48 protein-coding genes and 1 pseudogene (1 of these 49 cut by a window edge) are annotated in these 53,457 nt (G+C 62.5%); 27 read left to right on the top strand and 22 right to left on the bottom strand.

All coding sequences use genetic code 11. The features are described from left to right. From FJ978_RS16290 to FJ978_RS16280, 3 genes are all read left to right on the top strand, one after another. Positions 1-2,266, top strand: a 2,266-nt coding sequence (locus tag FJ978_RS16290; RefSeq protein WP_210241443.1) for a VCBS domain-containing protein, incomplete at its 5' end; no start/stop codon positions are given. Positions 2,267-2,330: 64 nt separating this feature from the next. Beyond that, the gene (locus FJ978_RS16285; RefSeq protein WP_140572923.1) at positions 2,331-4,025 is read left to right on the top strand and encodes a type I secretion system permease/ATPase; all 1,695 of its coding nucleotides are present in this window, start codon (positions 2,331-2,333) and stop codon (positions 4,023-4,025) included. A 19-nt stretch (positions 4,026-4,044) separates the two neighbouring features. Beyond that, positions 4,045-5,379 (top strand): HlyD family type I secretion periplasmic adaptor subunit, encoded by a 1,335-nt coding sequence (locus tag FJ978_RS16280; protein WP_140572922.1) that lies wholly within the window; start codon positions 4,045-4,047, stop codon positions 5,377-5,379. A gap of 70 nt (positions 5,380-5,449) precedes the next feature. Here the strand turns inward: FJ978_RS16280 and pqqE are convergent, their stop codons facing one another. Next, complete coding sequence (gene pqqE / locus FJ978_RS16275) at positions 5,450-6,361, bottom strand: pyrroloquinoline quinone biosynthesis protein PqqE (RefSeq protein WP_246678150.1); 912 nt, start codon at positions 6,359-6,361, stop codon at positions 5,450-5,452. On the opposite strand from pqqE, the pseudogene FJ978_RS33225 reads away from it, so the two are divergent. Together FJ978_RS33225 and FJ978_RS16270 are read left to right on the top strand one after the other, a co-directional pair. After that, a pseudogene (locus FJ978_RS33225) lies at positions 6,359-6,461 on the top strand (IS5/IS1182 family transposase); the annotation flags it as partial. The gene pqqE and the pseudogene FJ978_RS33225 overlap by 3 nt on opposite strands. A 78-nt stretch (positions 6,462-6,539) precedes the next feature. Further along, entirely contained in the window at positions 6,540-8,036 is a 1,497-nt protein-coding gene (locus FJ978_RS16270) for an aldehyde dehydrogenase family protein (RefSeq protein ID WP_140572921.1), read from the top strand. 300 nt (positions 8,037-8,336) lie between these two features. Here the strand turns inward: FJ978_RS16270 and FJ978_RS16265 are convergent, their stop codons facing one another. The 4 genes from FJ978_RS16265 to FJ978_RS16250 all read right to left on the bottom strand — a co-directional run bounded on the left by FJ978_RS16265 (position 8,337) and on the right by FJ978_RS16250 (position 11,236). Further along, the gene (locus FJ978_RS16265; protein WP_140572920.1) at positions 8,337-9,149 is read right to left on the bottom strand and encodes an SDR family oxidoreductase; all 813 of its coding nucleotides are present in this window, start codon (positions 9,147-9,149) and stop codon (positions 8,337-8,339) included. 162 nt (positions 9,150-9,311) lie between these two features. Continuing rightward, complete coding sequence (locus FJ978_RS16260; protein ID WP_140572919.1) at positions 9,312-9,815, bottom strand: SRPBCC domain-containing protein; 504 nt, start codon at positions 9,813-9,815, stop codon at positions 9,312-9,314. A gap of 3 nt (positions 9,816-9,818) precedes the next feature. Next, on the bottom strand, positions 9,819-10,418 hold the full coding sequence (locus FJ978_RS16255) for an NADPH-dependent F420 reductase (RefSeq protein ID WP_140572918.1): 600 nt from the start codon (positions 10,416-10,418) through the stop codon (positions 9,819-9,821). Positions 10,419-10,501: 83 nt separating this feature from the next. Continuing rightward, positions 10,502-11,236, bottom strand: coding sequence for an SDR family oxidoreductase (locus FJ978_RS16250; protein WP_140572917.1), 735 nt, complete (start codon positions 11,234-11,236; stop codon positions 10,502-10,504). A 276-nt stretch (positions 11,237-11,512) separates the two neighbouring features. Here FJ978_RS16250 and FJ978_RS16245 point away from each other — a divergent pair, with 276 nt between their 5' ends. Beyond that, entirely contained in the window at positions 11,513-12,421 is a 909-nt protein-coding gene (locus FJ978_RS16245; RefSeq protein WP_140572916.1) for a LysR family transcriptional regulator, read from the top strand. 113 nt (positions 12,422-12,534) lie between these two features. On the opposite strand, the gene FJ978_RS16240 is transcribed toward FJ978_RS16245, so the two are convergent. From FJ978_RS16240 to FJ978_RS16210, 7 genes are all read right to left on the bottom strand, one after another. Continuing rightward, complete coding sequence (locus tag FJ978_RS16240) at positions 12,535-13,347, bottom strand: SDR family oxidoreductase (RefSeq protein WP_140572915.1); 813 nt, start codon at positions 13,345-13,347, stop codon at positions 12,535-12,537. Between the two features lie 19 nt (positions 13,348-13,366). Then, positions 13,367-14,344 (bottom strand): sugar phosphate isomerase/epimerase, encoded by a 978-nt coding sequence (locus FJ978_RS16235; protein ID WP_140572914.1) that lies wholly within the window; start codon positions 14,342-14,344, stop codon positions 13,367-13,369. Positions 14,345-14,373: 29 nt separating this feature from the next. After that, the gene (locus tag FJ978_RS16230; RefSeq protein WP_140572913.1) at positions 14,374-15,153 is read right to left on the bottom strand and encodes an SDR family oxidoreductase; all 780 of its coding nucleotides are present in this window, start codon (positions 15,151-15,153) and stop codon (positions 14,374-14,376) included. Between the two features lie 35 nt (positions 15,154-15,188). Next, a complete protein-coding gene (ugpC, locus tag FJ978_RS16225) occupies positions 15,189-16,295 on the bottom strand; it encodes a sn-glycerol-3-phosphate ABC transporter ATP-binding protein UgpC (RefSeq protein ID WP_140572912.1) in 1,107 nt (368 codons plus the stop codon). Between the two features lie 66 nt (positions 16,296-16,361). After that, positions 16,362-17,267 (bottom strand): carbohydrate ABC transporter permease, encoded by a 906-nt coding sequence (locus FJ978_RS16220; protein WP_013897045.1) that lies wholly within the window; start codon positions 17,265-17,267, stop codon positions 16,362-16,364. Then, positions 17,260-18,195, bottom strand: a complete 936-nt coding sequence (locus FJ978_RS16215) for a sugar ABC transporter permease (protein ID WP_013897044.1) — start codon at positions 18,193-18,195, stop codon at positions 17,260-17,262. Before FJ978_RS16215 ends, FJ978_RS16220 begins: the two co-directional genes overlap by 8 nt. A gap of 59 nt (positions 18,196-18,254) precedes the next feature. Further along, positions 18,255-19,508 carry an ABC transporter substrate-binding protein gene (locus FJ978_RS16210; RefSeq protein ID WP_246678149.1) on the bottom strand — a complete coding sequence of 418 codons (1,254 nt, stop codon included), beginning with the start codon at positions 19,506-19,508 and terminating at the stop codon, positions 18,255-18,257. Between the two features lie 217 nt (positions 19,509-19,725). Between FJ978_RS16210 and FJ978_RS16205 the strand changes: the two genes are divergently transcribed. After that, complete coding sequence (locus tag FJ978_RS16205; protein WP_181180414.1) at positions 19,726-20,871, top strand: ROK family transcriptional regulator; 1,146 nt, start codon at positions 19,726-19,728, stop codon at positions 20,869-20,871. A gap of 105 nt (positions 20,872-20,976) precedes the next feature. On the opposite strand, the gene FJ978_RS16200 is transcribed toward FJ978_RS16205, so the two are convergent. From FJ978_RS16200 to FJ978_RS16190, 3 genes are all read right to left on the bottom strand, one after another. Beyond that, entirely contained in the window at positions 20,977-21,663 is a 687-nt protein-coding gene (locus FJ978_RS16200; RefSeq protein WP_140572909.1) for an ABC transporter permease subunit, read from the bottom strand. Position 21,664: 1 nt separating this feature from the next. Beyond that, positions 21,665-22,387, bottom strand: coding sequence for an ABC transporter permease subunit (locus tag FJ978_RS16195; RefSeq protein ID WP_140572908.1), 723 nt, complete (start codon positions 22,385-22,387; stop codon positions 21,665-21,667). Between the two features lie 74 nt (positions 22,388-22,461). Further along, entirely contained in the window at positions 22,462-23,247 is a 786-nt protein-coding gene (locus FJ978_RS16190; RefSeq protein WP_140572907.1) for a transporter substrate-binding domain-containing protein, read from the bottom strand. 473 nt (positions 23,248-23,720) lie between these two features. Here FJ978_RS16190 and FJ978_RS16185 point away from each other — a divergent pair, with 473 nt between their 5' ends. Beyond that, complete coding sequence (locus tag FJ978_RS16185) at positions 23,721-25,022, top strand: amidase (protein ID WP_181180413.1); 1,302 nt, start codon at positions 23,721-23,723, stop codon at positions 25,020-25,022. A gap of 153 nt (positions 25,023-25,175) precedes the next feature. Beyond that, positions 25,176-26,180 carry a LysR substrate-binding domain-containing protein gene (locus FJ978_RS16180; protein WP_140572905.1) on the top strand — a complete coding sequence of 335 codons (1,005 nt, stop codon included), beginning with the start codon at positions 25,176-25,178 and terminating at the stop codon, positions 26,178-26,180. Between the two features lie 6 nt (positions 26,181-26,186). On the opposite strand, the gene FJ978_RS16175 is transcribed toward FJ978_RS16180, so the two are convergent. Beyond that, positions 26,187-27,329 carry an aminotransferase class V-fold PLP-dependent enzyme gene (locus FJ978_RS16175; RefSeq protein WP_140572904.1) on the bottom strand — a complete coding sequence of 381 codons (1,143 nt, stop codon included), beginning with the start codon at positions 27,327-27,329 and terminating at the stop codon, positions 26,187-26,189. A gap of 3 nt (positions 27,330-27,332) precedes the next feature. Next, the gene (locus FJ978_RS16170) at positions 27,333-28,334 is read right to left on the bottom strand and encodes an ornithine cyclodeaminase family protein (protein WP_181180412.1); all 1,002 of its coding nucleotides are present in this window, start codon (positions 28,332-28,334) and stop codon (positions 27,333-27,335) included. Between the two features lie 431 nt (positions 28,335-28,765). Here FJ978_RS16170 and FJ978_RS16165 point away from each other — a divergent pair, with 431 nt between their 5' ends. Together FJ978_RS16165 and FJ978_RS16160 are read left to right on the top strand one after the other, a co-directional pair. Beyond that, positions 28,766-29,902, top strand: a complete 1,137-nt coding sequence (locus FJ978_RS16165) for an FAD-dependent oxidoreductase (protein ID WP_140572902.1) — start codon at positions 28,766-28,768, stop codon at positions 29,900-29,902. Between the two features lie 18 nt (positions 29,903-29,920). Further along, the gene (locus FJ978_RS16160) at positions 29,921-30,271 is read left to right on the top strand and encodes a RidA family protein (protein ID WP_140572901.1); all 351 of its coding nucleotides are present in this window, start codon (positions 29,921-29,923) and stop codon (positions 30,269-30,271) included. 116 nt (positions 30,272-30,387) lie between these two features. Here FJ978_RS16160 and FJ978_RS16155 read toward each other — a convergent pair whose 3' ends face one another. Next, the gene (locus FJ978_RS16155) at positions 30,388-31,401 is read right to left on the bottom strand and encodes a LacI family DNA-binding transcriptional regulator (protein ID WP_140572900.1); all 1,014 of its coding nucleotides are present in this window, start codon (positions 31,399-31,401) and stop codon (positions 30,388-30,390) included. A gap of 95 nt (positions 31,402-31,496) precedes the next feature. Between FJ978_RS16155 and FJ978_RS16150 the strand changes: the two genes are divergently transcribed. From FJ978_RS16150 to FJ978_RS16135, 4 genes are all read left to right on the top strand, one after another. Continuing rightward, positions 31,497-32,522, top strand: a complete 1,026-nt coding sequence (locus FJ978_RS16150) for a sugar ABC transporter substrate-binding protein (protein ID WP_246678148.1) — start codon at positions 31,497-31,499, stop codon at positions 32,520-32,522. Between the two features lie 61 nt (positions 32,523-32,583). After that, positions 32,584-34,095, top strand: coding sequence for a sugar ABC transporter ATP-binding protein (locus FJ978_RS16145; RefSeq protein ID WP_246678147.1), 1,512 nt, complete (start codon positions 32,584-32,586; stop codon positions 34,093-34,095). A 15-nt stretch (positions 34,096-34,110) separates the two neighbouring features. After that, the gene (locus tag FJ978_RS16140) at positions 34,111-35,106 is read left to right on the top strand and encodes an ABC transporter permease (RefSeq protein ID WP_140572898.1); all 996 of its coding nucleotides are present in this window, start codon (positions 34,111-34,113) and stop codon (positions 35,104-35,106) included. Positions 35,107-35,116: 10 nt separating this feature from the next. Further along, complete coding sequence (locus tag FJ978_RS16135) at positions 35,117-35,953, top strand: N-acyl homoserine lactonase family protein (protein WP_140572897.1); 837 nt, start codon at positions 35,117-35,119, stop codon at positions 35,951-35,953. Between the two features lie 79 nt (positions 35,954-36,032). Here FJ978_RS16135 and FJ978_RS16130 read toward each other — a convergent pair whose 3' ends face one another. Next, complete coding sequence (locus tag FJ978_RS16130; RefSeq protein ID WP_140572896.1) at positions 36,033-36,683, bottom strand: MarR family winged helix-turn-helix transcriptional regulator; 651 nt, start codon at positions 36,681-36,683, stop codon at positions 36,033-36,035. Positions 36,684-36,816: 133 nt separating this feature from the next. On the opposite strand from FJ978_RS16130, the gene FJ978_RS16125 reads away from it, so the two are divergent. The 11 genes from FJ978_RS16125 to FJ978_RS16080 all read left to right on the top strand — a co-directional run bounded on the left by FJ978_RS16125 (position 36,817) and on the right by FJ978_RS16080 (position 48,301). After that, positions 36,817-38,346 (top strand): MDR family MFS transporter, encoded by a 1,530-nt coding sequence (locus FJ978_RS16125; RefSeq protein WP_140572895.1) that lies wholly within the window; start codon positions 36,817-36,819, stop codon positions 38,344-38,346. A gap of 370 nt (positions 38,347-38,716) precedes the next feature. Continuing rightward, the gene (locus FJ978_RS16120) at positions 38,717-39,706 is read left to right on the top strand and encodes an ABC transporter substrate-binding protein (RefSeq protein WP_140572894.1); all 990 of its coding nucleotides are present in this window, start codon (positions 38,717-38,719) and stop codon (positions 39,704-39,706) included. A gap of 186 nt (positions 39,707-39,892) precedes the next feature. Beyond that, complete coding sequence (locus FJ978_RS16115) at positions 39,893-40,705, top strand: ABC transporter permease (RefSeq protein ID WP_246678146.1); 813 nt, start codon at positions 39,893-39,895, stop codon at positions 40,703-40,705. A gap of 9 nt (positions 40,706-40,714) precedes the next feature. Further along, entirely contained in the window at positions 40,715-41,518 is an 804-nt protein-coding gene (locus FJ978_RS16110) for an ABC transporter ATP-binding protein (protein WP_140572892.1), read from the top strand. A gap of 96 nt (positions 41,519-41,614) precedes the next feature. After that, complete coding sequence (locus FJ978_RS33405; RefSeq protein WP_281406137.1) at positions 41,615-41,788, top strand: lycopene cyclase family protein; 174 nt, start codon at positions 41,615-41,617, stop codon at positions 41,786-41,788. A gap of 32 nt (positions 41,789-41,820) precedes the next feature. After that, on the top strand, positions 41,821-43,218 hold the full coding sequence (locus FJ978_RS33400; RefSeq protein ID WP_281406136.1) for a GMC family oxidoreductase N-terminal domain-containing protein: 1,398 nt from the start codon (positions 41,821-41,823) through the stop codon (positions 43,216-43,218). 141 nt (positions 43,219-43,359) lie between these two features. Further along, positions 43,360-44,634, top strand: a complete 1,275-nt coding sequence (locus FJ978_RS16100) for an NAD(P)/FAD-dependent oxidoreductase (RefSeq protein ID WP_140572891.1) — start codon at positions 43,360-43,362, stop codon at positions 44,632-44,634. Between the two features lie 44 nt (positions 44,635-44,678). Then, positions 44,679-45,119: a RidA family protein gene (locus tag FJ978_RS16095; RefSeq protein ID WP_140572890.1), complete on the top strand. Its 441-nt coding sequence runs from the start codon at positions 44,679-44,681 to the stop codon at positions 45,117-45,119. A gap of 5 nt (positions 45,120-45,124) precedes the next feature. Continuing rightward, positions 45,125-45,799 carry a DUF1028 domain-containing protein gene (locus tag FJ978_RS16090; RefSeq protein WP_140572889.1) on the top strand — a complete coding sequence of 225 codons (675 nt, stop codon included), beginning with the start codon at positions 45,125-45,127 and terminating at the stop codon, positions 45,797-45,799. A gap of 26 nt (positions 45,800-45,825) precedes the next feature. Next, positions 45,826-47,316, top strand: coding sequence for an aldehyde dehydrogenase (locus tag FJ978_RS16085; RefSeq protein ID WP_140572888.1), 1,491 nt, complete (start codon positions 45,826-45,828; stop codon positions 47,314-47,316). Positions 47,317-47,365: 49 nt separating this feature from the next. Then, positions 47,366-48,301 (top strand): LysR family transcriptional regulator, encoded by a 936-nt coding sequence (locus FJ978_RS16080; protein ID WP_140572887.1) that lies wholly within the window; start codon positions 47,366-47,368, stop codon positions 48,299-48,301. Positions 48,302-48,311: 10 nt separating this feature from the next. On the opposite strand, the gene argE is transcribed toward FJ978_RS16080, so the two are convergent. After that, a complete protein-coding gene (argE, locus tag FJ978_RS16075; RefSeq protein ID WP_140572886.1) occupies positions 48,312-49,475 on the bottom strand; it encodes an acetylornithine deacetylase in 1,164 nt (387 codons plus the stop codon). 281 nt (positions 49,476-49,756) lie between these two features. Between argE and FJ978_RS16070 the strand changes: the two genes are divergently transcribed. Then, positions 49,757-51,826 carry an FAD-dependent oxidoreductase gene (locus tag FJ978_RS16070; protein WP_140572885.1) on the top strand — a complete coding sequence of 690 codons (2,070 nt, stop codon included), beginning with the start codon at positions 49,757-49,759 and terminating at the stop codon, positions 51,824-51,826. 185 nt (positions 51,827-52,011) lie between these two features. On the opposite strand, the gene FJ978_RS16065 is transcribed toward FJ978_RS16070, so the two are convergent. Beyond that, positions 52,012-53,088, bottom strand: a complete 1,077-nt coding sequence (locus FJ978_RS16065) for an ABC transporter ATP-binding protein (RefSeq protein ID WP_140572884.1) — start codon at positions 53,086-53,088, stop codon at positions 52,012-52,014. After that, positions 53,085-53,457: the end of an ABC transporter permease gene (locus tag FJ978_RS16060; protein WP_140572883.1), read on the bottom strand. 428 nt of this gene lie beyond the right edge of the window; 373 of the gene's 801 nt are visible here — the last part of the coding sequence; the start codon falls outside the window, past its right edge — the gene reads right to left on this strand; its stop codon occupies positions 53,085-53,087. The genes FJ978_RS16065 and FJ978_RS16060 overlap by 4 nt, the downstream gene beginning before the upstream one ends.

Here is a 53,457-nt window from a genome sequence, read left to right as displayed (position 1 = left end):
GCAGGCGTTGGCCCAGGGCGCCAGCGTCACCGACGTCTTCACCTACACCAATTCCGACAACCATAGCGGCTCCTCGAGCTCCAGCCTGACCGTCACCATCAACGGCACCAACGACGGCCCGGTCGCGGTTGCCGACATCAATTCGGTGAAAGAGGACACCGCGCCCAATCCGGTCAGCGGCAATGTGCTGACCAACGATACCGATGTCGATAGCACCGATACCCACAGCGTCACCGCCGTCAATGGCGTGACCGGCAATGTCGGCACCGATGTCACGGGCACCTACGGCACGCTGCACCTCAACAGCAACGGCACCTATACTTACACGCTCAACAACGGCCTAGCCTCAGTGCAGGCGTTGGCCCAGGGCGCCAGCGTCACCGACGTCTTCACCTACACCAATTCCGACAACCATAGCGGCTCCTCGACCGCCAACCTCACCGTCACGGTGAACGGCACAGACGACGCCAGTGCAACGTTGATTTCCTCAGTCGTGGACGGCAAACAGGGAAACAACGCCACGCCAAGCACCGTGACGATAACGTTCACCTCTGCGGTCACCGCGAATTTTGTGAATCTCTCGGACGTGATGCACGTCTCCGGCTTGGCGAATGTCAGCGTCATCGCGGGGTCGGGAAGCTTCGATGCAGCCCACACTCATTACACGTTCCAAGTTGACAAAGGCGCGGGGAGCAACAACGGATCCAAGTATGACTTGGTCATAGATTCCGGAGCATTCTCGGATACAGCTGGGCATACCAATGCAGCGAAGACAACCCTCAACCTCCAGCCAGCAGGCACCTCCGGCGAGCCCATCAACCTCGCCCTGACCGATCCATCGCATGAAGGTGCGCTCATCACCGTCACGGTGAAGGACGTGCCTTCGGGCTGGACCATCGACGGCGCGACGCATAATGCCGATGGAAGCTGGACGACACAGACCAACGACCTGCACGGGCTGACCGTCACCACACCGGCCAGTTTTACCGGCGCCGCCGTGCTCGACGTCCAGATGACCTGGACCAATGCCGACGGCACCTTGGGCAGTGCGTCGATCGCCGACAATGTCGAGGCCTACGCTCCGGGTTCGCCGATCTTTGCCTGGTCGGGCGACGACGTGCTGACCGGCTCCAGCGGCAACGATCTCTTCGTCTTCTCGCAACCGATCGGCGTCGACATGGTGCACAGTTTCGATGTGGCCGCCGACCAGATCGATCTCATCGGCTACAACGGATTGGCAGACTTTGCCGACCTCCAGACCCATATCGCCGACGATGCCCATGGCAATGCGGTGATAACGCTCGGCGACGGACAGTCGATCACGCTGGACGGCGTGCACTCGAACGCGCTGACGGCAGGCAATTTCGTGTTCGACCAGACACCGGTGGTCAACAACTCCGGCACTATGACGATTGGCGACGGCGCGTTGCTGCCGCTGAGCGGCATTATCGACAACAGCGGTCTCATCTCGCTCGACTCGGCCGGCGGCGATACGCTGCTGCAGGTCATCCAGCATGGCGTGACCCTGCAGGGTGGCGGGCAGATCCTGATGTCCGACAGCGCCGCCAACATCATCTCCGGGACCGGGCCGGACGTCAGCCTGGTCAATGTCGACAACACGATCTCCGGCGCCGGCCAGCTGGGCGGTGGGATGCTCGGCCTCGACAACAGGGGGACCATCATCGCCTCCGGCTCGAACGCGCTGGTCGTCGATACCGGTGGCAGCGTCGTCATCAACTCCGGAACGCTGGAAGCAACGGGTTCGGGCGGCTTGACGGTCGCCGGCGGCGTGGCGAATTCAGGCATGCTCTGGGCCAATGGCGGCGACGTCGTAATCCATGGCCAGGTTACCGGCGACGGCGATGCCACGATCGGCAATCTGTCGAAAATCGAGTTCGGCGCCGCTTCGTCGACGGACGTCACCTTCGGGCACGACGCTGCCGGCACGCTGCAACTCGACGATTCCTTCGATTACAGCGGACGGATCGGCGGCATCACCAATGATGACAAGCTGGATCTTGGGGACATCTTGTTCGGTGCGGGAACGACGGCTGTTTACCAGGCAAACCAGGATGGCAGCGGTGGAACGCTGACCGTTTCGGATGGCACCCACGGCGCCGCGCTGCATCTGGTCGGCAGCTATGATGCGAATGCCTTCAAGCTTGCCGATGATGGCCAGGGCCATACCGTCGTTTCGTACAATCCGGCGGAATTCACACTGACCGGCATCGGCGATGGAGCGATTTCAAGCGACTTCGTGGTGTGAACCAGAAGGGCCGCCCTCAGCGGCGGCCTACCTGGCCTGACAAGTATCGAGTGGGGTTCTGGACGTGGACAACAAGTCTCGAATTGTGAAGGATGCGCTTCGGGCATGCCGTCGCTATTTCCTGGTCGCTGCGGCATTCAGCCTGGCGATCAATCTGCTCTATCTCGCTTCCCCCCTCTACATGCTGCAGATCTACGACCGGGTCGTCACCAGCGGCAGCGAAACCACGCTGGTGATGCTGACCCTGGTGTTGCTGGCGGCTTTTCTTTCGCTGGCCGGCCTCGATCTGGTACGCGCCTGGATCCTGACGCGTGCCAGCGCGCGGCTCGACCGGCTGCTCTCGGCAAGGATCCTTGCCGCGTCGGTCGAAACTCCATCGCCTGGCTCCTCGCCGAGCCAGCCTATCCGCGATTTCGACACGTTCAGGCAGGTCATCACCGGCAGCGGCATCCATGCCCTGTTCGACCTGCCATGGTCACCCATCTACATCGGCATCATTTTCCTGCTGCATCCGTGGCTCGGCTTCTTCGCACTCGGCTGCTCGCTGCTTCTGATCGGAATGGCCGTGCTCAACGAGTATCTCGTGCGTTCGCCGCTGAAGCAGGCCAACGATCTGGCGACGACCAACTATAACTTCACCGAGATGAGCCTCAGGAACGCCGAAGTCGTTCGCGCCATGGGGATGATCGACGGTCTCATCCGCCGGTGGGGGCGCGACCGCAACCTGGCGCTGCGGCGCCAGGCGGAGGCAAGCGACCGTGCCGCCCTGATGTCGGGCCTGATCCGTTTCCTGCGGCTCACCATGCAGTCGCTGATCCTCGGCCTCGGCGCCTATCTGGTCATCGAACGGCAGATTACCGGCGGCACCATGTTCGCGGCAAGTCTCCTGCTCGGCAGGGGGCTACAGCCAGTCGAGCAGATCGTCGGCCTTTGGCGCAGCCTGATCCTGGCGCGGGCGGCACTGGCAAGGGTCGAGAAGCTGGTCGACGGGGGCGCGCGGAACGAAAGATCGTTCAACCTGCCAAAGCCCAGCGGCAAGATTTCGGTCGAGCAGGTCAGCTTTGCAATTGCCAGCCAGCAGAAGGTGCTGCTTCGGGACGTATCGTTCCGGCTGGAAGCAGGCGAGACGCTGGGGATCGTCGGCCCTTCCGGCGCCGGCAAGTCGACCTTGGCACGTCACCTTGCCGGCGTCATGCAACCCAGCCGCGGCACCATCAGGCTGGACGGCGCCGACCTGTCGCAATGGGGGCACGACGCGCTAGGCGACCACATCGGCTACCTGCCGCAGGATATCGAGCTCTTCTCAGATACGGTTGCCGCCAACATCGGCCGCTTCAAGACCAACGTCGACCAGGAGGTGATCGAGGCCGCGCGGCTCGCCGGCGTGCACGAGATGATCATACGCCTTCCGCAGGGCTACGAGACCCAGATCGGCGAAGGCGGCGCCGTGCTTTCGGGAGGATACCGGCAACGGATCGCTCTTGCCCGGGCGGTGTTCGGAACGCCGAACTTGATCATTCTCGACGAGCCGAGCTCCAATCTCGACGCCGATGGCGACCGTGCCCTGAGCGACTGCGCGATTGAGCTGAAGCGCCGCGGCAGCACGGTGATCATCGTCTCGCACCGGCCCTCCACCTTGGCAAATGTCGACAAGATCCTTCTGTTGCGCGATGGCGCCGTCGAGGCTTTCGGCATGAGAAACGAGATCGTGGCGCTGCTCAACCAGCGCGCGGCTCCAATGGCGGTGGCGACGCAATGAGCCGTGTTTGGAGAGAGCGATGAGCGACGCCCTTACCTACCGGAGCCTGCCTGGCGACAGCGGCCTGCCGGCCCCGGATTCGATCCGGGTGCCAGCCTATGTCGGCCTGATGATCATCATTGCCTTCTTCGGCATCTTCGGCGGCTGGGCGGCCTTTGCCCCGCTGAACGGCGCCGTGCTTGCCGATGCCATCGTCAAGGTGGAAGGCAATCGAAAGAGCGTGCAGCACTTCGACGGCGGAACGGTGAAGGAAATCCGCGTCAAGGATGGCGACGTCGTCAGGAAGGGCGACATAATGCTGAAGCTGGACGACACCAGGATCCGGTCCGAATTCAATCTCTATGCCCAGCAATATGCACTGTTGCGCGCTACCGATGCCAGGATTCGGGCCGAACTGGACGGCAGCGAGGCCGTTGCCTTCCCCAAGGACATTCTCAAAGAGCACGAGGACTACCTCAGGGATGCGATGGCAAACCAGATCGCCGACCTGGAAAGCCAGCGGGCCTCGATGGCCGGCGCCAAACAGATCCTCGAGCGGCGGATTGCCGAGCTCGAGGAGCAGATCCAGGGCAAGCAGTCTCGGGTCGAATCCTACCAGGCCCAGCTGCAATCGACGATCGACGAGAAGGCCAGCCTGTCAAAGCTGCTCAAGGCCGGATTGACGACCCGCCCGCGCATCCTGGAACTGGAAAGGTCCGCCTCGGATCTGCAGGGCCTGATCGACGAGAACCTCGGCGCAATCGGCGGCAGCCAGCAGAGCAAAGCCGAACTCGAGAGCCAAATCGCGCAATTGACCAATGAGCGCCGGGCCAAGCTGTCGGCCATGCTGATCGATACGCAATCGAACCTTGCCGACCTCGTGCCCAAGATGTTTGCTGCCCAGGCCGCCATGGATCGGGCCGAAGTGCGTGCGCCCTATGATGGCCAGGTGATGGATCTCAGCGTCTTCTCGATCGGCGCCATCGTTGCCCCGGGCCAGACCATCCTCGACATCGTGCCGACTGAAAACTCGCTGATCGTCCAGGCGCAGATTCGCGTCGAGGACATATCGAACCTGCGACCCGATATGGCGGCCGAAGTTCGTTTCACATCCTACAAGCAGCGCTCGATACCCATAATTCATGGCCGGGTCACCCGCATTTCGGCGGATCGCATTACCGACAGCAAGACGGGGTTTCCCTACTATCTGGCTGACGTGGCGGTCGACCCGGGGGAGTTGGCGGCGGCTCCACAGATTGCGCTCTATCCGGGCATGCCGGCAGCGGTCATGATCGTCACCGAGGAACGCACCGCGCTCGACTACGTACTAGGCCCGTTGGTCGTGTCGTTCCACTCCGCCTTTCGCCAGAAATGACGGATTGAGCAAAGGATCGCGGTGAGCAGAAGACTCCGCTGTCGCTCGCCAGGAAGGGTCTGCCAGACAGTCAGGCGGGCTCGGCCACAACGCCTATCCGGCGATAGATGAGGGCTTCGTCCGCCGCAGTATCTGCCGCGGCGGGCCGCGTTTCGTCGATGAGCATAGCCATGCGAGCGTGGATCGGCGACTTGATGCACGCCGGATCCGTAGCCGCGGCGTCACCGGCAATCGCCATCGCTTGACACCTGCAGCCGCCCCAATCGATCTCGCGCCGCTCGCAGCCTCGGCACGGCTCTTGCATCCATTCGGCGCCGCGGAAGGCATTGAATGCCGGTGAATTGGTCCAGATTTCGACAAGTGCGCGCTCTCCGAAGCGCTCGAAGCTAAGCGAAGGAATCGTCTGTGCGGCATGGCAAGGCAGCACGGTGCCGTCCGGCGCCACCATGAAGGCGTCGCGCGCCCAGCCGCCCATGCATGGCTTGGGATAGATAGCGAAATAGTCCGGCGGGACGAAATCGATGTTGATGACGCCGGCAAGCCGCTCCTGCGCCGCCGTGACGATCTCCGCCTGTCGGTCGACCGCGGCACGTTCGGGCATCAGCACATTGCGATTGGCCAGCGCCCAGCCGGCATACTGCGCGTTGGCGATCTCGAGCGGCTCCGCGTCCAATGAAAGGGCCATATCGATGAATTCCGGCACTTCCTCGATGTTGTGACGATGGATCGGCGCGTTGATTGTGAGCGGCAGGCCGGCCGCGCTGGCGCGGCGTGCCGTCTCCAGCTTCTTTTCATGGCTGCCCCGGTGGTTGCCGATAAGGTCGGTGGTCGCCGGCCGGGCACCCTGAAAGCTCAGCTGCACGTGGTCGAGCCCGGCTTCGGCAAAGGCCTCGATGCGACCTTCGGCAATGCCGATGCCGGCGGTGATGAGATTGGTATAGACACCGCGCGCCGACAGCCCGGCGATCAGTTGCTCGTCCACCAGCAGGGTGCGACGGCAAAAAGGGGATCGAGATCGTTGTCTCAGTCGCTCCCGAGGCGGACTGACAACTAAGATCCACGCTATTGTGAACGCCAAGGGCAAGCGATCTTTTAGCTTTCCTTGTTTGAGCTCGGCCACGCCGGGAGTAATAGTCGCGTCGGAATTGCGAGGAGGAAAGATGACGCTGAACTTCGACCCGAGGGCGAAGGCCGCGACGCTCTACCATGGCGAATTCCGGCCGATGTTCATTGGCGGCAAGTGGGTGGCGGCGCAGTCCGGTCAGGAGATGCAGGCGCTGAATCCGGCGACCGGCGCGGTGCTGGCGACGGTGCCGCGCGGCTCGGCCGCCGATGTCGACGCGGCTGTGGCCGCCGCGCGCATGGCGTTCGAAGGGCCGTGGTCGACATTCTCGCCCTATGAACGGCAGTGCGTGCTTTTGCGCATCGCCGATCTCTTCGAGACGCATTGGGAAGAGCTCAGTGTTTCCGACACGCTCGACATGGGACTGCCGATCACGCGCACGCTCGCCAACCGGCGCCGCGTCATCGGCATGCTGCGCTTCTATGCCGGCATGGCTACCGCGCTGCATGGCGAGGCGATCGACAATTCCATTCCCGGCGAGGTCGTCACTTTCACCCGGCGAGAACCGGTGGGCGTCGTCGGCGCGATCATTCCCTGGAACGCTCCGACCGCCGCGTCGATCTGGAAGATCGCACCAGCGCTCGCCACCGGCTGCACCATCGTGCTGAAACCGTCGGAGGATGCGTCGCTGACGCCGCTGCTGATCGCGCGGCTGATGCAGGAAGCCGGCGTGCCCGACGGCGTCGTCAACATCGTCACCGGCACGGGAGCCGAGGCCGGCGCGCGGCTCGCCGAACATCCCGATGTCAACAAGATCGTCTTCACCGGCTCGACGCTGACCGGCCAGGCGATCGCCCGCGCCGGTGTCGCCAACCTCAAGCGCGTTTCGCTCGAGCTCGGCGGCAAGTCACCGATCATCGTCTGCCGCGACGCCGATATCGACAAGGCTGTCCCGGTCGCGGCGATGGCGGTGTTCGTTCATTCGGGTCAGATCTGCATTGCCGGCTCGCGGCTATTCGTGGCGCGCGAGATCCACGACGAGTTCGTGCGCCGGGTCGCCGAATTTGCCGGCAGGCTGCGCGTCGGCCACGGCATTGAGGCGGAGACGGAGATCGGGCCGCTGATCAACGCAAGGCAGGCCGGCAAGGTCGAGGGCTACATCAAGGCCGGCAGCGACGAGGGCGCCGAACTGGTCGCCGGCGGCTCGCGGCTGACGGGCGCGCTCTTCGATGGCGGCAACTTCATCGCGCCAACCGTCTTCGGTTCGGTATCGGACAACATGACCATCGCGCGGGAAGAGATTTTCGGTCCGGTCATCTCGGCGATGCCTTTCGACACGCTGGATGAGGCCGTCACGCGCGCCAACGCAACGCCTTACGGTCTGGCGGCCGGCATCTTCACCACCCATCTCGGCACCGCGCACAAGCTCGCGCGCCGCGTCAAGGCCGGCTCGGTCTGGGTCAACATGTACCATGCCATCGACCCGGCGGTGCCGTTCGGCGGCATGAAGATGTCGGGCTATGGCCGCGAGGGCGGCGTCGAGCATCTGCATGATTATCTGGAGACAAAGGCGATCTGGATCCAGACGGATTAGAGCAATCCCAGGAAAAGTATGAGCGGTTTTCCGTACGAGCAAATTCACCGTTTCACGGAAACGGCGAACCGCTCTATCCCTTTGTTTTTACGCAATTCCGGACGGAAAACCGTATCACACTTTTCCTGGAATTGCTCTATTGCAGGGTATGTCGAGAAACAGGTGAAGATCACGGCCAGTATTCGGCCTGAAGACACCGGGTCGGCCTGAAGACACCGGGCAGGAAAACTCAACGGAGGCTCACCCAATGGCGTCGACCGTCCGCTGGTCGGCGCCATTGACCCATAATCTTCTCGGCAGCTACGCGACGAAACGGACCACGCCGCCATCCACCCGTAAAGCCGCGCCGGTTGTCGCCGAAGCCTGCTCCGAGCATGCATAGATGATCATGTTGGCCACCTCATCGGTGGTCGCGAAGCGTTGGATGAGGGTGGTTGGGCGCATCGCCTTCAGGAAGCCCTGCTCGGCTTCCTGCTGCGTGATCCCGTTTGCGTCAGCCTGCTTCGCCATGAAGTCGCCCAGGATCTCGGAGCGGGTAGGACCCGGCAAGACGGCGTTGACAGTGACGCCCGTGCCCGCGACCGCCTCGGCAAGCCCGCGCGAGATCGCGAGTTGAGCTGTCTTGGTCATGCCGTAGTCAAGCATTTCCTTGGGGATGTTGACCGCGGACTCGCTACTTACAAACACGACACGGCCCCAGCCTTTCGCCACCATCCGCGGCAGGTAATGACGGGTCACGCGCACGCCACTCATCACGTTCAACTGGAAGAGGCCGAGCCAGTCCTCGTCGGGGATCTTCGCGATGTCCTCGACGCCACTGTAGCCCCGGATATGAGCCGTACCAACGTTGTTCACAAGGATATCGGCGTCCGGCGCCTGCGCGATCAAGGCCTCGGCACCCTCCGCTGTCGCAAGATCGGCGGCGATGCCCGAGATGTCGCTTCCGGGAAAGGCCTGCCGCATCTGCCGCACCGCCTCGTCGACCCGGGTATTCCCACGGCCGTTGACGACGACCGATGCGCCGGCACGGGCCAGCCCCTCCGCCGTCGCGCGGCCGATACCTGCGGTCGATCCGGTGACAATCGCCTTGCGGCCCTTGAGTTCAATATTCATATCATTCATCTCCAATGGTAGGTGGTGATCATCCGCCGATCCAGGCTAGAATTGCCCGTCGCCAGTTGAGTGCCGACAATATTTGGACGAAGGCGGGCCGAGCGCTGTTCGGTCGAAAGCATCGCGGCCCAGGCGACGCGGCGAGGCCTCAGGACAAGCACGTCAATCCGCCTTGTTCGCGACTTCCGCCTCCGCAGCGCGGGCGAGGCTTTCAACCCATTCCTGGTGATATCGGTAGAGTGCACCGGGGTGCTTGCGCCCGAGTTCCTCAAGGAACCAAGGACCCTGCTGCGTTTCTTCGGTCAGCACATGGCAGCCATCGGCTGTAGGAGTGATGACCCAGCCGTGGTACGCGCTCGATCCGGTAGCGTCGCCATCGACTGTTGTCGACCATGCCAGCCTGCGGAAGGGTTCGCACTCCGTCACGACCAGACTCATCGGAAAGCCAACCGTCACCCGGGTGTATCTGGTTTCAAGCGCCAGTTCCGGCTTGCCGCCCAGGATCTTGACCTGATCCTCGGCGGGAAAGTAGCTCGACCAATTCTCGGCATCGACCAGCAGCTTCCAGACCACTTCAGGCGGCGCCTTCACGTCAATGTCGTTGAGCGCGTAGATAGCCGACGTTTTCGGGTCATATCGCTCGGGCCAAATCACGTGGTCATACATCAATCACTGTTCCTTCTTGAACAGGTCCTGGAAGATGAGCTGGCCCCAAGTGCGGCCGCGTGCGTGCACCAGCGCGCCACCCTCGTTGAGCTTTCCCAGCTTGACGGGTGCGAACCCGAGTTGTTTGGCCAAGGCCGCCACGGGAGCGATCGCGTCCTCATCGTCACCAGACAGAAAGACGACCCGGTGCCCGCCCTCGACGATCGGATCGGCAGCCAGGGTGGCCGCAATCAGGTGATTGAACCCTTTGACGAGCTTGGCGCCGGTGAACGCCTTCGCGACGAAGGCGGAGGACGGGAGGCCGTCCAGCTCTTCAGGGACAGGGAACGCGTTCATCGCGTCGATGATTGTCTTGCCTTCCCAGCTCGGCAGGGCCTTCGCGACCTCGCGATGCTCTCCGAACGGGACCGCCAGGATGATCGTGTCGGCCTCGAGTGCATCCCGCAGCGACTTGGCGACGACCGTGGGTCCGATCGCCCGGGCCTGTGCCGCCAACGCCTCGGGCGGACGGCGGCTCGCGACGGCCACCTCGATGTTTTTACGGGCGAAGGCGTGGGCGAGGGCCTGGCCTATCTTCCCAAATCCTACAATCGCATAGCTCATAATACTTCTCCGTTCCGTGTTGATATCGATCCCAGGCCCTCAACGGCGCTGGTTAGTTGAATGGAGTGACCGGCCGTGGCGCGTCAGAGTTGCGCAAGGCCGCCGTCGACGGCGACCTCGCTGGCGGTCATGAAGCTGCTGTCCGACGACGCGAGAAAGGCGGCGACAGCCCCGATTTCCGCTGGATCGGCCATGCGCTGGAGCGGAGTCATCGAGGCGAAGACCTTCTGGCCCTCCTCGCCGAGCGCTTCCTTCGCGAGCTCGGTCGCTGTCGCGCCGGGGGACAGCACGTTGACCCGTATGCCGGTGCCCTTCAGATCCTCCGCCCAGGTCCGGGCGAGGTTGCGCACCGCCGCCTTGCTCGCGCTGTAGACGCTCATTGCCGGGGCGCCCGTGGTGCCGGCGCTCGATCCAGTCAGGATTATCGAACCGCCCTGGCCCATCAGCGGCAGCGCCTTCTGGACAGTGAAAATCGTACCCTTCACATTGGTGTCGAAGGTTTCGTCGATGTGCTCGGCGGTGATCTTGCCGAGCGCAAGCTGGCTTCCCGCCCCGGCATTGGCGAAGATGATGTCGAGGGTTCCGCGCTCGGCCTTCACCGTCGCGTAGAGTCGGTCGAGGTCGGCCTCATCCGAGACCGAGCCCGTCACCGCGCGGGCATTGGGCCCGAGCTCGGCCAGAGCCGCGTCGAGCGTTTCCTGCCGGCGGCCGAAGATGAAGACGAAGGCGCCCTCTTCGATGAAGCGCTTTGCCGCGGCGCGGCCGATGCCGGTAGCGCCACCCGTGATGACTGCAACCTTACCGTTTAGCTTTCCCATGACTTTTCCTTCCAGGCTCTGCCTTTGATCGTTCGGGAAGAACCCCGAGAGCCTGGAAATAGGCCTGCAGGGGTCAGGCTTTGAGTGCGGAAGTGCGCACATCGGTGGTGCAAAATCGATCCGGTCGGACGACCGCCGCCAGTCGCGACGACCGGTGTCCGCCGTTCGGAATTGCGCCGCGCTCGTCGACACAAGCTATGATGACCGCCCACACTGCTGTACGACTGCGTTGGATACGGGCTTTGGAAGGCGCACCGCGCGGTGCGGGATCGCACCATGATCGACTGGGATGACGTTCGCTATTTTCTGGCCGTGGCGCGCGGAGGCTCGGTGCGGGCTGCCGGCGAGCGCCTCGGTGTGAACCACTCGACTGTGCTGCGGCGCGTTGCACAGCTCGAGGAACGCCTCGGGGCGCGGATGTTCGAAAAGCTGCCTTCGGGCTACCGCCTGACGGCTGCGGGCGAGGAGGTGCTCGAGCTCGCGAACCAGATGGAAGCGTCGTCGCACCAGTTGGAGACACGCGTCTTCGGGCGCGATCAGAGCGTGCGCGGGCTGCTGCGGGTGACATTGGCTCCGACCCTCGCGACACACCTGCTCATGCCGGATTTCGCCGAGTTCGCGCGTCTGCATCCGGACATCGAGATGGACGTCTTGTCGTCCGGCGAGCTGGCAAATCTGACCAACCGAGAGGCCGACGTGGCGATCCGCGTCGTCTACGACCGAAAAACCCTGCCGCTCAACCTTCACGGCCTGAAGGGCCCGGAGCTGTTCGGGGCCGTCTACATGTCTCGCGATCGACTAGCCGCATGGCGTGCGGGCGCCTCTGATCCCATCCGGTGGATCGTCATAAGCATTCATGGAATTCCGGATTGGGCCAGCGAGGGTGAGCTTCGCACGACGGGGGTTCCATTCAGGACCACGGACGCCGCAGCGCAGATCGTTGCTGTACGGCAAGGACTCGGGATCACGACACTGCCGTGCTTCGTCGGAGATGCCGACCCCCTCCTGGTGAGGGTGCCGGGCACCGAGCTGCACCTGTACGGAACGCTCTGGCTTCTCACGCAGGGTGAGACACGCAAGACGAAGCGCGTGCGGATCTTCACGGAGTTCGTATCCGGCAGGCTCGCCGCGTACGCTCCGCTTCTCGCGGGGCTGTCCATACCTGAAGCAGACTCTCGCAGGTGACGTTGAGCACCACCATTTGGTGAGCGCGCTCGACGGGGTTCCAGGTCAGTCGACAGCCGATTCAACCTGGAAAGCCATTCAGCCTGGAAGCCCATTCAGCCTGGAAAGCCAACTCAACCTGGAAAGATAGTGAAACCACCATCGACGCGGATGACCTGGCCGTTGATGAAGCGCGCGCGCGGACCGGCAAGAAAAGCCACCGCCTCGGCGATCTCTTCCGGCTCCGCATACCGGTTCAGCGATTTCCTGCTCGAATCCATGCGCTCCGGATCGACCACACGGGTCGCCTGGAACCGTGCCGTCTTGGTGGCGCCGGGACTGACCGCATTGATGCGCACGCCATCGTCGATCAGTTCCTTGGCGAGGCAGCGCGTGTAATGCACGACCGCCGCCTTCAACGTCGAGTAGACGACCTCGGGCGAGCAGCCGAGATGTGCCGCCGCCGACGCGATGTTGACGACGGAGCCGCCGCCGCGCTGCTTCATGGGGGGCACGAAGGCCTGGCAGACCAGCATCGTGCCGATCAGGTTGTTCTCGGTGAGCACACGGATGTCGTCCAGTTCGATGTCGAGGGCGTTGTTCGGGTTCGGCTTGCCGCCTTTGGCGCCGATGTCGCCGCCGGCGCAATTGACCAGCACATGCACGTCGCCGAGATCAGCCTCGATCTTGCGCTTCATCTCGGCCACCGCCTTCTGGTCGCCAATGTTGCCGGTCACCGACGTGACCTTCGTCCCATGCCGCTTCAGGCGCTCGACCACCTCGCCGAGATTGGCGAACTCGCCGTATTTGGCCGGTGCCGTTTCGTCCATGTCATGGATCGCGACATTGGCGCCCAATTCCGCCAGACGTTCGGCCATCACGCGACCGAGGCCACGGCCGGAGCCGGTTACGAAGGCGGTCAATCCATCGAGTTCACGTGCCGTCATCAGATATTCTCCACTTTCATCAAACCAGGTTGCGCATGTTGGCGGCGCTGCGCCGGATCATGTCGAGCTCATAGGAAACCAGGGAACCGTCGTCTTCGCGTTCCCAAGGGGTACGGTAGTCGGCATCGTCGGGTAGCCGATTGCGCTGCGCTGCCCGCAGGCAAGCGGCAAATTCCCGTGCCGTCTTCGGCGGATAGCCGTGCCACCAGTCGTCACTTAGAAAGCGGACATGCCGCGCCTCCAATGCCCCCGGTTCGAGAACGGCGGTCATGCGATCGTGGTGTTGGCCGAGAATTGCGAACATCTCGGCAAACGGCACCGCGCCATCGCCGATGGCGCAACGGATCAGCCGGTAGCCTTCGGTCGTGAACTGCACGCGGTAGTCCTTGAGGTGGACATGGCGGACATAAGGTGCGATCCGCCGCGCAAAATCGAGCGGCGCTTCGCCGACCGGGAATGTGTTGCCTGTGTCGAAGGTGACACCGACGCCTTCGCCGCCGAGCGCGCAGAAATCGACGATTTCCCCGCTGGTGAAGTCCTGGTGGTTTTCGATCGCAAGGGCATGGCCTTCGGCAATCGCGCGGGGACCCCATTCCTTCAATCTGTCTCGAATGATGCCAGCGAACTCGCTCCATTTCTCGCCAGCGGCGTTGCGGTCGCCGCAGAGAACCGGCGTCAGCGCCGTTCGGATGATCTTGGCCCTCAGCAGGCGTGCGGCCCGAAATGCCGCGTCGAGCGGTTCGCCCACCAGCAGGCCGCCGCTAACGATCGGTGTGATCCCAAGGCCGGCGAGCCTTTCGCGCAGCGCGATCACCGCGTCATCGGAAAGCTCCGCCAGCCATGGCACCCAGATCTCCAGCACCCGCGCGCCGAGTTCGGTCGCGAGCGCGATGAAACCTTCCAGCCCCGCCGGCTCGGGATTGGCGCGTGAGGTGCCGCGGGCCTGAAGTCCGAGATGATAGGTCAGGCCATAGGGGTTTAGGCCGACCTCGAGCATGGAGCGATCCTTTGATTCGGGTTTTGCGGTCATCGCAGGCCGGCATCCACGGTAATCGACTGCTTGGTGATCATGCGGCTGTCGTCGGCGGCAAGGAACAGCACCGCGCGCGCGACCTCTGCGCCGAGCAGAACGCGGCGGATCATCTGCCGCTGCACGACCTGGTCGACCGATGCCTGCGTCTTGAACCAAAGCTGCCGTTGCCGGTCGGTGATGACGGCACCCGGCTCGATGGCGTTGACGCGGATGTTGTCGGGGCCAAATGCCCGCGCCAGCGCGAACGTCAACCCGACCACCGCAGCCTTGGCCGTCGCATAGGGCGCCATCTCCGCCGCGCCGAAACGCCAGGCGATCGAGGAAAAATTGACGATCGAACCAAAGCCCAACTCCTTCATGTGCGGATGCACGGCTTGGGCGGCAAAGAAGTGGTGCCTGAGGTTCACGTCCTGGGCGTGGTCCCAGTACTCCTGCGTTACATCGGCGACTGGGTGGCGATTGTCGTCGGCGGCGTTGTTGACCAGCACCGCGACAGATCCGAGGCGGTCGCGCACCGTGTCGATCGCAGCCTGGAGGGCGGGAATATCGGTCACGTCGCAGCGCAAGAATAGTGGCGCGTGCGGTGCCGTGGCGGCGAGTTCCCGCGCGAGCTCCTCGCCGGCCTCCTGCTGCAGATCGAGAAACGCGACGCGTGCGCCATTGGCGGCGAAGGCGCGGACCGTGTCGGCGCCGATGCCCGACGCGCCGCCAGTGATCAGCACGACGCGGTCGGCCAGGCTCGGATAGATGGCAAAGGACAATGCGGAGCTCATTTCAGATCAGGCGTTGGTCAGATCAGGCGTTGGGGTCAGATCAGGCGTTGGGTCGTCGGGTCGAACAAGCAGGCCCGCGCCATGTCGATGCCGAGCGTCACAGTCTCACCCATCCGTGGCGTGCTGTCGGGGTCGAAACGACCGGTGATCTCCTTGCCGCCCAGGCGCAGAACGGCCATGGTCTCCGCACCTGTCGGCTCGACCAGTTCGACCACGGCATCGATTGGCGCGATGCCTGGCTTGCGACGCTGAAGATCGGGATCGAACCGGTAGATGTGCTCCGGGCGGATGCCGAGCACCAGTTGTCGCGGCGTACCGGCGGCAAGCGTCTGGATGATCGACAGGCTGGCCGGCTTGCCTTCGGCGGTCTGCAAGGCAACGGTGGGGCGACCGCCTTCCTGGCTCAGTTCGACCGGCAGGAAGTTCATCGCCGGCGAACCCATGAAGCCCGCGACGAACATGTTGGCCGGTCGGTTGTAGATCGTGGCCGGCTCATCGAATTGCTGGACCTCGCCCTGATGCATCACGGCGATGCGCGAGGCGAGCGTCATCGCCTCGACCTGATCGTGGGTGACATAGACCGTGGTCTTGCCGACGCGGTGATGCAGCTTCTTGATTTCGGTACGCATGTCGACGCGCAGCTTGGCGTCGAGATTGGAGAGCGGCTCGTCGAACAGGAACAGTTTCGGATCACGCACCAGCGCCCGGCCCATCGCGACGCGCTGGCGCTGGCCGCCCGAAAGCTGTCCGGGCTTGCGCCCAAGCAGCGGTTCGATCTGCAGGAAAGCTGCAACCCGCTTGACGGCCTCGTCCTGCTGCGGCTTCGGCACGCGGCGGCTTTCCATGCCGAAGGTGATGTTCTCGCGCACCGTCATCGTCGGGTAAAGCGCGTAGGACTGGAACACCATGGCGATGTCGCGGTCCTTCGGCGCAACCGAATTGACCAGCCGGCCGTCGATGCGGATCTCGCCGGAGGTTACGGTTTCCAGCCCGGCGATCATCGCGAGCAGGGTGGACTTGCCGCATCCGGATGGTCCGACCAGCGCGATGAACTCGCCGTTCTGCGCCTCGAGATCGATGCCCTTCAGCACCTCGACCGCGCCGAAGTTCTTGCGCAGGGATCGGATGGTCAATGTCGACATGCGATGCCCTTCTTGCCGGTCGGAGCGATCGGCGACATGAGACAGGCTCCGCTCATTGATCGCGCCTCATTTGATCGCACCCTGGGTCAGGCCGCGGACGAAATACTTGCCGCCGAAGAGATAGATCAGCAGCGGCGGCAGCGCGCCGATCAGCACGGCGGCGCTCATGACATCGTAGGCGCGCACATTCGTGCCGCTTGCCGTCAGCGCGACGAGCGCGGCCGTGATCGGCTGTTGCTGCCCGGAGGTGAAGACGACACCGAACAGATATTCGTTCCAGATGCCGGTGAACTGCCAGATCACCGTGACGATCAGGATCGGTGAGGAGAGCGGGAGAATGATCTTGCGGAAGATGCGCCAGAAGCCTGCGCCATCGATGCGCGCCGCCTTGATGAGATCGTCGGGGATGCTGACGTAGTAGTTGCGGCAGAACAGGGTGGTGAACGAAATGCCCTGGATGACGTGGATGACGATGAGCCCGTAGGTCGAATTGCTGAGGCCCAGATTGCCGAGGATGAACGCCCAGGGCATCAACGAAATCTGGCCCGGTATGAAGACGCCGAGCAACATGCAGGTGAACAGTGCTTCCGAACCCTTGAAGCGCCATTTCGACAAAATGTAACCGTTCATCGCGCCGACCGCCGTCGAGATGATCGTCGCCGGGATCGTCATTTTCAGGGAGTTGTAGAAGTTGCGCTGCATGCCTTCGCAGGTGCCGCCGATGCAATAGGTGCTCCAGGCCTCGCCCCAGGCTTCGAGGCGGAAGCTGCGTGGCAGCGAGATCAGCCCGTTGCGCGCGATCTCTTGCTGATCGCGGAATGAATTCAGCACCACGACCAGCAACGGGACCAGGTAGATCGCCGCGAAGACAACCAGCAGCCCGTAGATGACGAAGCGGGTGAGGAAATGCCTGCGCGTCGCGACTGCGGCAGCGCGATGATCATGCGACTGGTCCAGCGCTGCGTCAGCCATGGCCGGCTTCCTTGCGCCGGCGCCAGACCACCCAGAAAGAATAGGGCACCAGCACGACGGCAAGAGCGGCAAGCATCATGATGGCCGCCGCCGCACCTTCGCCGATCTGGCCCCGTTGGAACATCAGGTCATAGACGTAGATGGCGGGGAAGGTGGTCGATATTCCCGGACCGCCTTTCGTCAGCGCAGCCACGAGGTCGAAGGTCTTGATGGCGAACTGGATCTGGATGACGGCGACCGCCAGGAAGATCGGCGCAATCGTTGGCAGAAGCACTTTGCGATAGATGCGGAAGGTCGATGCGCCGTCGATCTGCGCGGCCTTGACGAGGTCCGAATCCACCGAGCGCAGACCAGCCAGGAAAAGCGCCATGGCAAAGCCCGAGGACTGCCAGACACCGGTGATGATCACCGCGTAGATCGCGTAGTGCCGGTCGCTGGCGAGTGCGAAACTGAAATTCGTCCAGCCCAATCCGCGCACCATCGCCTGGATACCGTCGGTCGGGTTGTAGAGCCAACTCCAGACCGTGCCGGTGACGATGAAGGAGACGGCCAGCGGATAGAGGAAGATCGTCCGCCAGACCGCTTCGCCTCGCACCCGCTGGTCGATCAGGATCGCCAGCAGCAGTCCCACGGCCATCGAGCCGACGATGTAGAAACCGCTGAAGAAAAACAGGTTGTTGTAGGCGATGTTCCAGCGCCGGTTCGCCCAGAGTGACGCGTAGTTGTCCAGGCCGACGAAGCCATAGGTCGGAAGCAGCGAGGAGTTCGAGAGCGAGATGTAGAGCGTCCAGCCGGTGAACACGAAGACGTAGACGAAGCTCGCCACAAGGGAGGGGCCGAGCACCAGCAAGGGCATCGCCGAGCCCAGCCGCTGCCGCCAGGGGCGGGCGGGCGCCGGGACCGATAGGATCAGGTCGTGATTTGACATCTGGAGCGCGGGACTAGGATGGCCGGGTGCTGATAGAAATTGCGCCCGGCCGTCCCCTTCTACTTCTGTGCTTCTGCCGCGTCGGCCATCGCATTGGCGCCGTCCTCGGCTGACATGTCGGGCGTCGCTACGAACTCGGTGATGGAATCCATGATCGCGCCGCGCATCTTCTGCGGGATGGTCATGTTGTGCGCCATCGAGCGGACCAGCGTGCCGTCCTTGATCGAAGCCTGCAAATCCTTCTGCGAGAGCTGCTGGCACGGATTGAAGCCCTTCGACAGATCGATATCCAGGCGTGCGGGGATCGAGCCTTTTGCCTGGTTGAAAACCGTCTGGAAGTCGGGCGACAGGATCAGGCTGGCAAGCAGCTTCTGGCCGTCGATGTAGTCCTGGTCCTTCTGCTTGAAGAACACGACTGAGTCGGAGTTGAGGATGAAACCGGGTTTGCCCCAATCGGTCGGTGCCTGGGCGCAGACATAATCGGTGCCTTCCTTGAAGCCGGCGGCGGTCAGCAGGCCGATCGTCCAGTCGCCCATGATGTGGAACGCCGCGTCGCCCTTGCCGACGAGCGCCGACATCGAATCCCAGTCGCGGCCAACCATGCCCGGATCCATGTATTTGGTCGTCATCAGGCGCATCTGCTCGAAGGCCTTGACCATCCCCGGGCTGCGCATGGATTCGACATCGCCTTCGACGAAGGCCTTGCGATAGAGATCGATATCCTGGCCATAGAGCACGACCTCGAACACCGTCGAATCCGTCCAGTCGGCGGTCGAATGCGAGATGCAGATCTTGCCTGAGGCGACGATCTTGTCACAGGCCGCGTTGAACTCGGCCCAGGTCTTGGGCATTTCCGCCACGCCAGCGGCCTGCATGACCTTCGGCGAGGCCCAGAGCCAGTTGATGCGGTGGATGTTCATGGGAGCCGCGACCCATTTGCCGGTCGGCTTCATCACCGGAAGCAATTCCGGCGCCACCACTTTCTCCCATCCTTCCGAGGCCGCCAACTCGTCGAGATCGGCGGTCATGCCGGTCTTGTTCCACTCGGCGATTTCCGGGCCTTTGAGCTGCACGGCAGGCGGCGCATTGCCGGCGATCACGTCGGCACGTAGCTTGGCCAGCGTATTGGCCGTGTGACCGGCGATCGACGTCTGTTCCCATTTGCCGCCCTTGGCGGTGAACATCTCGCCGAGCTTGGCGATCGCCTGGGCGTCCGATCCGGTCGCCCATTGGTGTAGCAGGTTCGTCTTGGGCTCCGCTAACGCTGCCCCCGTGAAAAAGGTGCACACAGTGGCGGCCGCGAGGGCGGTCATGACGGATTTCATCGTTTCACTCCCATATGGTGTTGCACGGTTCGTATCGACCGCTTATGGCCGCGGTTTGAAGCCGCGGTCGGCGAGACGCGTTAATCTCGAGTTCTTTCCAAGATGACATATTGGCGCTATCAGTCAACGATGTTTATGTTGATCCATGACAAAACCTTCGCTTAGGACCTGGCTGATCGGCAGGCCGTCCGCGTCGCCGGAGAGCATGATCGTGCGGTGCTTGAGTGAGCGCGGCGTACTCTCCGCGTCGCAGATCACACACGTCACCGGTCTGGCGCGCTCTACTGTCTCAACCGCGCTCAATGGCTTGAGAAAGTCGGGAATGGTGATCGAGGCTCCGACCAGCCGCGATGGGATCAGAGGTATCGGCAGGCCAGCTGCGGCCCTGACGCTCAATCCGACAGCGGGCACCTGCGTCGGAATTCACTTGGGTCTTCAAGAGATGCGGCTCATCGTTGCCGATGTCTCGCATTCCGTCATTGCCGAACAAACTATCCCCATGGCTCTGGACTACCAGCCGCAACAGGCGGCCCAGATGGCCAAATCGGCAATTGCCCAATCTTACGAGGAAAACGGTCTGGCGGCGGCGGGGCTCCTGGGAGTTGGGGTTTCCGTGTCCGGCCCTGTCAGCCGCGATGGAGTGGTGCTGCGCGCGAGCATCGTTCCAACATGGGCCGGCGTCAACATACGAGATGTGTTCGGGCCGGTCCTGGAGCGGCCGATCTTCGCCGACAATGAAAGCAACTGCTCGGCCATTGCGGAGCTGATGTGGGGTGCGGCCATCGGCCAAGATGATTTCGTGCTGTTCAAAATCGACCTGGGCGTCGGCGGGGCCATTGTCCAGCATGGCCGGCTGGTGACGGGCATCGCCGGTGGCGCCGGCGAATTCGGGCACATCAGCATCGATCCCGGCGGCGATCTTTGCCGATGCGGCAATCGCGGATGCCTGGAACTCTATGCGAGTTTTGCCCGGCCACTCGAACAGATTTCGCGTATCGTGCGGCGGCAGGTCACCATGGACGATGTCATCACGATGGCCGAGCAGGGCGACATCAGGGCCTTGCGGATGATCGAGGATACCGCCGAGATCGCCGGCCGGGGGCTCGGCTTGATCGGATCGGTGCTCAATCCGCCGCTCATAATCATCGGCGGCCACATGGCTTTGGCGGGTGACATTCTGCTGACGCCGCTGATCGCGTCCTATGAACGCCACACGCTCATCAAGTCCCGCGATATCGCTCCGGCCCTGCGTACGCGGATCACTGTTGGCAAGCACACCCAGAACGATGCATTGCTGGGCGCGGTTGGCCTTGTGCTGAGACATCAGACGAAGGAGCTGTCGCTCGGCTGATCGTCGGGATCAGTCACTTGTGCCAGGTCCCGTTTTACTACGGACAGTGGGCCGCGCTATCCTGAAGGCGGCCGCTATCGCAGGCGTCTCTCGATCGAGGGCCGGTCAATATCGCCGAGCAAGCTTTCTCTCGAAAAAGCCGAATCCAAGCGTGATGGATGCCGCTAGCAGAATATATCCCAACGCTGCGGCGAACAGAGGCTCGTATACCCGAAAGGTCTGCGCGCGAACGAGGTTGGCTGCACCCATGAGCTCGAAGACGGTGATGGTCGAGGCAAGCGCCGTTCCCTTCAAAAGCAGGATATTCTGACCGCAGATCGCCGGCAGTGCCAACCGGAAAGCTTGCGGGAGAAGGACGGAGATCATGATCCGCGTCTTCGACAGGCCAAGCGATTGCCCGGCCTCAAATTGTCCTTCCGGAATGGCCTGTATCGCCCCTCTCCATATCTCGCCGCAATAGGCCGAGGTGTTCAAGGAAAGGGTAAAAAACGCGTAGAAGTCGGCGCCCCGCAAAATGGGCCAGAACGGGCTGTAGCGGATCGACGGGATACCGGAGAGAATCTGGCCGATGCCAAAGTAGCAGAGGTATAGCTGAACCAGGAGCGGAGTCCCTCGGAATGCAAGGACAAACGCAACCGCTGGATATCGCAGCCATCTCCTGTTGGACAGCCGGGCCAGGGCAACCGGGATGGCAAGCAAATTGCCAGCCAGGGCACAGCCGAGGAACAAGACTATGGTGACCTGGACGCCGGCCAGAAGCTGATTGGCAAGATACGCTCCAAACTCAGTCACGCTAGCCTCGCCTCCCGCCACGGACGGTGGCTGTTTCGAGGGCATGAAAGAGCATCGCCGACATGCCCGACATTGCGAGAAATACGAAGGCGATCGCGCAATAGAACATGAAGTAGTCGCGCGTAGCACCCGCAGCCATCTTGCCGGCGAGAACGAGTTCGGTAAAACCGATCAGGCTGACCAGAGAGCTTTCCTTCAAGACGACCAGCCACAAATTGCCAAGCCCCGGTAAGGCCAGGGGAACCATTTGCGGCACGGTCACCAGGAAGAACGTCTGGCGCCGCGTCAAACCGAGTGCGTAAGCCGCCTCGATCTGACCTCGCGGAATGGCGGTGATCGCACCACGCAGGACTTCCGTGCTGTATCCGCCTTGGACGATCCCAAGCGACAGCGTCGCCGCGACAAATCCATTGAGCTGGAATTCGGACGCCGATCCCGCCAGGCTGACAGCCCAGCGCAATGCGTCAGTCGCGGTGTAGTAGACGAGGAATATGATGAGAATGTCCGGGACGGACCGGATGATTGTCGTGTACGCAACGGCTGCGGAGACAGCCGCGCGGTTCTTTGAAATCTTGGCCACCGCACCCATGAGGCCAAGGATCAAGCCCACGAGATAGGCGCTGATCGAAATTCCGAGGCTCAGGCAAGCGCCGCGAAGCAATTCGTCGCCCCAGCCCTGGTCTCCGAAGCTGAGCAGGGTGGCCCAGGACATGATCGGGTTCATACAGCGCTTTCCAGTTCAATGAAGATGGTGACGGCCACGCTATGGGCGGCCGGCACCAGGCCTGAACCAGACGATCAATCGCCGTAGATGTTGAAGTCGAAATAGCGCTTGGTGATCGTGTCGTATTCGCCGCTGGCGCGCACCGCCTTGAGTGCTGCATTGAGGCGGTCTCTCAGAGCGGTGTCTTCCTTGCGCAGGCCACCGCCGTCACCGTATCCAAACATCTTCTCATGCGGCAACGTCACCTTGATTTCATAAGCCTGGCCTTCTGGCTTCTTCAAGAAATCCTGGATCTGGATACCTGCCGCCGCCATCAGATCCACGCGTCCGGCCTGGATGTCGGCGATTTCGTCATCGAGTGTCGGATAGATCTTCACTTCGGCAATGCCGTTGAACTTGTCCTGCATGTAGGTCGCCTGCAGGCTGGCACTTTGTGCCGCAACCGCAATGCCCTTGAATGTCTCAGGCTTGGTTACGTCGAATTGCCGCGTATCCGCCTTGGCGCCGACAAGCACGTTGGGCGAATAATAGTACTTGTCGGTGAAGTCGATCACCTCCTTGCGCTTGTCCGTGATCGACATCGAACTCCAGATGACGTCGAACTTCTTGGCCAACAGCGCGGGAATGATGCCGTCCCAGGCGATATCGACGATCTCGCACTTCGCCTTCATTTCCTTGCAAACGGCATTCATCAGGTCGATTTCCCAGCCTTGCCAATTGCCGCTGGCATCCTTGACCGAGAAAGGTGCATATGGCTCGGCGGCGACACCGAAACGGATGACATCTTCGGCCGCTGACGATGAGTTGGTGGCACCAAAGACCGCCATGATCAATGACAAGGCAACTGCAAGCTTTTTCATGATTGTTCCCCTTTTTTGTTTCTGTGGATTCGTATCTTCCGCGATGAAGAGCCTGGTTGCCGAAAATCCGTCGATCCTTCGATGTTGGATCGATCGATGCCGACGGCCGGCCCACAGCATTGAGCATCATGGACCGGTTCAGTTGTCGGCGATGCGAACGTGACCATTCGGCTCAGTCGACCTTCGTTCAGAGCGGTATTTCAAAACGCTAACAGTTCAAAAGGTCTCGATCTAATGCCCCCTGCCACGTGGTTCATCACCAATAGTTATGACAGGGATGGACCGTTGGAATGAGATTATGAGTTTTCAGCGTTAGTCCCGCTTCCACCGGAATAGGCTCCCGACTGTCCACCAAATTTTTGATGTGGCATCGTCGACCGGTTATCGGGCACTACCGAGAACAATGCTGTCGGTCATGCCGTTCGCTCTGAGGTCGTCATATGAATAGCAGCCCTTGCCGATCGATCGAGGAGATGAGCGATAGGATCGCTGCCGGCTTGTCGCCCGTGGAAATCGTGGAGGGTTGCCTTGAGCGCATCCAGGAGCTGAATGAACAAATCGGGGCGATGATCTTCGTAAGCGAAGCTGACGCCCTTGACGCCGCCCTTCAGGCCACACGCGAAATCAGATCCGGTCATAGGCGCGGCCCTCTGCATGGCGTGCCGATCGCGGTCAAAGACGTTCTCGATGTGAAGCATTGGCCGACAACGGCTGGCTCCCGGTTGTTTCAAGACCACGTCGCGCCGGCGACGGCAACCTGCCTTGCCAATCTTCAGGCGGCCGGCGCCATCATCATAGGCAAGACGAACCTGCACGAACTGTGTGTCGGCGGACATGAAAACCCTTGGTACGGCAAGGTTGCCAATCCGCTTGATCCGGACCGTGGGACGGGTGGCACGAGCAGCGGATCGGCCGCAGCGGTCGCAGCCGGCTTTTGCATGGCAGCGGTTGGCACGGACAGCGGCGGTTCAAACCGATCTCCGGCTGCGGCAACCGGGCTGTTCGGTTATAAGCCGACGAATGGTCTGATCGCCACGCAGGGCGTCATGAGCATAGCGCCTTCGCTGGATTGTGTCGGCGTTCTCGCACGCTCGGTGAGGGACGTTCGCCTGATGACCGAGGCGCTCGCCGGAAAACGGCTCATGCCGTCGGAGCGCGCGGGCGAGGACGGCAAAGCGAGAACCAGCATCACCATCGGCATCTGCCCCGAGCTGGTTGGCGTTGCTGTCGACACATCCGTCGATACCGCGTTGGCTGCCATGCTCGATCGTCCCGAAGTGCGCACGATCGAGATCACCTTCGACGACAGGGAGGCGTTCGTCACTGCCGGACTGACAATCCTGCAATGCGAGTTCGCGAGAATCCACCGCGATGCAGTCGAGCAAAATCCGGACATGGTCGGCGACGCGGTTCGCTCATTCCTGCAGGACGGCATTCGCATCAGCGCGGACGCCTATGATGGCGCTATCGAGATCCGCAACGACGTGCGAGGCCGGTTTCTGGAGCAAATCGCGGGCCTGGACGCTCTCGCCATCCCAACGGCGCCTGGATCGGCGCCTCGGCTTTCCGACGAACTGACCGAAGTGAATGGGGAGATGGTGCCATGGGGAATGGCTGGCGGCCGCTTCCGTCGCTGGGCAAATATGCTCGGCGTGCCGGCGTTGGCCATTCCTCTGTTGGTTCCTGACGGGCTTCCGGTATCGGTGCAGCTTGCCGCACTTCCGGGCCAGGATGCCGGTTTGCTCGATCTCGCCGAAATCTTGACAAGCACCTGAGCTCCGTTCCGCTCAAACGTTGAAAGTTCATAACCTCCAGGAATAAACTTCCTTCGCGCGCCTCTTGGAACATTGGCGCCTTCCCATTAATCTTGGCTACCGCAGCGCGCTGTTTCGGCACGGCGATCCAGCTGCCTGGCAAGGTGAGCGGGCATGAACCTCGGCGACAAGGATACCGTCACAAAGGAGGCGGAGTTTACGCCTCGCGAGATCGAGGTCTTCGCTTCGGTCATGCTGCATGGAACAACCACCAAGGCGGCCGATGCACTCGACATCACGCAACCGGCTGTCAGCAAGATGCTCCAGCAACTCAGCGAGAAAGCGGATTTCCAACTCTTCCGGAAAAGCCGGCAGCGACTGATTCCCACGCCTGAAGCGCACATGCTCTATGCCGAGGTAAAACGTGTTTTTGAGTCCGCGCGCGGCATCTCGCGGGCCGCGAGGGAGATCCGGGAGTTGCGCAGTGGCAGGCTGAACATCTGCGCACTGCCGGCATTCGGGTCCACGCTGCTGCCGTCCATTATCACGAGCTTCTCAAAACAGCATCCGTCCGTGTCGATTTCCCTGGATATCCGCAGCTCCGCGACCGTGGTGCAGCGGGCAAGCCGCAATCAGCTCGACATCGGAATAGGCGTCACGGCTTCGGACGAGAACTCTTCGATTGTCAGGCGCGCGCTGACAGCAACCCCGCCCGTTTGTGTCATGCCGTCGGGCCACCGATTGTCCCAGCTCGAAGTCGTCCAGGCGGAAGACCTCGACGGTCTCGACTTCATCTCGATGGGCTCGGCCGATCCGATGCGGCAGCAGCTTGATGCCCTCTGCGAAGAACGCGGGGTGGGACGTCTGCTGAAGGTGGAGGCCAGCCTGTCCAGCGCCTGCATCGCCCTCGTCGCGTCCGGCGCTGGTGTAACGGTCGTCGACCGGCTTTCCGCATGGCTGGCACGCGACCTGCCGATCGAGATCAGGGATTTCCGGCCACACCTCGATCTTAACCTCAGCGTCTACCGGCCGTGGGGTGTCATTGCATCGACAGCGGCGGACGCCTTCACCGAGCATCTCATCCAGACGACGCGAAGCTTTATGAACGGTGTGGAAGCAGGAATCACAGCCTTGGGCCCTCGCCACCAAGCTGACAGGACCGTTTCCATTCACCGCTGAAAGCCTCTAGCGAAGCGGCAGGCTTTCGAAGAGGCGAGCAATATCCGCTTCGTCGTTATAAACATGCGGCGACACCCGCATCTTCGTGCCGCGGAGCGTGACGTGCACATCAGCACGCTTCAGCTCCTGTGCCGCGTTCGGCGCGAGTCGGTCGCCGATGTCGAGGATCGAGATATGAGGCGTTGGATGTCGCGGACGCGCGACCAGCAGCGCTCTGCTTTCCGCCTGCGCCCAGACAAGCTCGTTAAGGTGACGGAGGCGCTCGAACACTTGGCTGACGGTCCATACGCGGATCAGCTTCATTGCCGCAATGGCCATGGGCAGGACCGCGAAGTCGGAGCGTTCCCCCATGTCGAACCGCCGCGCGCCCGGAAGAAACTCGGCCACGGCGACCCTGTAGAAGTCTGACTTGTCCCCGCCCATCCGGTTCCATGAATGATGTTCGAGCGTGCGCCCCGCTTCGTGCCAACGCCGGTCGGCATAGAGGAATGCGAGCCGATATGGGCCGAGCAGGAACTTGTAGGTGGCAAAGACGAGAAAATCCGGCCGGACGCGACGGACATCGAAGGGCACCGCGCCAACCCACTGGGTACCGTCGACGACAAGGCTGGCACCTGCCGCCCGTGCCGCGACCGCTACGGTCTCGAGGTCGACCGCCATGCCCTCGAACCAATGGACCAAAGTTCCCGCGACGACCGCAATGGGTCGGCTCGAGTTCTGGATTGCCGACACGATCGCGCTGGTCCAGTCGCCATCGGCCGGTTGCGGGACGATTTCGACGTGAGCACCGGCGCGTTGCGCGAGGTCGTACCAGACATATCTGTGCGAGGTGTGTTCGTTTTCCATCAGAAGGATGGCCGACCCTGCCGGAACCAAAACATTGGCGGCGGCGATTGCCATGCCATAGCTGGTGGCGGCCACGATGGCGATTTCGTCGGCATCGGCGCCCACCATCGAGGCGGCGAGCTGTCGCGCCTCTTCCACCTCGTCGTAATAAGAGGCGATGGTCATTCTCCAGGGCTCGGCTTTCACCCTGACGCCGGCTTCCCCGGCCGCGACAGCGGCGGTCGGAATAGGAGACATGTATGCGGCGTCCAGATATGCCGTCTCGCGCGGGATGGAGAAATGATCTCGTTGGCAGCTCAGCATGGTCTACAACCTGAAATCAATCGAGGTGCCGAGTCCGGCGTTGCGGGCGGAGGTATAAACAAGATTGGCAAGCTCGATGTCTTGCGCGGGAACACCGAGAGACCGGAAAAGCGTGATCTGATCGTCGCCGGAGCGGCCGGGTTTCGCACCCGTAAGCACGTCGCCGACCTCGCCCCGAATATGGTCGCTGCCGATCATGCCGGTTTCAATCGCCTCGATCAGTTCTCCCGCAGCTGTCAGCGCCATCGGCAGGTAGTCCACCCAGATGTGCGCTCTGCACACGCAGTCGAGGTCAAGCTCCCGGCATGAAGCGACGCTCGCCCCGACAGCATTGACGTGGACGCCAGGCGGCAACCACTCGCCAAACAGTACAGGCGTCTCGGAAGATGTCGTCGTGCAGATGATGTCGGTCTCGCGAACGGCCTCGCGAGGATCGCGATGTGCCTTCGCCTCGAACCCGGCGGCGGACTGTTCCTCGGCGAAGCGCTGCGCCTTGGCAAAGTCGCGTCCCCATACATGGATCGCGTGGATCGGCCTGATGTCCGCAATGGCCGCGACATGCCGGCGCGCTTGCTCGCCATATCCGAACAGTGTCAGCGTGGTGCTGTCTTCGCGCGAAAGCACCTTGGTCGCGACAGCACCGGCCGCCGCGGTCCGCCAGGCCGTAAGCTCTCCCCCGTCGATCAAGGCTACCGGCCGGCCGTGATCCTTATCGAACAGGAAGACACCACCGCGGTGAGACGCGAGCCCATGCGCAAAATTGTCAGGAAACACGGAAAGCACCTTCGCTCCGAACAGCGGCCGGTCGTCCAGCGCGGCATACATGAGCGACAGGCAACTCCCGGTCGCACCCGGGAGTTCGAGCGTGCGCCTGATCTGTTGGTGAGCCATGCCATTCGATGTCTTGCGCAGCGCGGCCTCGGTCGTCTCGAGCGCCAGGGAGAGGGTCAAAATCTCTCGGATCGCCTTCCTGTCGATCAGGAGGAATTCCGGCTCGCCATTCACCTTGCAGTCTCTTCCATTCCACGACCCCTGCTGCGCCGATCTTCGCCAAGCGTAGCATTGCTCCCGCAAACGGCTGCGACCGAATTTGATAACTTCGCGCGAGAAGTTGCCCGCATGGGCTAATGGGCCGACCTGTGCAGCTACCGGGTGGCCGGAACACTGGTTCATAACTTTTGGCCATGAACGGCAGCGACCAGTTCAATTGACGGTAGTTGGCACCCATTGCAATGTTTTCAGGCAACCGAGGATGCTGTGCTGGATCGCAGCACAATGCAGGCGCCGACTGAATTAAGCCAGCGGCGTCGGCAATACTGTCAAGAGTTTCTGCAACATCGCTCATCGATATAGCGGCATTTGTATCGGTTCCTCTCGCGGAGGTTACTCGAGCCGGATGGCGTCATGAGCTCGAGAATTTATTGGAGGTTATCTCTATGCGCATTGTCGTCATCGGTTCCGGCATCGTCGGCAGCTCCATCGCTTATGAATGCGCCAAGGCGGGAGCAAGTGTCGTTGTGCTGGAGGCAGGAAGGATAGCAGGCGGCACGTCTGCGGTAAGCTTTGCCTGGACAAACGCGACGACCAAGCGGCCGCGGCCGTATTTCGATCTGAACGTCTCGGGAATGCGTGCCCATCTTGAACTCAAGCGCGACTTCGGCGTCGCTCCCTGGTTCACCCAGACCGGCAGTTTCGATTGGCGAACGGTGCCGGCGTCGATGGACGACTATTTCGAGAACTTCAGGCAGATGAAGGAATGGGGCTACGGCGTCGAGTGGATCGACAAGAAGCGTGTCGCCGAGATGGAGCCCGATATCGATGTCTCCGCCTTTGGCGATTGTCCGATCTCCTACTATCCGGAAGAAGGCTGGGTCGATCCTGTCCTCTACTCGGCCTGGCTTTTGCGGGCGGCGAAGGAGCGCTGGGGGGCACAGGTCAAGCTGAATTCACGCGCGACCGAGATCGAAACCGAAGGCGGGCGCGTACGGGCGGTTCGCATGGCGAACGGAGACCGACACGTTGCGGATGCCGTCGTGAGCTGCACCGGCGGCTGGTCCAGTGAGAGGCTCGGCGATGCCCAAGGCATTCCACTTTCCTCGACCATAGGCGTGCTCGCCTTCACCCCGCCGGTGGCGCTGACGCTCCGGAGCCAGTTGCACGCCGACGATCTGGACATTCGTCCCGACGGAGCGGGCCGTATCATGATCCATAAGGTGTCGGTGGATATGACCTTGAAGAAGCCGGAAACGCTCAGCCCCACTGGTGACGAGGCGGCGATCCTCCTGGAGGCAGCAGGCAAGGTCCTGCCTTCGCTTCGCTCCGCGGGCGTGGAAGCCATTCGCACGACCGTGCGGCCCTTCCCGGAGGATGGCTACACCTGTGCCGGCGCCATGCCAGACATCTCCGGCCACTACATGGCGGTAACGCACAGCGGAGTGACCATCGCGCCGCAGTTGGGCAAGGTGGTCGCGGACGAAGTCGTGCGCGGCAAGACCCATGATGAGATGGAGATGTTTCGCCCGCAACGCTTCTTCCAGGTCCACGCTCAACGCTCTGCCGTTGCGAATGTTTGATCAAAGAGGCCCTTCGTCATGACGAAAATCGAAAGATTCGATAAGAACGAACGGCTTAGCCGGATCGTCGTTCACAATGGCACGGTCTATCTCTCGGGCTTGACGGCCGATGACAAGAAGACCGATGCGTCCGACCAGACGAAGCAGATATTGGAAAAGGCGGATGTCCTTCTGGCGAGCGTCGGTGCGGACAGGTCGAAGCTGCTGTTGGCGCAGATCTGGTTGAGGGACGTCGAGGACTTCGACGCGATGAATACGGTTTGGATCAGATGGCTCGACGGCGCGGAGCCGCCGGCACGCGCGACGGTCGGCGCGAGCTTCGCACTGCCCGAGATCCGCGTCGAAATCCAGTTCACCGCAGCGATCTAACACTTCGCGCTACGTGCGGGCCAGCAAGTCCTATCAGATCCGTCGCTTCGGCCGGTTCGTCTATGCGGCGGGAGACAATCCGCTGGCTGTCGGCATCGGAATTGTTCCGGCTCCGATCAATGCGTTGGCAGCTTGAGTGGCGAGCAGCTTTCTCCAACCACCAGCGCTGGCTGGAAAACCACGTTGCGGGCAGGTTGGGCTACCTTGCCTTCGATGCGGTCGACCAGCATGCGCAGTGCCTCATTGGTCATGTCGGTAACCGGATGCTCGGTACGGGTAAGGCGCGGCTTTAGCCCGCCTGCTCCTGCCACCGTGTCGGTCGAGGCGATCGAAACGTCCTCGGGGCAGCGCAGCCCGAGATCGGCAACGGCCCGCATGACGCCGATGGCCATGACGCCATTGGCGACGTAGAGGGCGGTTGGCCGGTCCGGCTGTCCGAGCAGATCGCGCGCGACCGAATAGGCGGTGTCTTCACGGAACTCGCCGGAACGGACATGCCCGGTTTTCGGGGCAAGTCCGCGCGCCGCCATCGCTTCGAGCATGCCTTGCAGCCGGCCGCTGCCCGTCGTCAATTGCATGGGCCCGGTGATCGAACCGATGTGGCGGTGGCCAAGGTCCAGCAGGTAGTTGGTCGCCTGCTTGCCGGCCGACAGATTGTCGATGGTGACTGTGTCGACGCCAGCGTCGCCGATAGAACGCCCGAGCAGGACCACCGGCATGCCCTCGAAATCCCGCCGCTGGTAATGGCTTTCGGGTCCCACCGGAACGACCACCGATCCATCGCACCCCAGTGTTCGAATGCGCGAAAGAATGCGTCTTTCGATGTCGGGCTTTTCATCGCTGTTGAACAACACAAGCGAGTAGCCCCAGGCGGCGACCGCCGCCTCGGCCGCGGTGACGATGCGGGCATAGAACGGGTTTGCCAGATCCGCCACGGCAAGCGCGATCAGCTGGCTGCGGCCGCTGCGCAAATTCCGCGCCACCAAGGAAGGCGCATAGCGAAGATCGCGCACCGCGGCGAGCACGCGAGCACGCAATTCCGGACTCACATAGGCGGTGTCGTTGACGACCGCAGATACCGTCGCCGTCGACACACCGGCAGCCCTTGCGACGTCTTTTATAGTGGCCATCTGCCCTCTTAGCTAATCGTTTAGCTGAGCCTTAACGCGAATCTCTCGCCTATTTTGTGCTTCTTTGCACGAATTTTCTTGCGAAGCTGCCGAAGATGAGAAAATCTGCCGAAACGGTTAGGCAGTCATCAGCTTTGAATCTGAAGGTGCGCGCCCAACCTCACAAGGGAGAGAGAGCCATGAAAAACCTGACGTTCGGCGTTTGCGCCGTGGCCCTGGCATTGTCCGGCGCGCAGGCCAGCGCGGCCGACAAGCCGCTGCTCGGTATCGTGTCGATCAGCGCCACGGAAGCCAACAATGTCCGCTATATCCAGGGCGCAACCAAAGCGGCCGACGAACTCGGCTGGAAGGTCACCGTAGTCGATGCGGCGGGCAATGCAGACCAGGCCAACGCAGCCATCCAGAACTTCGCCCAGCTGGGCGCGCATGCCATTGTCGACATGGTGTTCCCGTTCTCATCGATCGGTGCCGGGCTCGCCGCGGCCGGTTCCGCGAGCATTCCTGTCGTCACCTGGGGCGGCGGGCTGGGCGGCACCGTTGCCGCCACCAACGGTTCGGGCGGCCCGATGGCCATCCCGGTCGTGGACATGATGCTCAAGAACATGAACGGCAAGGGTTCCATCCTTGCCCTCACCTATCACACGGGAGAGGTTTGCCGGAATCGCGAGCAGGTCATGGATGAAATGGTCGCCAAATACCCCGACATCAAGGTGACCAAAAACGAAGTGCGCATTCCCGGCTACTTTGAAGACGGCGCGCAGTACGCCAACGCATGGCTCGCCTCGCATCCTGCGGGCGCCGAGAACCTGGCGATCTGGGGCTGCTGGGATGATCCGGCGATCGGCGCGATCGGCTCGCTGCGTGCCCAGAACCGCACCGATGTGATGGTATACGGCATCAACGGAAATGCCCAGGCGCTTGAAAATATCAAGAACGGCTTCATGACCGCAACGGCATGGCAAGACAGCTACACCGAAGGCTATAACATGGCGAAGATGATCGAGGAAATCAGCGCCGCCGGAAAGAACTGGGCTCCCAAGGCCGCCGAAGTGCCGGCGGTGCTGGTGACCAAGGATACGGTGGCGGATTTTTTGACCAAGCATCCCGACGCGATCCAGTAGGCGCAGCCAGCTTTTGACCGATAGGGTACCAGGAGATGCGGCAATGGAGATGGCGGTGCCCATGGCGCCTCCATTTCTTGTCGTGCGCAACATTAGCAAAGCCTTCGGTGGCGCCCAAGCGTTGCGAAACGCCTCCCTCGACATTGTCGCGGGGGAGGTTCACGGGCTGGTTGGTGCCAATGGCGCGGGCAAGTCGACGATGATCAGGATCCTTGCCGGCCTCAACCACCCGGATCGGGGCTCGATCGAGGTCGACGGGCAAACCGTCGGCATCGAGACCGCGCACCGCGCCACGGAATTCGGCATGAGCTTCATTCACCAGGAACTGGCTTTCGTTCCGGGCATGACCGTTCTCCAGAACATCATGCTCGGCGTGCCAAAACGATCGCGCTTCGGCTTGACCGATTGGGCGGCCATCGCCCGCGACGTCGAGCCCATCGCGAGGCGCGTCGGCATCACCGCCTCGCTCAACGCAAATGTGAAAGGGCTGTCGACAGCCGAGAACTGGTTGATCAATATCTGCCGCGCGCTGGTCCGCAAGTCGCGGCTCATCGTCATGGACGAGCCGACAGCCTCGCTCTCGGCCGCCGAGAGCGAGAAGCTCTTCGTGATCATCAAGGACCTCGCCGCCTCCGGCGTCGCCGTGCTTTACGTCTCGCACCGCCTGGATGAGATCCTGAAACTCTGCGATCGGGTGTCGGTGCTGCGCGACGGCAATTCCGTCGCCGAATTCGCCCGTGCCGGATTGACCAGGAAGGCGCTGGTCGAGGCGATCGTGGGCTCCGCCCATGTCGGCAACGATAGCAGGCCTGAATATGCGCCGCAGAACCATGAGGTTGTTCTGCGCGTTCAGAACCTGACACGCTTGCCCAAGGTGCGTGGCGTAAGTTTCGAACTTCGCCAGGGCGAAGTTCTGGGCATAGGCGGCCTGGTCGGTGCCGGACGCAGCGAACTGGTGCGGCTGATCTATGGTGCCGATCGCGCCGACGCGGGCAGCATGACGCTCAAAGGCAAACCTTTCGCGCCGAAAACGCCACGAGCGGCGGTTGCCGCCGGGCTCGGCCTGGTGCCGGAAGAGCGACGTACGGAAGGGCTTTTCCTGTCGAAGAGCGTCGCCTTCAATCTTGGTCTGGTCAATTTGGACAAGCTTGTGCTCGGTCGCAGGGTGCCGCTTCTCAGCCGAAAATCGCAGTCCTCGCTCGCCCGCGAGACGATGAAGCTGCTGGCGATCAAGACGGCAGGCATGGACACCCCTGTTGGCCGGCTAAGCGGCGGCAACCAGCAGAAGGTGGTTATCGGCCGCTGGCTGCAGCGCGCGCCGCACATCCTCATTCTCGATGAACCGACCCGCGGGGTCGATATCGGCGCCCGCGCGGAGATCCACCGTCAAATCCGCGACCTCGCCGCGGCCGGCATGGCGGTTCTCGTCATCTCGTCCGAACCCGATGAACTGCCGGACCTTTGCAATCGCGTGCTGGTGATGGCGGAAGGCCTTGTCGTTCGCGAACTGAGCGGCACGTCGATGTCGCGCTCCGCTATTGTCGAGGCAAGCTATGGTGAGCGGAGCCATTGACCGAGGAGAGATCACATGAGCGATGTCTCGACGTATAACAGGCGCCTGACCCCACGAACCAAGGCTGCGCTCGGAATTTTCGCGCGCTACGCGACCATCCTCGGCTTGCTGGCAATGATCGTTGCCTTTTCGATCCTGTCGCCGAAGGCATTCTCGACCCTGGGCAACTTCACCAACGTCCTCAATCAGGCCTCGCTAGCCATGATCATCGCCGGCGGCCTGACATTGGCGGTCGTCGTCGGCGAGCTCGACCTGTCGATCGGCTTTGCCGCCAGCCTGCACGGCATTCTCGTCACCGGCTTCATCGTCCACGACAAGCTGCCGATCCCTCTGGCTATTTTCATCGTGCTCGCCCTTGGCGCGCTGATCGGCCTGGTCAACGGCTTCATCGTCACCAAGATGAAAGTCAATTCGGTGATCGCGACGCTGGGCGTCGGGACCATCATCACGGGCCTCGCCTTCGCCTACTCCGCCGGGGTGCCCATCGTTGCCGGCGTACCGGAGGCCTTCCTACAGCTTTCGCTCGGCCGTTGGCTCTTCGGCATCCCCAACAACATCGTCGTCATGGTTTTTGTGCTGGGCATCCTATGGGTGCTGGTCGAGCGCACCTCCATTGGCCAGGAGATTCAGGCGGTCGGCGGCAACCCTGCCGCGGCGCGCCTTGCCGGTATCAACGTCGATCGCATCAAGACGCTTGGTTTCGTCATTTCCGGCATGTGCGCCTCCCTCACCGGCATTCTCCTGGCGTCGCGGCTGGGCAGCGGTACGACCAGCGCGGCCGATTCCTATCTGCTGACTGCGTTCGCGGCGGTATTTCTCGGTTCGGCCACTTTGCGCGACGGCGAGTTCCATGTCCTCGGGACATTGGTCGGCGCCCTGATCATCGCTTTCGGCTTCAACGGCCTCAACATTTTCGGCGCCCCGACCTTTTCCCAATACGTGTTCCAGGGCGCCATTTTGATCATCGCGGTCGGGCTTTCCAGCCTTGGCCGCTCACTTGCGGAAAGTTGAGGAGGATCACATGGCTCAGGCCGAGCATTGGCAGATCTATGTCATCGAGTTCGCGCGATCGAAGAACCAGCCATGGGTCGATCTGGTCAACGGGATGTACGATGACGGCCCCACGGACCTGCCCTTTTCCTTTATTCTGGCGCGGCGCGGCGACCGTAACGTGCTGGTCGACACCGGTTTCATGAAGGACGAAACCGGCCCGAATTTCTCCGACAAGTTCGGCATACCCTGGTGGATTTCCCCGGTTCGCATGCTTGCCGAACTGGGGCTGGCGCCGGACGACATCACCGACATCATCGTCAGCCATGCGCATTTCGATCACATGGGCTCCATCGATCAGTTTCCCAAAGCCCGCCTCTATATTCAGAAGCAGGAGTTGCTGTCCTGGCACGAGGCGATGGCGCTGCCGCCGCAATACGGCTTCCTCACCACCATCATCGATCCCGACGATCTGCGCGCTGCCTTCGACGCCTCGGTGGAACACCGGTTGACGCTGGTCGACGGTGACCGGGACGATCTTCTGCCAGGCATCCATGTGAGGCTGGGGCAGGGCCACACGATGGGCCAGCAGTTCGTCATCGTGGAGACGTCGCGCGGCCGCATCGTACTTTCCGGTGATTGCGTCTACTCGTCCCGCCAGCTCACCGGCCACAAGCACGACGGCGTCTATCAGCCGCTCAACAATGCTGTCGGCAGCGTGTGGGACCAGCTCAAGACCATCGACCGCATCAATACCGAGATCGGCGGCAACCTGGAACGGCTGATCATTCTTCACGATTCCGAGCGCTGGAAGGGCTTGCCGGTGGTCAAGGAGGTTGAAGGATTCCGCATCGTCAAGGCGGCTTAGCAACATCACTGCCAGGCAGCCGCGCACAAGCCGTCCGATGGTCGAGATTTAACCTGGGTGCGATCGAACGCGCTGGCGTCTATTTCTCTCCCGGCGGTTTCACTGGTTCCGTCTCGTCCATCGCCTGCTTGACGGCATCGGCCGCCTTGCTCATTCCAGCTTCGTCCATGGCCCAATCCGCGAAGCGTTCGAACAGGAGAGCGAACGTCACCAGGTCCTGCTCATCCCATTGCGCCAGTGAGCCAGCGAAAATCCGCCATTTGGTCCGACGCACCGCCGTCACGAGACGTTCGCTCCTGGCGGTGAGTTTGAGGCAAATGCGCCGGGCGTCGAATTGCGATGCGACACGGAAGGCGTAGCCGCGCTCGACGAGATCGGCGGAGATGCGGCTGGCGCGTGAGGGGTCGATCCCCAGGCGCTCGGCGATGATGCCGACCGTCACCTCGTCCTGCGAGGTGCCGTTGACGACCGCGCTGAGCGCGATAATTGCATCGAGATGGCTCACTTCCAGCGAAGGATCGATGCGGGCCAGGATCAAACGACCGAAGTCCCGGCGCTGGATCGAGCGGCGCACCTTGGTCATCACTGCATCGATAGTGGCGACGGCCCTGGCTGCTGCTTCGGAGAGGCCACTGCTGCGCGCCAGATCCGCGAGGTCCTGATCGCCATGTATTTGACACAGGGCGGAAGATCGGTCCGGATTGCCTGATCCGATATTTTTGATGCTCATATCCAGCGCGCTATCAAAAATATATGCAGGTGTCAATTATATGCCAAAAGCATATATTTGATGTTGACATATATATGCCATCGGCACATAAACCGCGCCCGGTCTGGAGAAACCCCTGTCTACGGAGATATCAATGACTCTCGACTCGACCCTTCCGGAGGCATCGCCCGTAGAGGCCGGAGCCAGACCCGATCTCACGACATTGATCGTCTATTTCGGCGCTCTGATCGCCATGTTCATGGCCACCATCGACATGCAGATCGTGGTCACGGCCTTGCCCACCATCGCCGGCGAATTGGGCAACCTGCATCTGTTCGGCTGGGTCGGCGCCGCCTATCTGCTCTCGACCGCCGCCGTCGCGCCGTTCTACGGCAAGCTCGGCGACATGTATGGCCGCAAGAACGTGGTGCTGACGGCGATCACCCTGTTCCTGCTGGGTTCGCTCGTCTGCGGCACCGCATGGTCGATGGAGAGCCTGATCGCCGCACGCGTCCTGCAGGGCATCGGTGGCGGCGGCCTGATGGTCTCCGCCTTTGCCATGATTGGCGAATTGTTCAGTCCGCGCGACCGCGCAAAGTATCAGGGCTACAGTTCGGCGGTGTTCGCGCTGTCGTCGGTCCTTGGCCCATTGGCCGGCGGCTATATCACCAGCCTGTTCGGCTGGCGCTGGGTGTTCCTGGTCAACCTGCCGATCGGCATCGTCGTGCTGGCGGTCCTGGCGTTCGCCATGCGCGGCCGCTTCAACGAGAAGAAGCACCGTATCGACTATCTCGGCGGCCTGCTGCTGGCCATCGGCACCACAGCCATCGTCTATTGGGGTTATCACGTCCTGGACCCGGCCGGGCCGGACGTGCTCACCTTCGTACTGCCGGTTCTCGCGCTGGCGGCAATCGCCTCGTTCATCATGGTCGAGCGGTGGGCGCAGGAGCCGATCGTGCCCTTGCGGCTGTTCGGCAACTCGACGGTCCGCATCGTCTCGGGCGTGTCGGTGGTCGCCGGATCGGTGACGCTGGGCATGTTCTTCTATTTCGCGCTCTACATGCAGACGCTGACCGGGCTGAGCCCTGCCAAAGTCGGCTTCCTGTTCCTGCCGGCGTCCTTGACTTCGATGGTCATCTCGATCCTGGCCGGGCGGGTCATTGCAGCGACCGGCCGCTACAAATGGATGCCGGTGGTGGCGATGGGAATTGGTGGCCTGCTGATGATAGGTTTTATCTTCATCACTTCGCACACGCCGATCTGGGTGCTGGCGGTGATGATGGGTCTGTTCGGCATCAGCATGGGCCTGCAGTTCCAGGTGCTGATCGTGGCGATCCAGGCGGCGGCCCCCCTGCAGGACATCGGCGCGGTGACCTCGCTGATCACCCAGGCGCGGACCATCGGGGCATCGCTGGGATTGGCGCTCAATGGTGCGGTGATGACCTGGGCCCTGAACCGCCAGACTTCAGAGCTTCCCGCCGATGCCGCGGCTCGGTTGCCGGAGGGCCTGACCGGGCTGAGCCCGCACCTTGCGGCGAGCCTGCCGGACGCGGTTCGCGATGCGGTGCTCAGCCACTATTCGAGCGCCTTCAACGTGATGTTCATCTGGGTGGCGGTGCTCTACTTCGTCGCCATGGCGCTGACGCTTCTGCTCGAGGACATCCAGATACCCAAGCGGGGCTGAGCCCCGTCCAGGCCTCACCCCGATCGATCGCGGCCGGCGCCTTTGATCAACCAGCGCTGGCGCATGTGAGGCTTGATGTCTTGGTCGTAGATGGCGAATCTTGTCCATCAGGCCCCGCAACCCTGACCAGCTTCGCCTGATCGATCGGTTTGCACTTCAGGACGAAGTGGCGGCGGGCTGCCGGTTAGGCCCAGCCTAAGCAGAATTATCGAAAATCATTATTTGTGCAGCGCACACAGCGTGCTTTGTTCCACCTGCCGGCTGAAAGAGAAAAATAAACAACGTCAGGCGGCAGCCTTCGGCGATGCGTCCGAAGCGGGTTGTTTTGGCGCGGACAGCGCCTGACCTCAGAAAAAGACAGGGGAACGTGATGACGACAATAATCTCGAAGTTTCGCCGTGCCGCACTTGCGGCCGGCATTGCCCTGAGTGCCCTCTCGGTGAGCCTCCACGCCGAAGCCGGCAGCTTGAAACTAGGCATGACGACCTGGGTCGGATATGGCCCGCTCTTCCTTGCGCGTGACATGGGCTACTTCAAGGAGGGTGGCCTCGACGTCTCGCTCGAAATCATAGAGGAAGCATCGCTGTACATGGCGGCCGTCGCCGCCGGCGAACTCGACGGCAGCGCCTCGACCATAGACGAAATCATGAAGTACCGTTCGAAGGATGTCTGCTTCAAATCGGTCTATGCCCTGGATGACAGCCATGGCGGCGATGGCGTCCTGGCACCCAGCGAGGTCAAGAGCGTCGCCGATCTCAAGGGCATGGAAGTCGGGCTGAACGAAGGTTCGGTATCGCAGTTCTGGTTCAACATCCTGCTCAAGCAAGCCGGTCTCACTCAGGCCGATGTGAAGGTCACCAACATGACGGCGGACGATGCCGCCGCCGCCTTCATGGCCGATCGCATTCCCGTTGCCGTCACCTGGGAACCGCATCTGACGCTGGCCAAGAAGGCAAACAAAGGACAGGTCCTGATCGACTCATCGAAGACGCCGGGCGTGATCGTCGATGTGGTGGCGCTGAACTGCGACTACATCACGAAGAATCCTGCGGACGTCGAGGCGCTGGTGAAGGGTCTCTACAAGGCAAACGAGTTCATCAAGGAAAATCCTGCGAAGGCTTATGAGGTGATGGCCAAGGGCGTCGGCGGTTGGTTGAAGGATCCGAAGGACTTTGCCTCCTCCGCCGCGGGGGTGAACTTCTACGGCAAGGCGCGCAATGCCGAGTTCTTCGCCGGCGGCGAGAGCAGTGAAGCCGGCAAGCTGATCAAGCTCGGTGGCGATGTGTGGGGCGGCTTCGGCAAACTCAAGATGGACATCAAATACGACGACCTCGTCGATCCGTCCTTCCTTGCAAAATGATCTGGCCTTGCAAAGTGACTGGCCTTGCAAAGTGATCTGGCCTTGCAACGCGGTTAGGCCTTGCAAAGTGAGCTCGCTGGACCGCAGGCCGAGCCTCGCGCCTGCGGTCCATCCAGCCCAAAGGGTTCCCCTGTGACACTGGCACCGAATACAACGTCTCCCATCAGCCATATCGTGAACACGAGCGTGGAAAGAAATCAGCCCGGTCGATCCGCCTGGAAAGCCATCGCCACGCCCTTTCGGGCTGTGTCGCGCCCTCTCTCCATCACGCTCAGCGTTTTGGTCTGGATCGCGGTCATCGGCGGCTGGTTCGCTTTGACCTATTCCGGAGCGGTCAAGGAAATGTTCCTGCCCCGCCCCGAATCCGTGTTGTCCACCACCATCAGCATGGCGCTTGACGGATCCTTGTGGGAACACGTCCTGGCCAGCGTCCAGGTGGTGCTGATCGGTTTCGTCATTTCTAGCATCGTGGCGGTGCCGCTTGGGTTGACGATGGGCACCTATCGCATCGTCCAGGCCGCGCTCGATCCGCTCGTCAACTTCATCCGCTACCTGCCGGTGACGTCCTTCGTGCCGCTTTTCATCCTGTGGATCGGGATCGGCATCGAGCAGCGCGTTGCCGTCATCATCTTCGGCATCTTCTTCCAGCAGCTGGTGATGATCGCCGACAGCGCCCGCGGCGTTCAGCGCGACCTCGTCAATGCAGCCTATACGCTCGGTACGAAACGCGGCGACACCGTCTTCCACATCGTCTTTCCGGCCACGCTTCCCAACGTGCTCGACGTGCTGCGCGTCACCATGGGCTGGGCCTGGACCTATCTCGTCGTCGCCGAACTCGTCGCCGCGCGCAGCGGACTTGGCTACATCTCGCTCAAGGCGATGCGCGGCTTCCAGGTCGACGTCATCTTCATGGCCATCGCCATGATCGGCATCCTTGGTCTTTGCACCGATCAATTGTTCCGGGGCATCCGCCGCGTCGTCGCTCCCTGGGCCAATTGAGGAATTCGCATGGAAACCCTTGCTCTCGCGACGAAACCAAAGAGCTCCGACATCGGCATCGACAATGTGGCCCTGCGCTACGGCACGGGCGACAACGCCGTGCTGGCGCTGGACGGCATCTCGTTCCATGTCGTGCCCAATGAGTTCTGCGTGATCGTCGGCCCATCCGGCTGCGGCAAGTCGAGCCTGCTCTATCTTGTCGCCGGCCTCGAGGAACGCACCGGCGGCATGATCTCCGTCGGCGGCAAGCCGGTCACCGAGCCGGGCCCGGATCGCGGCATGGTGTTTCAGGCCTATACGCTGTTCCCCTGGCTCACCGTGGCGCAGAACGTCGAATACGGCCCGAAGCGCAAGGGCATGCCGGCGACCGAACGCAGGGCCATCGTCGAGCATTTTCTCCATGAAGTCGGCCTTGCGAAATTCGCCAATCATTATCCCTCGCAGCTCTCGGGCGGCATGAAGCAGCGCGTGGCGATTGCGCGCGCGCTCGCCAACGATCCGCAAGTGCTGCTGATGGACGAACCCTTCGGCGCGCTCGACAGCCAGACCCGCCACTCGATGCAGAAGCTTTTGCTGAGGATCTGGGATCATTCCAAGAAGACGGTCCTGTTCGTCACCCACGATATCGACGAGGCGATCCTGCTGGCGGACCGCGTGCTTGTCATGTCGGGCCGGCCCGGCCAGATCAAGAAGGAAATCCGCGTCGGCCTCCCGCGCCCACGCAGCATGGATCTGGTCATGGAACCGAACTTCATCGCCATGAAACGGGAAATCCTCGAGCTCCTGAAGAACGACGAAGAGGACGAGCACTAATGCATGCCGCGCAAAAGTAACTCTCGGTTTTGGGAAGACGACATGCATGAAACCAAGATCGGCGGTCTCCTGGATATGGCATGAAACGGGCAGGGCATGAGCGTCGAGACCACGGAATTTGACTACATCGTCATTGGCGCGGGCTCGGCCGGTTGCGTGTTGGCCAACAGGCTGAGCGCGAACCCGGCAAACCGCGTCTGCCTGGTCGAGGCTGGCGGCAGCGACGACCGCACACGGGTGCGCGTGCCGGCCGGCATTCTCTCGCTCTAGGCAATCCGAAATTCGACTATGGCTACAGGGGCGTGCCGCAGCCGCTGCTCGACAACCGCCGCATACCGGTCAACCGCGGCAAGCTTCTTGGTGGATCGAGTTCGATCAACTCGATGGTCTACATTCGCGGCGCCGCGCAGGACTACGATGAGTGGGCAGCCCTTGGCTGCGCGGGGTGGTCCTATGCCGACATACTGCCGGTCTTCAAGAGACTGGAGCGGAACCTTCTGTCGCAAAACCCGGCCTATCACGGCTTCGAGGGCGAACTGCGGGTCGACGATCCGCGCGATCCCAACATCGTCTCCAGGCTGTGGGTAGAGGCGGGCGGAAGCGTGGGTCTGCCTGAAAATCGCGACTTCAACGGCGACAGCCAGCTCGGCCTCGGCATCTACAATGTCACCCAGGACAAAGGTGAGCGCTTCTCGGCCTACACCGCCTTCGTCCGGCCGGTTCTCGGCCGCCCCAACCTCCAGGTCATGTCGGGCGTCGAGGTGCTTGATCTTGCGGCTGATCACGGGCGCGTCACCGGCGTCAATGTGATCAGGCATGGAGCAACTCAACGGCTGGTGTGCCGCGCCGAGTTGGTCTTGAGCGCCGGCGCGATCGGATCGCCGCGCATCCTGCTTGCTTCCGGCATCGGCCCGGCCGAGGAGCTGAAGGCGGCGGGGATAGAGCCGGTCGCAAACGTGCCCGGCGTCGGCAAGAACCTGCGCGATCATATCGACGGCATGATCACCGTGCGGTCGAACAGCACCAGGACACTCGGCCTGTCGCTCGCCAACCTGCCGGCGATGCTGGCGGCGCCTTTTCACTATTTCGCCCGGCGCAAGGGCATGCTGACGACCAACTATGTCGAGGCCGGTGGCTTCGCGAAGACGAAATACGCCGGCAGCGTTCCGGACGTCCAATTCCATTTTGTCCCCGGCTACCGCAGCCATCGCGGCCGGCTCGTCGAATATGGCCACGGCTATGCCGTGCACACGTGCGTGCTAAGGCCCGGAAGCGTCGGCGAAATCACACTGGAGCGCGACGGAACCCGCCGCAACGTGCTGATCGATCATCGCTTCTTCAGCGATGGGCAAGATGCTCTGACCCTTGTCGAAGGCATCAAGCTGGCGCGCTCGATCCTGGCTTCGCCGGTCTTTGGCGGTATTCGAGGAGGGGAAATCCTGCCGGGACCGAATGTCGTCACCGACGATGAGATCCTCGCCTATCTGCGTGCCGAGGCGCTGACCGTCTATCATCCGGTCGGCACGGCAAAGATGGGCAACGACGCCATGGCGGTGGTCGATCCCGCCGGCCTCAAGGTGCACGGCTTCGACAACCTGCGGGTGGCCGATGCCTCGATCATGCCAACGCTGATCGGCGGCAACACCAATGCGCCGTCCATGATGATCGGCGAGAAAGCTGCAACGGCGATGTTGTCGTAGCGCTCCCGCTTCTCCTGGCATTTAGGGACAAGCTAACCACTGCCACGTGAAATCGTAATTTTCGCTATCCAGCCCCTCCAGTACACCACCGATCTGACCTCCTCGCATCCGCAGAAACTCTTGGGGGGAAAGGGCGCAGAAATGTCGGTGGAAAAAATAGACACGCTTGTCGTCGGTGGTGGCCAGGCGGGGGTGGCTATGAGCGAGCATCTGAGCAAATGCGCGGTGCCGCATCTCGTCCTCGAGCGTGGCCGGATCGCCGAGCGCTGGCGTTCGCAACGATGGGACTCGCTCGTCGCCAATGGCCCGGCTTGGCATGACCGTTTCCCGGGCATGGAATTTCCGGTGACGGGTCCCGACGGCTTTCCCTCCAAGGAGGAGGTTGCGGACTATTTCGCAGCCTATGCGAGGAAGATCAATGCGCCGATCCGCTGTGGCGTCGAGGTCAAGCTCGCGCAAAGAAATGTCGGTCGACCCGGGTTCCGCGTCGAGACGTCGGATGGGGTGGTCGAAGCCAACAGCATCGTCGCGGCGACGGGACCTTTCCAGGTTCCCATCATCCCCGCCCTTGTCCCCGGCGATGCCGGCATTCCGCAGTTTCATTCCAGCGCCTACCGCAACCCCGGACAGTTGCCGAAGGGCGCGGTGCTGGTGGTCGGGGCGGGCTCCTCAGGTGTCCAGATCGCCGATGAGCTACAGCGCTCGGGGCGGCGCGTCTATCTCTCGGTCGGCCCGCACGACCGCCCGCCGCGCGCCTATCGCGGGCGTGATTTCTGCTGGTGGCTCGGTGTTCTCGGCAAATGGGATCTTGAAACTCCAGGGCCTGGCACGGAACATGTCACGATTGCGGTGAGCGGCGCGCGTGGCGGCGAAACGATTGATTTCCGGCGGTTGGCCGCGCAGGGGCTCATGCTGGTCGGCATGACGAAGACATATCGGGACGGCGTGCTGACCTTCGCGCCCGATCTGGCGAAGAACATTGCCCGTGGTGACGCCAGCCTGATGTCACTGCTTGACGAGGCCGATGCCTATGTCGCGCGCAACGGTCTCGACCTTCCGGAGGAGCCAACGGCCCGTCGGATCGACCCGGATCCCGACTGCTTGACCAACCCGATCGGCGAACTGGACCTGGCTGGCGCCGGGATAGCGGCGATCATCTGGGCGACAGGCTTTGCCGTCGATTACAGCTGGTTGAAGGTCGATGCTTTTGACGAGAAGGGCCGGCCAAGGCATCAGCGCGGCGTCTCGACCGAGCCCGGGATCTACTTTCTGGGTTTGCCTTGGCAGTCGCGAAGAGGGTCGAGTTTCATCTGGGGCGTCTGGCATGATGCCAAGCATGTCGCGGACCGCATTTCGACGCAGCGCAAATATCTGGCCTATCACGCTGCCGCGCAGCGCGAGACAGTTGATGCCTGACCGACGCTGACAACAGCCACGAGCCCGATCTGATGGAGACCAGGATGGCGCATACGAGAATCCGCAAGTTCAACACGAAAGACACCTATCCCGAGCAGAAACTCGACAATGATCTGTGCCAGGCGGTCGTCACACAGGGCGGACGGACGATCTATCTGCGTGGCCAGTGCCCGCAGGATCTCGACACGGCCAAGAATATCGGCAGCCACGATCCGGCCGAGCAGACCCACAAAGTGATGCAGAACATCAGGCAGCTCATCGAAGAGTGCGGCGGCACCATGGAGCATCTGGTCAAGGTGGTGGTCTACATCACCGACGTGCGCCATCGCGAGGCCGTCTACCGCACCATGGGCGAGTATATCAAAGGCGTCCATCCCGTTTCGACCGGCCTCGTCGTGCAGGCCTTGGCGCGGCCGGACTGGCTGGTCGAGATCGACGGGACCGCAGTAATTCCGGATGATGGCACCGCCATCATCCCGGACTGACGGTCATGACCTTTTCCATTGTCGCTCGATGCAGCCGCACCGGCATGTTCGGTGTCGCGGTGTCGTCCTCCTCCCCTGCGGTTGCAGCGCGCTGCGCCTATGCGCAGGCAGGCGTCGGCGCCATTGCCAGCCAGAACGTCACCGATCCGACGCTCGGCACAAGGGGGCTCGAACTGCTGGCGCGCGGCGCTTCGGCCGCGGAGGCAGTCGCCATCCTGAAGCGCACCGGCGCTTATGCCGAATATCGGCAGGTGCTGGCGGTCGATGCCGCCGGAACCACCGCTATTCATTCCGGACCCAGGGCGCTCGGCATCTGGGCGCAAGCGCATGCCGACAACGTCGCCTGCGGCGGCAATATGCTGGCCCATGACGGCGTGCCGCAAGCCATGGCCGAGGCCTTCCTGGCCTCTGAAGGGCATCTCGGCGACCGCCTGATCGCGACCATGCGCGCCGCGCTGAAAGCAGGCGGCGAGGCGGGTCCGGTCCATTCCGCCGGAATGAAGCTGGTGCGCGAGGTCGCGTGGCCCGTCGCGGACCTGCGCTGCGACTGGAGCGACGGCTGCCCGATCGAGGAACTGGCGGCCCTATGGGATCGCTACAAGCCGCAGCTCGATGCCTATGTGACCCGCGCGATCAATCCGTCCGACGCACCGAGCTACGGCGTGCCGGGCGACGAGTAGCCGGCATACAAGGGGAGGCCATCCGGATGAGCGAGCTCAGTCACAAGGACTGGATCAGCAAAGCGTCCGCGCTCCGTTTTCGCGACAAGGCGTTCATCGACGGCAAGACGGTTGCCGCGCGTTCGGGCCACACCTTCGCCAGCATCAATCCAGCCACCGGCGAAACGCTGGCCGAGGTGGCGTCGTGCGGCGAGGAAGATGTCGATCTGGCTGTTGCCGCGGCGCGGCGCAGCTTCGAGGCCGGCGTCTGGTCACGCACCAGCCCGGCACACCGCAAGGAGGTGTTGCTGCGGCTGGCGCGGCTGCTGCGCGAAAACCTGCTGGAGTTGGCACTGCTCGAGTCGCTCGACATGGGCAAACTCGTCAGGGACGCCGCCTCCGTCGACGTCCCGGGTTCGGCGGCGATCTTCCAGTGGTATGGCGAGGCCATCGACAAGATCTACGACGAAGTGGCGCCGACCGGCGGCAACGATCTGGTGCTGGTGCGGCGCGAGCCGCTCGGCGTGGTCGGCGCCGTGGTGCCGTGGAATTTCCCGCTCGACATGGCGACCTGGAAGTGCGCGCCGGCACTGGCGGCCGGCAATTCGGTGGTGCTCAAACCCGCCGAGCAGTCGCCTCTGTCGGCCCTGCGGCTGGCGGAATTGGCGATGGAAGCGGGCCTGCCTGCCGGTGTGCTCAATGTCGTGCCCGGCCTTGGCGAGACGGCCGGACAGGCGCTCGGCCGCCACATGGATGTGGATTGCCTCGCCTTCACCGGATCGACCGCGGTCGGCAAGATGTTCCTGCAGTATTCTGGTCAATCGAACATGAAGCAGGTCTGGCTGGAAACCGGCGGCAAGAGCCCTAACCTTGTCTTCGCCGATTGCGGCGATCTCGATGCGGCAGCCGATATGGCGGCGTTCGGCATCTTCTTCAACCAGGGCGAGGTCTGTTCGGCCAACTCGCGCCTGCTCGTTGAACGCTCGATTAAGGATGCCCTCGTGGAAAAACTGGCTGAGCGCGCGGCGGCCACCCAGCCTGGCGATCCGCTCGACCCCGCCTCGAAAATGGGCGCCATGGTTGATATCAGCCACGCGGTCAACGTCATGCGGTTCATCGAGGCCGGCAAGAAGACCGCGCGCCTGGTTGCCGGCGGCGATCGGGTCACGGTCAATGGTCGCGGCAGCTTCATACAGCCCACCATCTTCGACAACGTTGCCCATGACGACCAGATTGCGCGCGATGAGATATTCGGGCCGGTGCTTTCGGTCATCGCTTTCGACCGCGAAGAGGAGGCCATCAATATTGCCAATGACAGCCCGTATGGGCTGGCCGCGTCGGTGTGGACCGACAGCTTGTCACGCGCCCACCGTGTCGCCAGTCGGCTCCGCGCAGGCACGGTTTCCGTCAATACCGTCGATGCGCTGAGCCCGATGACACCGTTCGGCGGCGTCAAGCAATCCGGCTTCGGCCGCGACCTGTCGCTGCACGCGCTCGACAAGTATACCGCGCTGAAAACGACGTGGATCAAATACTGATGGGTGCCAAGGCTTGATCGAAGCACCCAAACCGGCAACATAGCCAGCCATGCCGCTACGCTTCACGCTCCGACAGCTGGAATATTTCGTCGCCGTCGGCGAGGCTGGCTCCATCACCAAGGCGGCCGAACAGGTCAATGTTTCGCCGCCTTCGATCTCGGCTTCCATCGCGCAGCTGGAGGCCGAATTCGGTGTCCAGCTTTTTGTTCGCAAGCATTCGCATGGACTGTCGCTCACGGCAGGCGGGCGCGTTTTCCTGAAGGAGGCCGCCAAGCTGCTTGCCGACGCCGACGCTCTGCACGATATCGCCGGCGATATCGCCGAAAAAGTGCGCGGACCGCTGGCGATCGGATGCCTGCTGACCTTCGCGCAGATCGTCATGCCGACGCTGCGCGCCAAGTTCGAGCGCGCCTATCCCGAAGTGCGGTTCAGGCAGTTCGAACGCAACCAGGGTCAGTTGCTTGAAATGTTGCAGCGAGGCGAAATCGACGCGGCGCTGACCTACGATCTCGAATTGTCGCAGGACACGACTTTCGAACCGCTGATGCTCGTGCCGGCCTATGTCATGCTGCCGCAGGGACACCGCTTCGCCGGCAAGCCTTCCATCACGACGGAAGAACTGGCCGACGAACCGATGGTGCTGCTCGACCTGCCGTATAGCCGCGAATATTTCCTTTCGGCTTTTCATTCGCGGGGGATCCGGCCGAACATTGCCGAACGCACCGGCGACATTGCGGTGATGCGTTCGATGGTTGCGAACGGTTTCGGCTATGGCATCGCCAACATGCGGCCGCTGAACACGCTGGCGCCTGACGGCAAGCCGTTGGTCTTCGTGCCCCTGGAGGGGGATTTACGGCCTCTTACCATGGGGATCGCATTGCCCAACGCCGAGCACCGCACACAGACGGTGCAGGCATTCATTGATCATTGCCGCCGTTTCGTGGTCGAACAGGGTGTCTTCGGCAGTGGGCGGGTCATCGAATAGCGGCCTTCAATCACGCAATCTGAATTGGTGCGGAAAGCTGCTCCAGCAATTTTTCCAGCATGTCGTCGCAGCGGCGCATCTGTTCGGCGCTGACGAATTCGTCGGGCTTGTGCCCTTGCGCCATCGATCCTGGTCCACACACGACCGTCGGCATACCGAGGTCGCGGCTGAACAGGCCGCCTTCCGTGCCGAAGGCGACCTTGATGGTGTTGTTGGCGCCGGTCAGCGATTTGACGAAAGCGACGGCCTGCGAATTGGCAGGCGTATCCAGGCCAGGATAGGTGTTGGTGATGTCGATGTCGATCGCTGCCTCGGATGCGATGGCCGAGGCTTCGGCAGCGATGCGTGAGGCTTCCTTGCGCAGGCAGTCGAGGATCTCCTGGGGGTTGTCGGCCGCGACGTTGCGGATCTCGAAGTCGAGTTGGCAGAGGTTTGGCACGATGTTCAGCGCCACGCCGGCATTCATCCTGCCAACGTGGACGGTCGTGTAGGGAATGTCGTAGTCGCCGTCGCGCGTGCCATCGCGCGCCAGCCGGTCCTGTTCCCGGCGCAGGGCGGAGACGAAGTCGCAGCCGAGATGGATGGCGTTGAGCGCCAAGGGGGCCAGAGCCGAATGGCCCTCGCGCCCCCTGCAGATGGCGCGTGCCGCGAGCTTGCCCTTGTGCCCGGTCGCCACCTGCATGCCCGTTGGCTCGCCAACGATGCACAGCAATGGCCGTTGCGGCGCAGTCGCTAGCATATCGATCAGGCTGTGCACGCCGATACAGCCGATCTCCTCGTCGTAGGAAAGCGCCAGATGCAAAGGTGTTCGCAGGGTCATTTTCGAGGCCTTGAGGCACGCCGCAAGCGCGCAGGCCACAAAGCCCTTCATGTCGGCCGTCCCGCGCCCGTAAAGCTTGCCGTCGCGCTCGCTCATCTCGAAGGCCGGCAGCGTCCAGTTCTGTCCCTCGACAGGAACGACGTCGGTATGACCCGACAGCATGATGCCGGGAGCGTCGGTCGGCCCGATGGTGGCGAAGAGGTTCGCCTTGTGGCCATCGGGGCTGCGGATGATCTGACAGATAATGCCATGTGCCGCCAGCAGGTCGGTCACATAGGCGATGAGGTCGAGGTTCGAGTCACGGCTGACGGTCGGAAAGGCAATCAACCTTTCAAGGATTTGGATGCTGTCCATGCGTCTCACGTCTCGTTGGCCGTGCGCGTTATCTAGCATCGCGCGACCATGCCCTTGAAGTCGCATTTGGCTCAGCCGGGATTCACTGGATGCTAATCCAGGCGGCGGAGGCGGGTTAGGCGCGTCCTAATCGGCACAGAAGAAATCTGTAGTTTTCCGGCACGCGCCGCAACTTATGAGTAGTTTCACGGCATCTACCCACCGGGCGGATCGGCTCGCGCCAAGGTTTGAAACCATCACCGCGCACGCCGCGATGTGACGCTGGCAGGAAGGAAGCACCATTGCGCGATCCACGCTACGACATTCTGTTCGAACCTGTGAAGATCGGGCCGGTCACCGCCAAGAACCGTTTTTATCAGGTCCCGCACTGCAATGGCGGTGGCTATCGCGATCCTTCGGCCGCGGCCGAGATGCGCCGGATCAAGTCGGAAGGCGGCTGGGGCGTCATTTTCACCGAGCAGACCGAGATGCATCACACCTCGGAGATCACGCCCTTCATCGAGCTCAGGCTATGGGACGACGCCGATATTCCGGCGCTTGCCAAGATGGCCAAGGCCATGCACCAGCATGGCGCGCTGGCAGGCATACAGCTCGCCTATTCGGGCATCAACGGTCCGAACCTCTACACCAAGGAGGTGCCGCGCGGACCGTCGGCCTTGCCCATCCGGACTTTCACCAACGATCCGGTTCAGGCGCGCGCCATGGACAGGCAGGATATACGCGACCTGCGCCGCTGGCATCGCAATGCCTTCAGACGTGCCAGGCAGGCGGGTTTCGACCTGGTGTGCCTCTACGGCGCGCACGGCTTCGGCATCATCCAGCACTTCCTGTCCACCGCCACCAACCAGCGCAACGATGAATATGGCGGCTCGCTGGAAAACCGCTCGCGGCTGATGCGCGAGCTGATCGAGGAAGGGCGCGACGCCATTGGCGACACCTGCGGCCTGACGCTGCGTTTGTCGCTGGACGAGATGATCGGCGAGCTCGGCTTTGCCAATTCGGAGGTGCGCGATCTGATCGAGATGCACGCCGACCTGCCCGACCTCTGGGACCTGGCCCATGGCGCCTGGGAGGACTGTTCGGGGCCGTCGCGGTTCAAGGAGGAGGCCGCGCAGGAAAGCCTGGTGTCCGGCATCAAGAAGCTGACTTCGAAGCCGGTCGTGGGCGTCGGCCGCTTCACGTCGCCGGATGTCATGGTCAGGATGATCAGGTCCGGCACGCTCGATTTCATCGGCTGCGCCCGCCCGTCGATCGCCGATCCCTTTCTGCCGAAGAAGGTGGAGGAGGGGCGCATCGAGGACATCCGCGAATGCATCGGCTGCAACATCTGCATCACCGGCGACATGACCATGTCGATCTCGCGCTGCACGCAAAACCCCACTTTCATGGAGGAATGGCGCAAGGGCTGGCATCCCGAGCGCATGCAGGCCAAGGGCGACAGCGAGAGCGTGCTAATCGTCGGCGCCGGTCCCGCCGGGCTGGAGGCCGCTCGCGCGCTCGGCCAGCGCGGCTATCAGGTCGCCATCGCCGAGGCCGGCACCGAACTTGGCGGCCGTGTCGCCCGCGAGTGCCGCTTGCCTGGCCTCTCGGCCTGGGGGCGTGTGCGCGACTATCGCCAGTACCAGCTCAGCCAGATGCCCAACGTCGACATCTATTTCGAGAGCCGGTTGTCCGCCGAGGACATCCTGGCCTTCGGCTTTCAGAACATCGCCATCGCCACCGGCTCGACATGGCGCCGCGACGGTGTGGCGCGTGCGCATCTCGTACCGATGCCAGCGGACCCGGCGATGCCGGTCTACACGCCGGACGATTTGATGGGCGGCACCGTGCCGACCGGCAGCATCGTGCTGTTCGACGACGACCACTATTACATGGGCGGCGTTTTGGCCGAGCTCATGGCGCGCCAGGGCGCGAAGGTGACGCTGGTGACGCCATCCGCCTATGTGTCCGACTGGACACGCAACACGCTGGAGCAGGGCGCCATCCATCGTCGGCTGGCCGAGCTTGGCGTCGATATCGTGCTGAACCGGGTCGTGACGCGCATTGTATCGGGCGGTGTTGTCACCGCCTGTGCCTATACGGGTTCCCGACACGACATCGCCGCGGATGCGGCGGTGCTGGTGACATCGCGCCAACAAGACGATGGGGTCTGGCACGAGCTGAAAACACGGCGCGACGAGTGGGCGCGTAGCGGCATCCGATCGATCAAGGTCATCGGCGATGCCGAGGCACCGGGTCCGATCGCCTGGGCAACTTACGCCGGCCACCGTTTCGCCCGCGAGCTGGATGAAGCCGATATTGGCGATGCGCTGCCATTCCGGCGGGAAGTGACGGCCCTCGCGGCGGAATAGGGCGACCTGAAAATATGGGTTTCCGCAAACGACCCTTTGCCGGCGGCTGATCGATATCCCGATCGGCTATCGTCTCCGGCAATACCAATTCGCCGGTCATCATGATCGCGGAGAAGGCGGCGAGAATAATCTTGCGGGACGCGTTGCCGTAGCCTGGGGTTTATCCCGAGCCACTTTTGGAAAGCTCAGGCGGGAAACAGGAACGCGGCCTCCGGGTCGAAAAAGACCTGTCGGCTCGATGGCGACACATCCCGCGATTGCATGGCGGCGGAGGTCGGTCTGATATCGACCTTCTGTCCGTCGGCGGTCTGCGCGACGATGCGCCGGCGCTCGCCATAGAAAGCGGTATCGACCACATCGACGGTGAGCTCCGCACTTGTCGGGCTCCGCTCCATGCGAAAGGCTTCGGGTCGGATCATCAGCCGGGTCTTCTGGCCCTTGCCGAAGGCAGTGTTGACCTTGACCCCGGAAACGACCGAACCGTCCGCCAGCCGGATCGTTGCCGTGCCATTGCTGGTGCCGAGATGTTCGGCGGCAAGGAAATTCGAATTGCCGATGAAGCCGGCGACGAAATCGGTCGCGGGTCTCAGATAGAGATCCTCGCCGGTGCCTGTCTGCTCGATGCGGCCGTCCCTGAACAGGGCGATGCGGTCCGACAGGTGCAGCGCCTCTTCCTGGTCGTGGGTGACATAAAGGATGGTGACGCCGGTTTCGCGATGGATGCGGCGGATCTCGGCCTGGATTTCTTCGCGCAGCTTCTTGTCGAGCGCCGACAAGGGCTCGTCCATCAAAAGGATCGGCGGATCGTAGGCCAGCGCCCGGGCCAGCGCGACACGCTGCTGCTGGCCGCCCGACAGCGCGCCGGGCAAGCGCGCAGCGAAACTTTCCAGCCGCACCAGGGCCAGCATGTCGGCGACCTTCTTCTTCACCTCCGCCTCCGGCCGGCGGCGCACGCGAAGCGGAAAGGCGACGTTTTCCGCCACGCTCAGATGCGGAAACAGCGTGTAGCGCTGGAAGACCATGCCGATGTTGCGCTTGTGCGAGGGTATCGCCAGCAAGGATTTGCCTTCCAGCCGGACGTCGCCGGAGCTCGGATCCTGGAAGCCGGCGATCGCATAGAGCGTCGTCGACTTCCCCGAACCCGAAGGGCCGAGGAAGGTCAGGAACTCGCCCTTTGGAATGTCGAGCGTGACGTCATGCACGGCGGTGATCGCGCCGAACGCCTTGCGCAGGCCGCGGATGGAAAGGAAGGGCTGGGTCATGTCCGGAACTTTCGCTGCAGCAACGCCGTCACCACCATCAGGGCGAGCGTCAGGCCGACAAGCAGGCTGGAGGCGGCGGCGATCACCGGGCTCAAATCCGACCGCAAGCTGCCCCAGATCTTGACCGGCAAGGTCTGCAGGCTGGGGCTGGCCATGAAGATCGCCACAACGACTTCGTCCCACGAGGCGAGGAAGGCAAAGATCGCCGCGGAGAAGATTCCGATGCGAATGGACGGCAAGGTGATCCGAAGCTTGGCCTCGAAGGGACTCGCGCCGCAGACGATTGCCGCGTCCTCGATCGACTTGTCGAAGCCCTCAAGCGCGGTGGCGATCGGGATGATGGCGAAAGGCAAGGCCAGCACGGTGTGG

The sequence above is a fragment of the Mesorhizobium sp. B1-1-7 genome (assembly GCF_006442705.1).
GTDB classification, from domain to species: domain Bacteria; phylum Pseudomonadota; class Alphaproteobacteria; order Rhizobiales; family Rhizobiaceae; genus Mesorhizobium; species Mesorhizobium opportunistum.
The sequence above is the reverse complement of the archived record's forward strand: the minus strand, read 5'-3'. Positions and strand labels throughout refer to the sequence as shown.

Excerpts from the sequence above, each read along its gene's own strand:
- FJ978_RS16280 (WP_140572922.1), top strand. The coding sequence starts at position 4,045 with ATGAGCGACGCCCTTACCTACCGGAGCCTGCCTGGCGACAGCGGCCTG.
- FJ978_RS16270 (WP_140572921.1), top strand. The coding sequence starts at position 6,540 with ATGACGCTGAACTTCGACCCGAGGGCGAAGGCCGCGACGCTCTACCAT.
- FJ978_RS16265 (WP_140572920.1), bottom strand. The coding sequence starts at position 9,149 with ATGAATATTGAACTCAAGGGCCGCAAGGCGATTGTCACCGGATCGACC.
- FJ978_RS16260 (WP_140572919.1), bottom strand. The coding sequence starts at position 9,815 with ATGTATGACCACGTGATTTGGCCCGAGCGATATGACCCGAAAACGTCG.
- FJ978_RS16255 (WP_140572918.1), bottom strand. The coding sequence starts at position 10,418 with ATGAGCTATGCGATTGTAGGATTTGGGAAGATAGGCCAGGCCCTCGCC.
- FJ978_RS16250 (WP_140572917.1), bottom strand. The coding sequence starts at position 11,236 with ATGGGAAAGCTAAACGGTAAGGTTGCAGTCATCACGGGTGGCGCTACC.
- FJ978_RS16245 (WP_140572916.1), top strand. The coding sequence starts at position 11,513 with ATGATCGACTGGGATGACGTTCGCTATTTTCTGGCCGTGGCGCGCGGA.
- FJ978_RS16240 (WP_140572915.1), bottom strand. The coding sequence starts at position 13,347 with ATGACGGCACGTGAACTCGATGGATTGACCGCCTTCGTAACCGGCTCC.
- FJ978_RS16235 (WP_140572914.1), bottom strand. The coding sequence starts at position 14,344 with ATGCTCGAGGTCGGCCTAAACCCCTATGGCCTGACCTATCATCTCGGA.
- FJ978_RS16230 (WP_140572913.1), bottom strand. The coding sequence starts at position 15,153 with ATGAGCTCCGCATTGTCCTTTGCCATCTATCCGAGCCTGGCCGACCGC.
- ugpC (WP_140572912.1), bottom strand. The coding sequence starts at position 16,295 with ATGTCGACATTGACCATCCGATCCCTGCGCAAGAACTTCGGCGCGGTC.
- FJ978_RS16220 (WP_013897045.1), bottom strand. The coding sequence starts at position 17,267 with ATGGCTGACGCAGCGCTGGACCAGTCGCATGATCATCGCGCTGCCGCA.
- FJ978_RS16215 (WP_013897044.1), bottom strand. The coding sequence starts at position 18,195 with ATGTCAAATCACGACCTGATCCTATCGGTCCCGGCGCCCGCCCGCCCC.
- FJ978_RS16210 (WP_246678149.1), bottom strand. The coding sequence starts at position 19,508 with ATGACCGCCCTCGCGGCCGCCACTGTGTGCACCTTTTTCACGGGGGCA.
- FJ978_RS16205 (WP_181180414.1), top strand. The coding sequence starts at position 19,726 with ATGATCGTGCGGTGCTTGAGTGAGCGCGGCGTACTCTCCGCGTCGCAG.
- FJ978_RS16195 (WP_140572908.1), bottom strand. The coding sequence starts at position 22,387 with ATGAACCCGATCATGTCCTGGGCCACCCTGCTCAGCTTCGGAGACCAG.
- FJ978_RS16190 (WP_140572907.1), bottom strand. The coding sequence starts at position 23,247 with ATGAAAAAGCTTGCAGTTGCCTTGTCATTGATCATGGCGGTCTTTGGT.
- FJ978_RS16185 (WP_181180413.1), top strand. The coding sequence starts at position 23,721 with ATGAGCGATAGGATCGCTGCCGGCTTGTCGCCCGTGGAAATCGTGGAG.
- FJ978_RS16180 (WP_140572905.1), top strand. The coding sequence starts at position 25,176 with ATGAACCTCGGCGACAAGGATACCGTCACAAAGGAGGCGGAGTTTACG.
- FJ978_RS16175 (WP_140572904.1), bottom strand. The coding sequence starts at position 27,329 with ATGCTGAGCTGCCAACGAGATCATTTCTCCATCCCGCGCGAGACGGCA.
- FJ978_RS16165 (WP_140572902.1), top strand. The coding sequence starts at position 28,766 with ATGCGCATTGTCGTCATCGGTTCCGGCATCGTCGGCAGCTCCATCGCT.
- FJ978_RS16160 (WP_140572901.1), top strand. The coding sequence starts at position 29,921 with ATGACGAAAATCGAAAGATTCGATAAGAACGAACGGCTTAGCCGGATC.
- FJ978_RS16155 (WP_140572900.1), bottom strand. The coding sequence starts at position 31,401 with ATGGCCACTATAAAAGACGTCGCAAGGGCTGCCGGTGTGTCGACGGCG.
- FJ978_RS16150 (WP_246678148.1), top strand. The coding sequence starts at position 31,497 with ATGAGAAAATCTGCCGAAACGGTTAGGCAGTCATCAGCTTTGAATCTG.
- FJ978_RS16145 (WP_246678147.1), top strand. The coding sequence starts at position 32,584 with ATGGCGCCTCCATTTCTTGTCGTGCGCAACATTAGCAAAGCCTTCGGT.
- FJ978_RS16140 (WP_140572898.1), top strand. The coding sequence starts at position 34,111 with ATGAGCGATGTCTCGACGTATAACAGGCGCCTGACCCCACGAACCAAG.
- FJ978_RS16135 (WP_140572897.1), top strand. The coding sequence starts at position 35,117 with ATGGCTCAGGCCGAGCATTGGCAGATCTATGTCATCGAGTTCGCGCGA.
- FJ978_RS16130 (WP_140572896.1), bottom strand. The coding sequence starts at position 36,683 with ATGAGCATCAAAAATATCGGATCAGGCAATCCGGACCGATCTTCCGCC.
- FJ978_RS16125 (WP_140572895.1), top strand. The coding sequence starts at position 36,817 with ATGACTCTCGACTCGACCCTTCCGGAGGCATCGCCCGTAGAGGCCGGA.
- FJ978_RS16120 (WP_140572894.1), top strand. The coding sequence starts at position 38,717 with ATGACGACAATAATCTCGAAGTTTCGCCGTGCCGCACTTGCGGCCGGC.
- FJ978_RS16110 (WP_140572892.1), top strand. The coding sequence starts at position 40,715 with ATGGAAACCCTTGCTCTCGCGACGAAACCAAAGAGCTCCGACATCGGC.
- FJ978_RS33405 (WP_281406137.1), top strand. The coding sequence starts at position 41,615 with ATGAGCGTCGAGACCACGGAATTTGACTACATCGTCATTGGCGCGGGC.
- FJ978_RS16100 (WP_140572891.1), top strand. The coding sequence starts at position 43,360 with ATGTCGGTGGAAAAAATAGACACGCTTGTCGTCGGTGGTGGCCAGGCG.
- FJ978_RS16095 (WP_140572890.1), top strand. The coding sequence starts at position 44,679 with ATGGCGCATACGAGAATCCGCAAGTTCAACACGAAAGACACCTATCCC.
- FJ978_RS16090 (WP_140572889.1), top strand. The coding sequence starts at position 45,125 with ATGACCTTTTCCATTGTCGCTCGATGCAGCCGCACCGGCATGTTCGGT.
- FJ978_RS16085 (WP_140572888.1), top strand. The coding sequence starts at position 45,826 with ATGAGCGAGCTCAGTCACAAGGACTGGATCAGCAAAGCGTCCGCGCTC.
- FJ978_RS16080 (WP_140572887.1), top strand. The coding sequence starts at position 47,366 with ATGCCGCTACGCTTCACGCTCCGACAGCTGGAATATTTCGTCGCCGTC.
- argE (WP_140572886.1), bottom strand. The coding sequence starts at position 49,475 with ATGGACAGCATCCAAATCCTTGAAAGGTTGATTGCCTTTCCGACCGTC.
- FJ978_RS16065 (WP_140572884.1), bottom strand. The coding sequence starts at position 53,088 with ATGACCCAGCCCTTCCTTTCCATCCGCGGCCTGCGCAAGGCGTTCGGC.